The following is a 56524-nucleotide window of genomic DNA, read 5'->3' as shown; positions in this document are numbered from 1 at the left end:
CGCGGAGTTCGTACGGCCGCAGCTTCTCCAGCGGGCGGCCGTCGAGCGTCGCCGTCCCCTCGTCCGGGGTCAGCAGCCCGCCGAGGACGTTGACCAGCGCGGACTTCCCCGAACCGGACCGCCCGACGACCGCGGTGAACCGGCCGCCACGGACGAGCAGGTCGACGTCGCGCAACGCGCCTTCGACGGTGACGCCGCGCAGTTCGAGCGTGCCCCGCCCGGGGACGACGCCGAGGTCACCCGGTTCGGGGACCGGCGCCTCCAGCACCTCGGTGATCCGCCGCGCACACGACCGGGCGCGGGAAAGTGTGGTGAGCAAGGGAATCTGCGTGATCAGCCCCATGCCGAGCGCGACGTAGCCGAGCGCCGCGAGAACCTGGCCGACGGTCAGCCTGCCTTCCAGCACCCCGAAACCGGCGGCGGCGAGCACCGCGAGTTCGACCGCGGGCAGCAGCAGCCCGGAGCGCCACACCATCCGGGCCTGCGTGCGCCACATCCCACGGCCGGCGAGGCTCAGCTTCGGCAGCGGCCGCAGCACACGGTCGGCCTCGCGGTCGGCGGTGCCGGACGCGGCGATCGTGCGGAGCCCGGCGACGGCGTCGACCATCCTCGCCGCGAGTTCGCCGGACACCTCTTGATAGGTGAGGACGTCGTCGGCGGTGTTCTTCAGATGGGTGCGTGCGAGCATCAGGCCGAACGGGATGCTGCCGAGGAAGACCAGCGCGAGCCGCCAGTCCATCAGCGCGAGCAGGACGACGGCCCCGCCGGAGATCAGGGTGGTGGACCCGAGCTGGACGACGACCGAGGCGACCAGTCCAGCGCCGGTGCAGTCACCGGTGAGCCTGCTGATCGCGTCGCCGGCGGCGAAAGTCGACCGGGTGCCGAGCGCGAGGTAGCGGTCGGCGAGTTTGCGGCGCAGCCAGGCGGTGGCGGACGCGGTCATCCGCGCGGTGAGGATGCCGCCGATCAGGCCGACGGCGATCTCGGTGACACCGAGGACGATCAGCCAGGAGACCTCGGGCAGGCTGGGCCGTCCGGCCACGACGGCGTCGACCGCCGCGGCGAGCGCGCCGGGCAGGAGCAGTCCCGCCGCCGTCCCGGCGAGCGCGCTGAGGATCAGCGCGATCAGGCGGGGGCGATCCAGCGCGGTCACCTTGACCAGCAACCGATCGGCGGAACCCGCCATGCCACTCCTTAGTCTTGGTTCAGGGGCGCTTCCCGGTAGGGGCCGGCAGGTCGGTCCGGTGGGTCGTGAGTGGCGATTCGGGTTCTAACCCGAATCGCCACTCACGACCCACCCGACCCGCGCCGGCGGACACCGTGATCCCAACGAGATGAACCGGAAGGCAAAATGAAGGCGCGGGAGCGGCGCACTTGGCCTGTGCCGCTCCCGCGCCTTCAGTGCTCAGCCGTGACTCAGTGGCAGGTCAGCAGGCTGACGGTGCTGTTCGCGCAGGAGGCCAGCAGGCTGAGGTTGCTCGCGCCGCCGTGGCTGCCACCGCCGCCACCCTCGAGAACCTCGGGGGCTTCCAGGGCCTGCAGGTCGAGAACCAGTTCCATGGTGTTCCCTTTCACTAGTTACCTCTTGGTCCGCCGTCCTCATCGGACGGCAGTTCGGGAGGACAGGAAAGGCAGCGCGGCCTTCCCGTCCAGGGTGGCGGCCAAGGCGAGCAGGACGCCCGCGCCGCCGGTGACGACGTCCATCGACAGCCGCAGCAGCTGGTTGCCGGGGAACGCCAGCCCGCCCTTGTACGGCACCGCGTACCAGGCCAGCCGGGAAAGATGCAGGTCGATGGCGTCGCGGACGCGCTGGTCCGGTTCGGCGCCCATGGCCAGCGCGGTCATCAGCCCGCCTCGGCCGAACAACAGTCCGGGGTGGATGACGAACTCGCCGCGGCACGCTTCACGCAGGCCGGGAAGGCTCTTCAGCGCCTTCGCGTCCGGACGGTGCTTCGCGAGTTCCTCGGCGACCATGAGGATCCCGGCGCTGCCGACACCCGCGTACGGCAACGTCCGGGTCTCGCCGTCGCGGACCTGCAGCGAGCCGTCATCGGACTCGACGCATTCCTCGATGTCCCGCTCCAGCGCCTGGTCGGCGAAGGACAGCCAGCCCTCTTCGCGGGTGCGTTCGAACAGCCGCACGAACAGCAGCGCCGGACCGGACCAGCCGTTGAGCAGGCCGGCACGGCCGAAGTCGCCGGGCGGGTCGGCGATCTCGAGCGCTTCCGCGAGCCGGACGGCGGTGGCGAGCGCCTGCCTGCCGAACTCGTTGTCCTTGCGGGCCAACGCGAAGTGCAGCTGGGTGAGCCCGATACCGGACAAGCCGCCTTCCAGACCGTGGTCGGTGGTCTGCTCGACCAGCGTCGACGACGACGCCAAAAGCTTGGTGGCCTCGTCCCGGTACCCGAGCTCTTCGAGGACGTACGCGATTCCGTACGAGCCGTCGTAGAACCCCGGCCGTCCGGGCGGATCGCGGCGGATCGAGTCCAGCAGCCAGCGTTCGTGCGCGGGATGCCGCTCGTCGCCGGCGGTTTTCAGGGCGTGGAGGACGCCGGCCGCGCCGTAGCCGAAGCACGCTCCGCCGACGCGGAACTGTTCGATGTCGCCGGGGAAGAGCCGGTCGGTGCGCTCGGGGGTCGCGCTGGCGAGGATCGCCTCGGTGATCTGCTTGCGGACCAGTGCCCAGTCCGGTCGTTCCTGGTCCAGCTCGGTGCTGCTCGTGAGCGGCGGCAGGTTCCGGGGTGCGAGCTCCGCGACGATCGAGTCGGCGTAGCCCTCCGGGACGTCGAAGCGCTGCTGGACGAAGTCCGCGAGCCCGCGCAGCTTCGCCGGGGCGAGCTCCAGGAGCGTCGTGAGCGGCAAGAAGATCCACAGCTTCAGGACGGCGAGCGCGTACTCGTCGACCTCGAACCCGTTCCGGTCCCTCGGGGCACGGAAGCCGGGCGCGCCGAGCGCGGGCCGGGTGCCGCTTTCGATGTCGGCTGCCATCTCGAAGTCGATCAGTGAGACGTTGTCGTCGTCCCCGTCCACCAGGATGTTCAACGAATGGAGGTCGCCGAAGACGATCCCGCGGCCGTGCACCTCGCCGATCATCGCCTCCACCCGCCGGACCAGCGCCAGCGCGCGTTCGGTATACGCGGCGATGTCGGCCTCGGTGGTGTCGCGCCGGGTGAGCGGGTAGTTGCGGGCGAGCCAGTTGCCGAGCGAGACGCCGGGCATGTACTCCATCGCCAGAAAGTGGTGCTCCCAGACGGTGAAGCGGTCGTAGGCGGTGGGGATGCCGTCGATGCCCTTCAGCCGCTCCAGCACCTCGTGCTCACGGCGGAGACGTTCGACGGCGTCGACCTCGTCGCGGTCCAGGCCGGCGAACGGCCTGGCCTCCTTGAGGACCACGCGTTCGCCGTCGGACTTCCGGTCGGCGAGGTACACGCCGCCGCCGTTGGAGAAGTGCAGAGAACTTTTCACCTGATAGGGGAACTGATCCGCACCGCCGCTCTTGCGAGCGGCGAGATGAGGCGCGAGGAACTCGGGAATCGTCACCCAGTCGGGCACGGAGAAGGTGGGTTCGCGCTTGTCGGGGACCAGCGTCCCATCCGGTTTGCGTATGGCGAGGACCCGCTTGCCGTCGAGTTCGACCCATTGCTCGGCGAATCCGCCGTAGCGGACGTAGAGCGGCCCGGCACCATACCGAAGATCACTGAGAATGTATGCCCCGGGTTCGCCGTCGAGCTTCGCCGACAACGCGACTAGAACACGCTCGAGCTCGTTGTTGTCAGCCGGATAAAGAGTCAGTAACTTACCGCTTCCGTCACGCGGCGCGTATTTGGAATTCCTGGCCAGCAGGGTGGTCCGCGAACGCAGATGCTTGTAGGACACGGCGTGCTCGACACAATGCTCGTGCACCTTCACGAGCACCCGTTCGGCGTTGTCCAAACCTGCCGAAACGTGGATTTTCCAGCCCTGCAAGGGAAGGTTTCGAGCAACAGGGTGCAGCAACCGCCACACTCCGCGCACCCCGGTGCGCCAGCCGTCTTCGGGAGCGGGCAACAGGGAGGCGAAATCGTCGGCGACGTCCCCGGTTTCCCGCTGCTCATCGAAGAACAGTGGATCGGCGAAGCAATACGCTTCGTACCGGACGTCCATCGAGCGCCCCCTCCTTGGCACCAATCGGATGGGCCATGTGCACCATCGCGATGCAGAATATTCCACCTGCCGGACCCCGAACGGCCAATCCGCCATATCGGGGGTTCGGATGGGCTGTTCAGGGACGTGAATTCGAAAACTACCGAATGGTAGGGGTACCCAGCGTGAGATCAACTCGGATTCCAACCACCCGGTCGGTGTGTAACAGGAACGCGCTGGCGCCGTAATCCCAGGTCGAGGCGCTGAACGCAATAACGCACGATGGAATTGACAGTGCGCCAATCCGCCGCGTTTCGTGATCTATTCACCCGAGGTCTGGACCACTGCCCGGCCCGTGGCGCCCGCCACGCGGCCCACCGGTCGCCCGTCGGCGGTGATCCGCCCGGAGGTACGTTGTCGCCGGTGGAGCGGGTAAGGAGGCCGACGTGATCACAGGGTTCGCGGTGACCGTCGCGATCTGCGCGGCGCTGGTCGCGGTGTGGAGTTTCGTCCAGGCGGCACGCAAGAAGCTGCCGGACAACGCGCTGCTCGCCGGCCTCGCCGTACTCGAAGTACTCCTGGTGGCCCAGCTCGTGATCGGGGTCGTCCTGCTGATCGGCGGCGGCCGCCCCGGCAGCATGGCCACCTATCTCGCCTATCTGATCGGCTGCCTGGTCGTGCTCCCGCTCGGGACCTTCTGGGCACTGGCCGAGCGCACCCGGGCGAGCACCGCGATCCTCGGCATCGCCTGCCTCGCCATCCCGGTGATGGTGCTCCGGCTGCACGAGGTCTGGGCGGGCGCAAGTGCCTGAAGAAACCGAGGAGAAGACGGTGGACACCGCGACGGACAAGGCCTCCGGCCCGGGACGGATCCTGGTCGCCGTGTACGCGATCTTCGCGCTGGCGGCGACCTCACGCGCCGCCGTGCAGATCAGCACCAAATTCGGCGAAGCCCCGCTGGCGTACGCCCTCTCCGCGTTCGCCGCCGTCGTGTACCTGCTGGCCACCGTGGCGCTGGCCCGCCGCGGCGCGGGCTGGTGGCGGATCGCGCTGATCGCCTGCGGCGTCGAACTGGTCGGCGTGCTGACCGTCGGCACGTTCAGCCTCTTCGACCGCGAGGCCTTCCCGCACGCCACCGTGTGGTCGGTGTACGGGCAGGGCTACCTCTTCATCCCGCTGGTGCTGCCGGTGATCGGGTTGTTCTGGTTGCGCCGGACGAAGCCCTGACGGAGGCCGCTCACTTCTCGAAGCAGCCCTTTTCGTTGAGCGGGCCGAACGTGGGCAGGACCAGCCCGCACAGGTAGCCGTCGATCCAGCGGCCGTTGCCCGCGACGTTGGTGAGCACCCGGATCGCCGGAGCGAACGCGGCGATCCCCTTGGCCAGCGAGTCTTGATTCCGCTGAAGCATCGACGTCAGCCGGTCGAGTTGTTCGAGCACCGGGCCCAGTTGCCCGTCGTTGTCGGCGATGATGCCGTCGAGCGCGGTCGCGAGCCGTTTCGAGCCGTCGAGCAGGTCCTTGATCGCCTGCTGGCGGGTGGAGATCGCGCGCAGCAGCGCGTTGCCGTCCTGGATAAGCCGCTGGACCTCGGTGTCGCGGTCGACGAGGGTCTGCGACACCTGACGCGTGTTCGCGACGAGCGCCCGGAGCTGCCGGTCCCGGGAGGCGATGGTGCCGGAGAGCTTCGTGATCCCGTCGAGCGCGGAGCGGACGTCGGCAGGCGTATCGGCGAAAGTCGCCGAAATCGTGTCGAAGCTTTTCGCCAATTGACCGACGTCGATGGCGTCGACGGTTTTCGACAAATCGCGAAACGCTTCAAGGACGTCGTATGGCGCGGTGGTCCGCTGCAGCGGGATCGGGTCTCCCGGATCGAGGATCGCTTCGCCGCGCGGGTCGAGCGCCAAGTACTTCTGTCCCAGGACGTTCTTGATCTGAATGGACGCGCTCGTGGCGTCGCCGACCCAGGCGTCCTTCACCCGGAAGGAGACGAGCACGCGATCGCCTTCGAGGTCGATCTCGGATACCTTGCCGACCTTCACCCCGGCGATCCGGACGTCGTTGTCAACGCGCAGTCCGCCCGCGTCGGAGAATTCGGCGGAATACGTGGTGCCGCCGCCGATCACCGGCAGGGCGTCGGCGTTGAGCGCCGCCGCCATGCCGAGGGCCATCGTGGTGAGCCCGGCGAGCGCCACCTTGACCGGATCCACCGCGCCGAAGGACCTCATCGTCTCACCTCGCAGGTCACGAGCGGCAAAGCTTAAGGGCCGCCCCTGCCCATCGCCAGGCGAAACGTTGCACCGATCGGGTGGCAACGTCCGTCCACTATGGACTCTAAGGGGTGTCGAGACGGACTTCGTAGTGGAGCGTCTTGTACCTCTTCAACCGGTGGAAGAGCGGGGCGAGGAAGCCGTGTAGACGCCACGGAACATCGATGGCGCGATCTCGACCCGCGAATCGTTGCGCATCCGCTTGGCCTTCCATGCCGCGTCATACGTCCGGATGTACGCGTGATCGCCTACGACGGCGATGTTGATCGCCGTCCCGTTTGAACGTCTTCAGCAGGATCGTCTTCTGGGTGGTGAACCCGTGACCGCTAGCGCCAAAGCTCGTTCGCGGTCCCCCGCGCGACGTGCTCCTCGTAGACCTCGACCTTCCGGCTGATCAGTTCCAGGCAATCGGCCAGCTCGGCTATCCGGTCGCGGACGGTGTTCTGGTGTTCCCGCAGCAGTTCGAGCCGCTTTTCCTCGTTTCCCGGCCCTTGGCGGACGAGTTCGGCGAATTCGCGGATGACGGCGAGCGGCATTCCGGACGCCCGGAACTTCGTGCAGTTCAGCAGCCATTCGACGTCGTGTTCGGTGTACACGCGGCGGCCGTTCGCGTCCCGTTTCACCGGCGCCGCGAGCAGCCCTTCCTTCTCGTAGAAGCGAAGCGCGTGCACGCTGAGGCCCGTCCGCTCGGTGACCTGGCCGATCGCGAGTTCCGTCACCAGGCTGACGATAGCGCCTTGACCTAGAGGGCCCTCTAGCTCTTAGCGTCCGCCCCATGACCACCGCACAACACAAGATCGGCTCCGGCTTCGGAGCGCGCAGCACCGCCGAAGAAGTACTGAACGGCATCGACCTCTCCGGCAGGCTCGCCCTCGTCACCGGCGGGTATTCGGGGCTGGGCCTGGAAACCACGCGGGCACTGGCGAACGCCGGCGCGCACGTGGTCGTCCCGGCGCGCCGTCCGGCCGATGCCGAGGCCGCCCTCGCCGGGATCCCCGGCACCGAGGTCGGCGAGCTCGACCTCGCCGACCTGGCGAGCGTCGACGCCTTCGCCCGCCGCTTCCTCGGCACCGGCCGTCCGATCGACATCCTCATCGCGAACGCCGGGATCATGGCCGCGCCGGAACGGCGGGTCGGCCCCGGCTGGGAGTCGCATTTCGCGATCTGCCACCTCGGCCACCACGCCCTGGTGAACCGCCTTTGGCCCGCGCTGAAGGCCGGCGGCGGCGCCCGCGTCGTCACGGTGGCCTCGTCCGGCCATCACTCGTCGCCGATGCGCTGGGACGACGTCCAATTCGAGCGCGGCTACGACCGCTGGCTCGCCTACGGCCAGGCCAAGACGGCGAACGTGCTGTTCGCGGTGCACCTGGACAGGCTCGGCGCCGACCACGGGATCCGCGCGTTCAGCCTGCATCCGGGCGCCATCCTCACTCCCCTGCAGCGCCATCTGCGGCCGGAGGAAATGGTCGAGCGCGGCTGGATCGACGAGCAGGGGAACCAGGCCGACCCGGACTTCAAATCGCCGGAGCAGGGCGCGGCCACCCAGGTCTGGGCGGCGACGTCACCGCGGCTCGACGGGATGGGCGGGCTCTACTGCGAGGACTGCGACGTCGCCGAGATCGCCGCCGAAGAGGGCGAGTGGGTCGGCGTGCGCCCCTACGCCATCGACGCCGGTGAGGCCGAGCGGCTCTGGACGTTCTCCGCCGACCTCACCGGGGTCTCCCTCGGCTAGTTCCAGAACTTGATCTCGGGGTTGTCCGCCACCGGCCCGTCGAGCAGCGGCTGATGCCCGCCGCGCAGGTTCGCGTCGAAGAACGCCGAGACATACGCCCTGGTCAGCTGCATTCCACGCTCGCCACCGAGCAGACCGGGCTTGCTCAGCCCGAGTTGCTCACCGAGCACGCCGACGTCGGTGAAGGACGCGTGCCCGGCCGTCGCGACGCTGATCCAGCGCTTCCAGCCGGTGAGGTTCGGCCAGCTGCCCGCCCAGGTGGTGTCCGGGCCGACCGGGGTGTACTCGCTTTCGCGGCCGAGCAGCAGGAACGGCCGGTCGATGCCGGACGCGGGGATCGGCGACCACAGCCTGCCGTCCAGGTCGGCGCCCGCCCGGATCCGCTGGTCGTCGACCATCGCGGTCGGCGTGCTGTACCCGCCGATGGAATGCCCGGCCATCCCGATCCGCGTCCGGTCGATCAGCCGGGCCCAGCGCGACGAAGGCCTGGTCAGGGTGTCGAGGACGAAGGAGGCGTCCGCCGAGCGGATCGGCGGGAGCAACGTGGAGTCCGACCCGCAGGCGGCGCATCCGGTGACGTGTCCGTCGGGGAAGGCGGTGCCGTGGGACTCGTAATTGTGGCCGATCAGCGCGACCACGAAACCCTTGCTCGCCAGGTCTTCGGCCAGCCCGGTGAGCGTGGTGCGCGGTTTGCCGAATCCCGGCGACAGGACGACGAGCGCGTGCTTCCCCGGCAGCGGCGGGGCGTCGACCCTGGCGCTGGTACGGAGCCCGGAGAGCAGCGCGGGGTCGACGTCGGGAAGCCCCGATTCGGTCAAGAACGCCTTGGCCTCGGCCGAGGTGAGGTAGGGCCGTTTCTGGCCGAAAGGCACCAACGCGGGATAGAACATCGACACCATCAGCTCGCGCGGCCCGGACGGCACCCAGGGGTCCTCGCGCGAAGAGTCGGTCAGGTGCAGATCGGTGGAGCCGACGGGATGCGAACCGGTCGGCGGCGGCAACTTGAGTCGTGGAGCCGCCGCGGCCGGGCTCGCCAACGACACCAGGCCGGCGAGGGCGACCAGCGCGACGAGAAGCCTTCTCATGAGGATTCCGTTTCTGTCGGGGATCTTCCTGGCGTCCAGCCTGGGACCCGGTGCCGTATTCGCGCGTCTGCCGCTGGTCGTATCCCGATGTCTGCCGCGAGAGGGATCCGCGAGGCGCCGGTCCGGGATTACGCTCGGCCGGTGCTCTCCTTCCTCAGGAACCACCCGAAAGCCGTGGACATCGGGCTGACCGTGCTCGTCGGACTGTCCACTGTGGTCTCGGCCGATGATCCGGAGGGCTTCGACTGGTGGCTGACCTCCTTGGTGGCGTTGGCTTCCCTGCTCGTCCGGCACCGCAGTCCCGCGATCACCTTCGTGACCGGCGCGACCGTCTCACTCCTGCATCTGGCCATGGGCAACGATCTCCGCCCGGTCGACGTCGTGGCGTTGATCGGCCTCTTCTCGGTCGCGGCTTGGGGTTCTCGACGGCTTTCGTTCGCGCTGCTGGCGGCGAGCCTGCTGGTCACCGGTGCGTGGACGATCCACGCCGCCGACGCGAATTCGCGGGAACCGGCTCCGATACCGCCGCGGATCATCATCATCGATCCGCTGGCGCCTCCCGAGCCGAAGGACGACCAGGTGCAGGACTGGGGCGGTTTTCCGGGCATCGGATTGTCGCTGGCGGTGGCCTGGCTCGCCGGGCTGAACACGCGGCAGCGCCGGATCCGCCTTTCGGTGCTGGAACAGCGGGCCGCCGACCTCGAACGCGAGCGGGACGCCCAGGCCGCGCTGGCCGTGGCCGCCGAACGCGGCCGCATCAGCCGCGAGCTGCACGACGTCGTCGCGCACGCGCTTTCGGTGGTGGTGTTGCAGGCACAGGGCGCCCAAGCCGAACTGGAGCGGCGGCCGGAGCGGACGCGGGAGGCGCTGGACGCCATCGTCGGCACCGGGCGGACCGCGTTGGCCGAGATCCGGCGGCTGCTCGGCGCGCTCGGCCAGGACGAGCCGGATTGGGAGCCCCAGCCCGGCGCCGAACGCCTGCCGCGACTGGCGGCCGACGTCCGTACCGCGGGCACGCCGGTCGAGTTCCGGGTCGAAGGAGATCCCCGGCCACTTCCGTCCACAGTGGACCTCGCGGCCTACCGCATCGTGCAGGAGGCGCTGACGAACGTGCTGAAACACGCCGGCCCGGCGGCGTCGGTGACTATCGTGATGCGGTATGAGCCCGACACGCTGGAGATCGAAGTGACCGACGACGGCATCGCGGCGGCAGAGCCGTCCGGCTCCGGGCACGGCCTCGAGGGCATGCGGGAACGGGTGAACGTCCTGGGCGGCACCTTCGACGCGGGACCGCGTCCGGAGCGCGGCTTCGCCGTCCGCGCGACCCTGCCGTCATGACGATCCGGGTGGTCATCGCCGACGACCAGTCGCTCGTGCGCACCGGCCTGCGGATGATCCTGGACAACGCGGACGACATCGACGTCGTCGGCGAGGCGGGCGACGGCGCGGAGGCCGTCGCGCTGGTGGCGGACCTCGACCCGGACGTGGTGCTCATGGACATCCGGATGCCCGAGATGGACGGTGTCGAGGCCACCGCCGCGATCGCCGCGGCCCATCGTGCCCGGGTCCTGGTGCTGACCACGTTCGACCTGGACGAGTACGTCTACGCCGCGCTCCGGGCCGGGGCCAGCGGCTTCCTGCTCAAGGACGCGCTGGCGCCGGATCTGCTCGCCGGCGTCCGCGTGGTCGCCTCCGGCGAGGCCACCCTCGCACCCACCGTCACCCGGCGGCTGCTCGACCGCGTCGTCACCGGCCTGCCCGCGGCGCCGCCGGACGACCGGCTCGCCCTGCTCACCGGGCGGGAAAACGAGGTGCTGCAGCAGCTGGCCCGGGGACTGTCGAACGCCGAGATCGCCGAGCTGCTGTTCCTCTCACCGGGCACGGTGAAGACGCACGTCGGCCGCATCCTCACGAAACTCGGCCTCCGCGACCGCGTCCAGGCGGTCGTGTTCGCCTACGAATCCGGGCTGATCAGCCGCTGACCGCGGCGGGCGTACGCCAGTGCTTGCCGCGACGGGGCCGGCGGTGCTGGCCACGCCTGCCGAGGTCGCCGAGCGCGTCCAGCGGCCGGGCGGCGAACTCCTCGGCCGTGATGCCCATCCGCACCAGGTACTTGATCTCGCCGCGCACCACCTCGGTGTCCCGGAGCCTGCCTTCCTCGCGGAAGCCGAGGCCGCCGTGCAGCGAGAGCGACGCGACGTTGCCGCCGTACACGCTGACCTCGCATTTGCGGAAGCCGCGCTGCCCGAACATATGCGCCAGCAGGACGGTGATGGCGTCCGTGGCGTAGCCGCAGCGCTGGTGACGCGGGGCGATCCCGATGCCGTAGCCGAACTTGCCGGTCGCCGGGTCGGCGCCGATGGTGCAGATCGAGCCGACCAGCATGCGGCCGCGCACCGTCTCGATGCCGAAGTGGATGTCGTCGCCCGCGGACCCCGAACGGTGCGAAGCCCAATGCCGGTGCCCGCCGCCGATCAGCGGCGTCGCCTCGCGGGCCATGTCCCGGTCGAAGCCCATCAGGACGCGGCGGTCCCGGAGGCCGACCTCGCGCAACCGCACCTTCCGCCCGACCTGCTCGGGCTCCAGGGCGGAGCGGCTCACCGTGTCCGGCCGCACGTGTGCTCACGAACGATCACAAGCATGCCTCGACGATATCGGTACCCGAAACGCCCGAAGGCCCCCACCCGGTACGGATGGAGGCCTTCGGCGTGAGAGAAAGTCAGATGGCGACGACGCGCTGGGCCTGCGGGCCCTTCTGACCTTGGCCGATTTCGAACTCGACGCGCTGACCCTCGTCCAGGGACTTGAAGCCGGTGCCCTGAATCTCGGAGTAGTGCACGAAAACGTCCGGTCCGCCGTCGTCCTGAGCGATGAAGCCGAAGCCCTTTTCGCCGTTGAACCACTTAACGCTGCCCTGAGCCATACTTTTCTACCTGCTCTTCATAGCGAGTCTGAGCCCATTCGATGCCCCGATCTCGCTGTCCATTGTCGCAGGTCTTGCCCGTTCGCACACGCTGCCGTCCCGAACCGGGTCATTTCCCCAGGTCAACATCGACCTTGGCGAGTCGGCCGGATCGCCGGATCGCCGGTTTCGACGTCGCCGGGAGCGGTGACGTCCACCCGCGTGGCGGCCGCCTGCCCGCCGCCGCTCCGCTGCTGCCCGCCGAGCGCGGGCCGCGGAGCCGCGCCTGTCCACAGGGGCACTGCACGGCGACTCCAGTGGGGGTCGTGAGTGAAAAAGAGGGTTAGAACGATCCTTGCCACTCACGACCCCCGCGAAAGCGCCCAAATCAGACACTTCGATGGGGGTCGTGTCCCTCGTGGACAGCGACAGGCCTACTGGGCGCACCCGTCCACCGCCACCTTCCACTGGCACCCGAATTGCCGCTCACGACGAACACGAAGCCGTTCAGAGTTCACCCGCCCGCTCGTACAGCCTCCGCACGGGCTCGGTGAAAGCGGCGCCGCTCAGGTCCGTGGTCACGCCGTCCTCGGTCATCGTCCCCCGGCTCGTGACGCTGAAGATCGTGCCCTTGCCACTGGCGGGGTCGAAGTTCCGCAGCCACGGGCCGCCACTGGAGCCGCCGGCCAGATCGCAATCGGTGTTCCACGTCGTGGTGACCGAGTTCGCCTCGCGCGTGGCGGGCCGGACGCAGGAGAACAACGCCTCGCCACCCGCCGCCCGCGACACGGGATAGCCGAACATGGTCGTGTCCACAGTGGACGGCAGCTCCTCGAACGAGATGTCCTGGGTGCCCGCGACGTCCGCGACGTGACGGCCCCCGACCGGGTCCAGCGCGATCACCGCGTCGTCGTCCGACCCGCTCATCGGCCCCGCGTACGTGCTGGACCAGGCGAAAGACCGCGCCGGGAAGACGCCGTGCGGTGCGGCGCCGCGGTCGTAACCCGGGACGAACACGACGTTGACGATCTTGATCGGCCGGTCGAACCGGTCCAGTCCCCCGTTCACGCAGTGCCCGGCGGTGAACGCGACATCCTTGCTGGCACTGGGAATCACCGTCGCCGTGCAGGATCCGTCGACGCCGGGCTCGGCGGTGAAGAACAACCGTCCAACGCCCGGCGGGACCGGCCCTTCCCACTCGCGGCCGATCTTCTCGGCGGGCGGCAGCTCCTCGTCGCCCACCCACTGCCGCATCCGCTCCGGCGTCCAGTGGGCCAGGGCCGCCGCCCGGCCGGCCTCGCTCACCACGGTGACGACCTGGTCGTCGGCCGTGGCCGGAGCGGCGACGACCACCGTCGCGGCACCGAGGGCGGCCGACAGGGCGGCGATCCGGCGAACCGCGTGCTTCAAGTCCATACGAAGTGGACGTTCCGGCCGCCGGGAAGGTTGTTCACTCACCCGTGCGCGTCTGGCTCCGAACCGATCCGGTACGACACAGGCCTGCCTTCTTCGTCCCGCACCTCGACCGGGTTGCCGTCGGCGTCCACGATCTTGCCGTCGACGATCTTGTCGCCGTTTTCGAGGCGGGAGAAGGCTTTCAGGTCGGAGTAGTCGATCACCCTGGTCGCCGTCGCGAACACGGACGGATCACCGCCCGCCTTGGCGGGCTTGAGGTGGTTGAACAACAGGTTCAGCAAGACGGCCGTGAGCGCGGCGGAGCTGATCCCCGAGTGGAAGATCGTGCCGACCCACGCCGGGAAGTGGTGATAGAACTCCGGCGCCGCGATCGGGGATCATGCCCATCCCGACCGACGCCGCGACGATCACCAGGTTCATGTTCCCGTTGTAGTCCACTTTGGACAAAGTCTTGATGCCGGACGCGGCGACCGTGCCGAACAGCACGAGACCGGCACCGCCCAGCACCGGATACGGGATCGCGGCCACCACGCGGCCGAGCACCGGGAGCATGCCGAGGATCAGCAGGATCACGCCGCCCGCGGTCACCACGAACCGGCTCCTGATCCCGGTGATCGCGACGAGGCCGACGTTCTGGGCGAACGCGCTCTGCATGAACCCGTTGAACACCGGTGCGATCGCCGAGGACGCCATGTCGGCGCGCAGCCCGTCGCCGATCCGGCGTTTGCCGACCCGCGTGTCGACGATCTCGCCGACCGCGAGGATGTCGGCCGTGGTCTCCGTGAGGGTCACCAGTACGACGATGAACATCGACACGATCGCGGCGACGTCGAAGGTCGGCATCCCGAAGGCGAACGGGGTCGGTACCGCGAAGATCGGGCCGTCCCAGACCTTGGAGAAGTCGGCCTTGCCCAGCACGGCGGCCAGTACGGTGCCCACCACGATCGACAGGAGGATCGAGAGCCGGGAGATCGCCGGGACGGCGACCTTGCTGAGCAGCAGCACGATCGCCAGCGTCATCGCGGCCAGCCCGACGTTGGAGACCGAACCGAATTCCGGCGATTTGGTGTTGTTGCCCATCGCCCACTGGGCGGCGACCGGCATCAGGCTGAGCCCGATCACGGTGATGACCGTCCCGGTGACGACCGGCGGGAAGTACTTCACCAGCCGCGAGAACACCGGCGTGATGAGCAGGCCGAGCGCGGCGGACGCGATCACCGAGCCGAAGACGGCGGGCAGTCCGCCGTCCGCGACGATCGCGGTCATCGTCGCCACACCCGCGAAGGAGGTGCCCTGGACCAGCGGCAGCCGGGAGCCGAAGAAGGGGATGCCGAACGACTGCAGGATTGTCGCCAGCCCGCCGATGAACAGGCACGACGCGACGAGCAGCCCGATCTCCGCCGTCGAAACGCCCGCGGCACCGCCGATGATCAGGGGCGGCGCGATGATCCCGCCGTACATCGTCAGGACGTGCTGGATGCCGTAAGTGAAACTCTTGCCGATCCCGAGCCGTTCGTCCTCGGGCCTGCCGCTCGCGGCCGTTCCGGCCTGCGTCCTCTTCACCATGGATCCGCCTCTCGGTAGAAGCGAGCGATGCCGGGCAATTTCAATCTGCGGAGGTTAACTTCCACATAGCAGAACTCGCAAGACCCTGCCCGTACGGGTCGATCTCCCGGCGCGCGGACAAAGATCCTTTCCCGCACCGGGTTCCCGGGGCGCGGCGATGGTAGAAATCGCCTGGCCCAGTCGGCGAGGATCCCGAGGCAGGAAGACGGCACATATGGCGAATCCGCTGGTCGCTGAACGTGAGGACTCCACCAAGGGACACTCCGGCGTTCCGCTGCTGGAATCGGCGAACGACCTCAAAGAAGGCATCGAGAAGGGCGACTGGGCCGCCGTCGCGATGGGCGCGGTCGGGACGGCCCTCGACGCACTGTCGATGGCCATGGATCCGTTCGGATCGATCCTCGCCGCGGGCGTCGGCTGGCTGCTCGAACACGTCGGCCCGCTCTCCGACGCGCTCGACGCCCTGACCGGCGACGCCGACCAGATCAAGGCACAGGCCGAAACCTGGACCAACATCGCCAAGGAACTCGGCGCCGTCGGCACGGAGCTGACCGACCTGGTCAAGGCCGACCTGCAGACCTGGGCGGGCGACGCGGCGGACCGCTACCGCGAACGCTCGGTAGACACTGTCAACGTCCTCATGGCCGCGCAGAAAGGCTGCGAAGGAGCGTCCAGCGGGGTCAAGACCGCGGGCGAGGTCGTCGCCGCCGTCCGCACCCTCGTCCGCGACATCATCGCCGAACTCGTGGGCCACCTCATCAGCTGGGCGCTGCAGGTGCTGTTCACCCTCGGCATCGGGCTGACCTGGGTGGTGCCGCAGGTGGTGACCGCGGTCGCCAAGACCGCCGCGAAGATCGCCGACATCACCACCAAGCTCGTCAAGGCGCTCAAGGGTTTGATGCCGCTGCTCAAGCGGGCCGACTCGCTCTTCGACGACGCGGCCAAGGCCCTGCGCAAACTGCAGGGCGGGAAGGTCGACGCCCCGCCGCCGCCCAAGACCAAGGGCGGCAACGATCGCGGGCTCGACGAGGGCACCACCGGTTCGAGCGCCGGCGGCGGCAACAATGGTGGTGGCGGCGGTGGCGGCAACTCCAACGACAGGAGCATCGACACCAAGAGCGACAGCGACCAGACGAACAGCAGCGGCACCGGCGGCGGGGGCAACCGGGACCGGGGCGGCAGCACCGACACCACGAAGAAGGACGGCAACGGGGACCGCTCGACGTCCTCGGATTCCAAGAACTACTGCGGTGACCCCGTCGACGTCGCGACCGGCGAGGTCGTCATGAAGCAGATCGACGTGACGTTGCCCGGCGACGCGGCGGAGCTGGAGCTCTCCCGCACACATCTGTCGTCCTACACCGCGGGCCGCTGGTTCGGTCCTTCTTGGACGTCCACAATGGACCAACGACTGGTGCTGGCGAGCGACCGCGTCCTGTTTTACGCCGAAGACGGCATGGTGCTCACCTATCCCGTTCCGACGGGTACGCCCGTGCTGCCGGCGCAGGGGCCGCGGCACCGGCTGCGCCGCGCGGCGGACGGCTATCGGCTGTCGATGGGCGATCGCGAACTGCGTTTCGCCGGTGCGGGCCGGATCCTGCCGCTCGTGGCGATCGAGCAGAACGGCGGACGGACCGAGTTCGCGTACGCGGCCGACGGCACGCCCGTGGGGCTCCGCCGCGACGACGGCGTCGAACTCGCGATCGGCACCGCGAACGGGCGGATCGTCGCGCTCGGCGCTCCGGGGCAGCCGCCGCTCGTGCGCTTCGCCTACAACCGGCACGGCCAGCTGAGCACCGTGACGGACTACGCCGGCCGCCCGATGACACTCGATTACGACTTCGGGCACCGGCTCGTCGGCTGGAAGGACCGCACGGGCACCTGGTACCGCTACGTCTACGACGACGCCGGGCGCTGCGTCCGCGCCGTGGGCGCGAGTGGGTACTACAACGCGACGTTCGTCTACGAGCCCGGCACGACCCGGCACACCGACGCCGTCGGCCACACGTGGACGTACCGCCTCAACGACGCCAAGCAGCTGATCGAACGGATCGATCCACTGGGCAACTCCCAGCGCTACAACTGGAACCGGCGCGACGAGCTTCTGTCCACAGTGGACGAAATCGGCCGGGAGACCGGCTATGAGTACAACGAAGACGGCGAACTGGTAGCCGTCCACCGTCCCGGCGGGGAAACGGTGTCGCTGGCGCACGCCGCGGGCGAAGTCCGGCTGTCGGCGGGAGACGTCCGGCGGACGGTTCCCGCGTTCGATCCGGCCACCACCCTCACCGGCACCGGGCTGCCGGTCGAGATCCCGGACGCGCCCGACCCGCTCACCGACGCTCCGGTGACGGATCGCCCCGGCGACCGCGACCTGTTCGGCCGTCCGCGGCTCGCGTACACGGCGTCCGGCGGCGCGGCGAAGCTCGGCTGGACGGCCGACGGACGGCGCGCGTGGCGGCTCGGCCCGGACGGCGGCCGCGAGACGTGGGTGCACGACGCGGAAGGCCACGTCGTCGAGCACCGTGACGCGACCGGTGCCGCGCGGCGCCGCAAGTACGGCCCGTTCGGCCTCGTCATGGAGGAGACCGACGCGGCGGGCGCGCGCACGCTGTTCACCTACGACGGCGAACTGCGGCTCACCTCGGTGACGAATCCGAACGGCCGCACCTGGCGTTATGTCCGTGACGCCGCGGGCAGGCTCGTCGAGGAGACCGACTACGACGGCCGCCGGACCGGCTACACCTACGACGCCGCGGGGCAACTGCTTCGCATGATCAGCAGTACGGGTGACGCGACCGAGTACTTCTACGACCTCCAGGGCAACGTCGTGGCGCGGCGCACCCCGGACGACGTCACGCGGTACGAATACGACGCGCTCGGCAGGATGACCGTCGCCGAGAACATCGAGTCGCGGGTCGAGATGGTGCACGACGGGGATCAGGTCGTCGTCGACACGATCAACGGTCTCGGGGTGTGCTGGCGGTACGACGGGGACGTGCTCGTCCGCCGGACTTCTTCCGGTGTGGACAGTGAGTGGCGGTTCACCGAATCGGGACTGCCGCGGTCGCTGAAGATCGCGGGGCACGAGATCGAATTCGGCTACGACCACGCCGAACGCGAGATCACGCGCGGCGTCGACGGCACCGTGGTGCTCCGGCGGCGCTTCGACGCGGAAGACCGGCTCGCCGAAGAGGAGATCGCGGGCGTCGGGACACGCGTGTACGGCTACCGCCCGGACGGCAGGCTCGCCGCCGTCGACGACGCGATCCGGCCGTGGCGGCTCGGCTTCGACGCCGCGGGCCGGGTCAGCGAGGCACGCGGACCCGCGGGGGTGGAGCGGTTCACCCACGACGCGGCGGGCAATCTCACGCACGACGAGGGCGTCTACGACTCCGACGAGCGAGGGCGCGTCACCGCCGACCGGTCCTGTGCCTACGAGTGGGACCACCTCGACCGGCTGCGCTCGGTGCGCACTCCCGACGGCGCGCTCTGGACGTATCACTACGACCCGCTCGGGCGGCGGTTCGCCAAACGCCGCTGGCTGATCGATCAGGACGGCGAGGCCGAGCTCACGCACGACGTCCGCTTCCTGTGGAGCGGGATGACCGTGGTCGAGCGCATGGACTACGACCCCGCCGACGAGTCCTACCGGCTCTTCACCTGGGAACGCTACGACGACGACCGTCCCGTCGTGCAGATCGAGCGCACCGGTGGGCTCGAAGACGCGTTGTTCCGCGCCGTGATCACGTCGCCGGCGGGCACGCCGACCGAGATGCTCGACGAACGCGGCACGCTGGTCTGGCAGGACCGCAGCAGTTTCTGGGGTGTGCCGCTGCCCGGCGCGGACACCGCGTCGATGCCGCTGGCCTTCCCCGGCCAGCACCGCGACGAGGAAACCGGGCTGCACTACAACGTTTTCCGCTACTACGACCCGCGGACGTCGCGCTACCTCAGCCAGGATCCGCTCGGCCTCGCGGCCGCGCCGAACCCCGTCGGCTACGTCGATCAACCACTGCTCGTCGGCGACCCGCTCGGCCTCGCCGGCACCTGCGGCAAGAACGGGCCTGGCAGCCAGCCCCGGCCGCAGCCCGCCGGGCCCAGCGGGCAACCCCAGCCGTTGCGGAGGAGCCCGCGGAAACCTCCCATCGACGTCGACAAGATGTCGAAGGAGGAGTTCGAGAAGTTCAAGCCGAAACTCGACGAGATCCTGAAGGCGGACAAGCACTTCTTCTGGTCCGGCGGTACCAAGAAGCGCAAACGCGGCGAAGAGGACGAGTACCTCGGCTCGATCGAGGAGAAGGCCACCAAGATCGCGAAGCAGAACGGCGGCAACACCCTCGAGGGCACCCTCAAGGACAACAACATCAAGATGCCCGGGTGGATCAACGATCCCAACGACCCGAGGAGGCCGCTCGTCCAGGAGAAGTGGGACTACGTCTCCGAAACCTTCGCCAAGAACTCCAACAAGGACACCCACGTGGTCTTCCCCTACTGGCCGGGCAAGGGTCACGACGTCTACCCGCATCGCCGCGAGGACAACGTGTTCGACGTGACCGAGTACCCGAGGCTCGAATCGATGGGGATCGACCACATCACCAAGCACAACGCGGAAACCGGGCACACGCGCCCGTACCGGCACACGAAGTGAGTCGCCTGACGTTGCCCCCGCGATAGGGCTTTGGTATACCAAAGGGAGCTCGTCGAGAAAGGTGCTCCCTTGTTGATCCGTGACGTCCGCCCCTGGGGTGGACAGCGCAGCGACGTCGAAGTGGCCGATGGCCGGATCACCGCGGTACGGCCGCACGATCCCGCCGCCGCGGCGGCGCCGGACACCGTCGACGGGCGCGGGCGGCTGCTGTTCCCGTCGTTCAGCGACGTGCACGTCCACCTGGACTCGACGCGGATCGGCCTGCCGTTCCGGCCGCACACCGGCGCGCCCGGCGTGTGGGCGATGATGCTGAACGACCGCGAGAACTGGCGGAACGCCGAGGTCCCGTTGCCCGAACGCGTCGCCGGGACGCTGGAGCGGATGATCGCCAACGGCACCACCCGCGTGCGCACCTACGCGCAGGTGGACGTCGATTGCCGGCTCGAGAAGCTCGATGCCGTCCTCGCCGCGAAGGAGCGCTTCGCCAAGCACGCGGACGTCGAGATCATGGCGTTCCCGCAGGCCGGGATCCTGCGCGAACCCGGCACCGTGGACGTGCTGGAGGCGTCGCTGCGCTCGGGCGCCACGGTCGTCGGCGGGATCGACCCGTGCTCGCTGGACAAGGACCCCAAGGGGCATCTCGACGTCGTGTTCGGGCTCGCCGAGAAGTACGGCGTCGAGGTCGACATCCACCTGCACGAACCCGGCCACCTCGGCGTGTTCTCCACCGATCTGGTGATCGAACGGGTCCGGGCGCTGGACATGCGCGGCAAGGTCACCATGTCGCACGCGTACGAACTGGGCTCGATCTCGGAATCGGTGAGCCGTCGCCTGATCGACACGTTCGCGGAACTGGACATCGCGATGGCGACCGTCGCGCCGTCGACCGACGGACAGCTGTCGCTCGCGGACCTCACGACCGCGGGGGTGCGCGTCGGCCTCGGCGAGGACGGACAGCGGGACTACTGGAGCCCGTACGGCAACTGCGACCTGCTCGACCGCACCTGGCAGCTCGCCTTCACGAACGGCTTCCGCCGCGACGACCTGATCGAGATGGCGCTGGCCGTCGCCACGATGGGCGGCGCGTCGATCATGAGCCACGACGTGCCGCGGCTGGCGGGCATCGCCGACCGTCCAGGGGTGGCCGTCGGCGACCGCGCCGACCTCGTGCTGGTGGACGGCGAGACCCCGACGAGCGCGGTGATGGACCGCGGCAAGGACCGCACGGTGCTGCACGACGGCGTCGTCGTGGCGGACGGGCTTTCGGTGGTGGGGTAAAGCGCTGGTGTCCGATCGCGGCCGCTGCTACCTTGCCGGAGGCCGTGCGAGCGAACGAGGAGGTGGTACCCGTGGACATCGAGTCATGGGTGCTCCCCTCAGGGGTCACGGTCGGGCGGTAGGTCGTCCGGGAGCGCCGTTTCACGAGCACTCCCGAAAGGCACGACCATGCACTTCACTTCCGAAAAACACCTCGAAAACGGTGTTCTCGAGCGCGAATTCACCCTCGGCGAGATCCCCGGCATCCTGTGGACGCCGGAGTCCGCGGCGCCGGTCCCGCTGATCCTGATGGGCCACCCCGGCGGACTGGGCGGGATGCACCCGCGGCTCGTCGCCAGGGCCCTGGGTTGCGCGGCGGAGGGCTACGCCTCGGCCGCCATCGAACTTCCCGGAGCCGGTGACCGGCCGCGTTTCCCTGTCGTCGACGAGGCCCGCGCCGATCTGCGGCGCGTGCTGAAGGCCGGCGAGCCGGTCACCGACGACATCATCGACCGGCTCGTCCTCCCGCTGGTCGAAACGGCCGTCCCGGAATGGCGGACCGCCCTCGACGCGCTCCTCGCGCTGCCCGGAATCCGCGGCCCGGTCGGGCTTTCGGGCGGGGTGATCGCCATCGGCACCCGGCTGGCGGTCGTCGAACCGCGCCTCGAAGCCGCCGTCCTGTTCGCCGGGAGTTATGTGCCGCGCAGCATCCTCGAAGAGGCCCGACAGGTCTCCATCCCGCTGCATGTCCTGCTGCAGTGGGACGACGAAGGAAACGACCGGCAGCAGGCGCTGGATCTGTTCGACGCCTTCGGCTCCAAGGAGAAGACGTTGAACGCCAACATGGGCGGGCACACGGGCGTCCCGTGGTTCGCGGGGGAAGCCGCGGGCCGGTTCCTCGCCCGGCACCTGAAGTGAGGTTCGGGGCCGCGGCGGAATGGCCGTTCCGCCGCGGCCCCCGGCCTCGGGCCGTATCTTGAGCGGAACCGCGGCGATCCGACCGGAGTGCGGAGTGGACGAACGAGCCCGAGACATCCTGTGCGGCTTGAGGCGGCGTCCGTTCCGCTGGACGTCCTCACCCACCTGGCAGGCTCGATCCGGATCGGGCCGAACCCGGTGCCTCGTGTCGTGACGGCGACAGACGACGAACTGCGTCTTCTCGCGGCATCCCCGTCCGCACGGGTCCGCATGCTGGTCGCCGAGCGCACCGCACTACCCGCGGACGTCTTCGAACTGCTCGTGACGGACGACGACATCCGTGTCGCCAAAGGGAATCGCGCCACACCCCGCGCTGCCGGCGGACCGGCTGCGGGCACTCTCCGAACGGCACGGGCCGAGCCTGTTCCGCAGGCTCGCGACGAACCCCAACTGCGACCCGGACCTGCTGCACCACACGGCACGCAACGCCACCGCACGCCGGACCTACCGCGCGGTCGCCGAACACCCGAACCTGCCGGTCGAGGTGATGGAGCGGCTGATCGCTGCTTACAGCCATGACGGGTGATGACGGGCTTCCGTGCTCACCCATGCCGGTCGTGGCCGTCGTCTCCTTCGAGCCGGGCGAAAACGATGACGTTGTCGCGGTATGAGCGCGCGGCCCGGTCGAAGGAACCGCCGCAGGTGATCAATCGCAGTTCCGGACCGGCGGTGCGGCCGTAGACCTCCTTGGTGGGGAAGCGATCTTTGGGGGCGTGCAGGGTCCGGCGCACCACGAAGATGACGACGGAACCGTCCGCGCGTTCGACGATGACGCGGTCTCCCGGCGCGAGTTCGTGCAGCCGGTAGAAGATGCCGGGCTGGGTCGCGCCGTCGATGTGACCGACGATCACCGCGGGCCCGGTCTGGCCGGGTGCCGGCCCCGGCTCGTACCAGCCCGCCTGCATCGGGGTGGTCACCGGCGGGGTCCGCATGCGCCGGTTCGCGTCGAGGCCGAGTTCGATCAGCGACGAGTCTGCGCCGAGTTTGGGGATGTGCACCGCGGTCGGGGTCACTCGGACCGCGGGGTCGACGACCGTCGGGGGCGCCGGTGGCGGAGAGGGTCGTGAGTCCGCCATGGCGGGCGTGGGCGGTGTGGGCATCGGGGCCGTGGTCAGACTGATCACCAAACCCAATGCCGCCGCGGCGGCCATGGCCGAGGTGATCGCGCCGAACCCGGGCCTTTGCCTGTCCTTGCCCCGGCACAGCTGTCGACCGGCCTGCTGAAGCGTCTCCCAACCGACGCCGACGATGATCACGAGCGACGCGCTCACCACCGCGAAGCCGGTGTCACCCGGCAAGAACGCGACGGCCGCCAGCATCCACGCCAGGCCGACCAGGGCGAGCAGGAGCAGGCGGGTCCGGATGGTTTCGACAGCCATGCCTCTCCAGTCGTCGAACGAGGAGGGATGGTGTGGTGTGGCCGGGGCAAGGCCACACCACACCGTTCCCCCTATCGGAAGTGACGACGGCGCGCGGCTGCCGCTGTCACCATGAGCAGGGCGATCACCAGGAAGGCGATTCCGCCGCCGACGGGCCACTGATCGTCAGCGGTCCCGCCACCACCGGCCTCGACGGCACCGGCGGGCACCGGGTATCCGGCATCGAAGTGCTCGCCGGAGGCGCCGTGGTGCGACGCTTCGGCCGAACCGCTGTGCGCTCCGGTCGCATGGGAAACGAGACCGCTCCCCACCATGACCGCTCCATGACCGGCACCGGCGGTGCCGTGCCCGGAGCCGCCGGTCTGGTGACCGGACGGGGCGCCACTGGACGGCGAACCCGGGTGAGTCCCGGGATCACCGTGCGGGTCGCCGGTGCCCGGTACCGGCAGCGGAGCAGGTACCGGTGCCGGACCGGCGGGGGCGAGGTGGACGGTGCCGGTGGCACCGGCCTGCTCACCGTTCGCCGTGGTGCCGGTGACCGTGACCGGCGTCGCGGTGGTACCCGCGGTCGGTGTGAACGTTCCGGTGCACACGGTGCTTTCACTGGCGGCCAACGTGCTGTCGTAACAGGTCAAGGCGCCATTGGGAGTGGTGCTCTCGACGTTGCTGACCGTGCCGGTGCCGGTGTTGGTCACCGGCACGGTCACCGTCGCCGGCTGGCCGGCGGTGACCGGTACCGCGTTGCCCGGTGATCCGGCGTCCGTGCCGTTGACCGTGGGCGTGCCCATGGTCAGGTCGCACGAACACCCGGTGTCGCTGCCGGTACCCGGTGCCGGGCCGGCGGCGGGCGCGACGTGGGCGGTGCCGGTGGTGCCGGCCTGCTCACCGTTCGCCGTGGTGCCGGTGACCATGACCGGGGCCGTGGTGGTGTCCGCGGCCGGGGTGAACGGCCCGGTGCACACGGTGCTTTCACTGGCGGCCAACGTGCTGTCGTAACAGGTCAACGCACCACTGGGGGTGGTGCCGCTGACATTGCTGACGGTGCCGGTGCCGGTGTTGGTCACCGGAACGGACACGGTCGCAGGTTGGCCGGCGGCGACCGGTACGGCGGTGTCCGGTGATCCGGCGTTGGTGCCGTCGACCGTGGGCGTGCCCATGGTCAGGTGGCACGAGCACCCACTGTCATCGCCGCTGGAGCCGGTGTCTGCCGGAGCGGACGTGGTCGTGGCGGTGGTGGCGGCACTGGCCGTGTCGTCACCCGTGGTGGTGGCGGTTGTTGCCTCCACCGGCTCGGCCGTCGGTACTGTCCCGGCGACGCTGGTGTCCGGCTCCCCGGTGATTGCCGAGGTTGCCGCGGTCACCGGGCTGGACGAGCCGGCTTGGCCGGTCAGCGCGGAGCTGACCGGTGCGAGGACTCCCACGACAGGCGAGACCGGCCGAGTCGCCGACGCGGTGCCCGCCGAGGTGGCCGAGCCGGTGCCCGTTGTCGTTGTTGTCGTTGTGGTGGTGGGTGTCGACGCGGATGCCGAGGTCGTTGCCGCCTGCCGCGGCTGCACGAGTCCCGACACCAGCGACGTCACGGTGGTCAGCGGGCTGGTGCCCGCGGTCGTGTCGGTCGCCTGGTCACTTGTTCGCGAAGGCCCGGTGTCCTCCTCGGCGTGGGCCACACCCACGCCGAGGAGCATCAAGCCACCTGCGAGTAACCCGGCCTGAATGGACCGTTTTACCCAGGTACGCATGAGAAACCTTTCCACGCTCTGCTGAGGCTGATCAGTTGTCTCGGCGGTGTCCGGCTGTCGTCAGCCGATGTCTGTCAGTGCGTGCCCGCGCCGGTGATCATGGACAGCGGCGAGGTGACCGCCGACCCGGTCGACGTGGTGTGCCCGGTCGACCCGGTCGAGCCGGTCGACGACGTGGCCGATCCGGTCGGCACAGTCGACGTGCTCGACTTGGTCGGCGTGGACGACTTTGCCGACACGGCCGACTTGGTCGGCGTGGCCGCCTTGGCCGAGGCGGCCGATCCGCTCGCGGCGGTGGTGGCGGTCGAGTTGGCCGGGTCGCAGGTGCAGACACCGGTGGTGGTGTAGTTCAGCGAGAACCCGGCGGTCGAGGTGTTGCCGGCCGCGTCCTTGCCGGTGAAAGTCGCCTTCACCGTCTTGGCGCCAGGGCTCGCGGTGAACGCGATCGTGCACTGAGTGCTCGCTCCGGGGGCGAGCGTCGTGCCGGCGCAGGTGACCTGGCCGTTCTGCGAGGTGCCCCGCAGGTTGGTGATCGGCGCGGTGCCGGTGTTGGCCACCTGCACCTTGATCGTGGACTTGCTCCCGGCGGGCACGGTCACGGTCGAGTTCGGGCCCACCACGGCGCCGTTGACCGAAGGCTTGCCGGTGATCGTCAGCTTGCCGGAGCCCGAGGCCGTACCGGTGTAGAAGATCCGGCAGCTCTTGCTCTGCTGGGTGCCGTTCGGCCCCGACACGGTGAAGTTGAACTGCGCGGAGTTCGCGCCCGGCCGCGCGGTCGTGGTGACCGTGCAGCGAGTGGTGCTGCCCGGCGCCAGCTGGCCCGAGCCGCAGTTCAGCGTGCCGAGCGAGGTGGTGCCGCCCAGCCCGGACACCGGGACGGTGCCATTGTTGGTCACCGGAATCGTGATGGTGACCGGGCTACCCGACGGAACGTTCGGACCGGGGGCGCTGCCCGCGACCTTCCCGTTCACCAGCGGGGTACCGACGGAAATGCTCGCCGACGGCTGCGGCTGCGGAGTCGGCTGCGGAACCGGAGTCGGCTGCGGGACCGGAACCGGGTGCGGAGTCGGCTGCGGCGTCGGAACCGGCACCGGGGTCGGCTGCGGCTGCGGGTTGCCCAGCAATCCGGTCACCGGACCCAAGATCCCACCGAGGGCCGGCAGACCGGGCAGTCCGGGCTGGGTCGGCGTACCGGGCCCGCTGGGGGTACCCGGCAGGGGCAGGCTCGGCAGACCCGGAAGAGGCAACCCCGGAAGACCCGGCGCGGGCGTACCCGGAGCAGGCGTGCCAGGAGCAGGCGTGCCCACGTAGCGAATCGTCATCTCCGAACTGACGGTCGAGCCGTTCGGCTTGGTGCCGGTGATCGTCAGCTTCGCGCTCTGCGAACCCGTCTTCGCCGGGGCCGTGAACGTGAAGGTGACGGTGCCGCCCGGCGCGACCGAGGTCGCGGACGAGGTGACGGTGCCGCCCGGGAACGAGCCGCTCAGGTTGGTGATCGGCTCGGTGCCGGTGTTGGTGAAGGTGACCGAACCCGAGACCGGTGAACCGGCCGGGATGCTCGGACCTTCGCCCGAGATCGGCGTGCCGCCGATGGCCGGGACGCCCGGCCGCAGCGGAGTCGAGCCGGGGTTGTTCGACGGACTTCCGAGCAGCGGCAGGCCGCCGGTGAGGGTGTCACCACTCGAGCCGGGCAGACCCGGCAGGCCGAGCGACTGGAACGTCTTGATGTTGTCGGTGACCTTCAGGACATCCAGCACCGCGGCGGGGTCGCCGCTGCTCACCTTTTCGAACGCGGTCTGCCACAGCAGGCGCATGGCGTCGAAGTTGTTGCCCGCGAAGGACAAGTACTCGTCCGGGGTGAACACCGTGTCGGGGCCGAGCCGGTTCATGATCTCGGCGACCTGGAGGGTGTTGTAGAGGTAGTCCGGTGCCAGGACCCTCGCCGGGTCGGGAACGCTCGGCATCCCCTTCTGGACGAAGTCGACCACCTTCTCCGGCGTCGGCAGCCGGGACATGTCGAGGGCCATGGTCTTGGTGTCGATGGGCAGGCCCATGCCGCCGCACCCCGTGGCCATCGTGAGGTAGTCGGTGCCGTGGCCCCGCACGTGCGAGGGGTTGAAGATCGGGATCCAGCCCAGCGGCCCGCCGTAGGCGTCGATGACCGGCATGTGCGAGTTGCCGATCGCACCGCTGGCCATGGACAGGATCAGGTTCTTGTACGCCGGGTCCGTGTGGTAGGTCAGGGCGTGCGAGTTGCTGCCGAGCAACGGAATCCCGTCCTCGTTCTTCCACATGTGCTGCAGGAAGAAGTCGCAAGCGTCGCCGCCGCCCTCATGGGAGGTGTCACCGGTCGAGTGGCCACCGGACTGGTTCGGGTCGACGGACGTCTGCTTCGTCTCGCCGCCGAACAGGCCGCCGGTGAAGATGCCACCGCTGAGCACGTCGCCGCTGAGGAACTTGCCGACCGTCGGGATCTGCGCTGTCGGGAGGTCCCCGGCGGGGACCGGGCCGCTCGTTCCGGAAGTACTCACCGACGAGCCGGGCTGAGAGCTCGCGAGCAGTGAGGTGGTGTCCGTTCCGGAAAGGCCGAGGCCGTCGAGACCCGGCAGAGCGGCGGCGGCGGTGTTCGTCACCAGGCCGACCAGCGCGAAGGTCGCGGTGACCGATATCGCGGCCCCGCGCAGCACGCGGTTCGATCGGCGGGAGTATGGATTGGCCTTGAAAAGGCCGGGGACTTCGGCGCGATGGCGCCTGGTCCGGCGTGTGAGTTTCATTTTCAACGCTCCAGTTCATGAGCGCCTGCCGATAACGGATAAAATCGGCACGGCGGTTGACGTGTCTGCTGTGAAACGGGGTTTTGTTCACCGACAGCCCTCGGACACCAGCCGTTGATGGGAGGTAGTGGCAGCGGGAGCTACAGACTTGCGATTTCAGCCCATGAGTTCGCGAGCCTGCCGTCGAGTTGCACCTCGGCGGTCCTGCTGTCGCTACCGATCAAGGATTTTTACTTCGGTGGCCGACACGTCAGTCAGGCGACACTGGAGGTTGCTGCGCGCGCTTGCGCAGCGGAGCGATGTGATCCGGGCCGACGGTCCAGCAGGCGATTCGCTGGTCGTGAGCCGACCTTCCGGGCAGCACGATCGCGCCTTGCGCGTGGCCACCATTGGAGCCTGCCGACGAAGTGCCGACACCGGGCCCGACGGCGCTGACGGGCGCTGCCGGGAAACCAAGGGGAAGCCGGTCGACCGGGCGCTGCGAGCCGATACCGGCAGGCGCCGCCGTCGCGGTCGAGGACTGGAACGAGGACGGCTCATGCTGCTTGTTCACGCAGAACACGCAGTCGCCGTCGAGTGGTGCCGCCGGGGCGGACGGCACCGGCAGACTCTCCACCGGTGCCTGCTGCGGCGCCGCTGAAGCCGCAGGGGCCGGCCGACGAGGGGCCGACGACGTCTCAGAGCCTTCCGAAACCGTCACGGTCGCCGTGATCGTGACCACGCCCGGCACCTCGACGCGAGGCTGCAGGCCGGTGCTGGAAACGACCGGCGCGATCGCGGACACCGTGCCGGTGAGTGCGTTCGTGACCGGGCTGTCGAGCGTGCGGCTCACCGTGGTGACGGTGTCGCGCACCACGGTGTCGACGGTCCGGGTGACCGCGGTGGCCGCCGTCGTGGCCGTTCGCACCACCGAGCCGACCTGCTCGATCGCCGGGGCCAACGTCGGTGCGGTGGCGCCGACCAACGCGGTGGTCTGGCCGACGGTCGCGTCCACCAGGGAGATCCGCGCGGCCGGATCCGTCTCCGGAACGGTGACGGTCGCGAATCCGCATTCCGCCTCACAGTCGGCCTCTGCGGCAGCGGCCTCAAAGGCACTCATCGCGGCGAAGCCGACTATGACGAACGCACCGAGCAAGACGGCACGGCAGACCACCGCAAGGCATCTCGCCCGCCGCGATCGCGGCTCGGCGAGCCCGCGACGACCGTGTGAAACGGGCGTCATGCCCATCCCACCGTCGGTCGTTCGCAGCCACACCATCGCACTCCACCATTTCCGGCTTACTCGAAGGTTTGCCCCAACAGCAGACAGTAAGTACGGATCAAGCAATAGGGAACTGCCACTTATGGGACCGGCCGCCGCCACCCCTTACAGTCTCCACCCTCTCAAACGAACCACTCTCCGTCGGAGCCATAACGGGAAGATCCGACCTTATGAACACGATCGGGTGAATCGAAATAATGGTGGTCAACTGCTCGTCGAAATTCGCGACGCAGACCACCCAGGATCAATGGTCACAGTTCGATAACTCGACATCGGCGGCATGAAATTTCGATCATCCCGCGTAAGGGAATGCGCGAACCGGCGTTCCAGGGATATGGAGGCCGTGTTCGATCCCCGAGACGAACGCGATCGCGACCGATCCCCGGAAATGTCGGTCGCGGTGGCGATAGTGGTCTACGCCGACCGGCCGAGCACGCGCCACGGGCTCGCGCGATCACTGCGGGGCGCGCCGGGGATCGGGCGCGTCGAATGCGCCGCGACCGCCGAGGAACTCGTCCGCGGATACCTCCGCTCGCCCGCCGACGTGGTGCTCGTCGCGGTACGGCCGGGAGAGCCGGCCGGTCCGGCCGCCGCGGCGACCTTGTTGTCGATCGTGCCCGACGCCTCGGTGATCATGTTCGGGTCGTCCGACACGGCGCCCAGCGCCATAGTGCCCGGCATCGGCGGATTTCTCCGGAAGTACGACGGCCTGTTCCCCGAACCGGTCCTCGCACAGCCCGACGCCGAACGGCCTCGTCTGTCCGAACGCGAGCTCCAGATCCTCTGGGGCATGGCCCAGGGAAAGCGGAACATCCAGATCGGCGCCGATCTCGCGCTCTCCGAAGACAGCGTCAAAACCCACTGCAAACGGATCTTCCGCAAGCTGGGCGTCCACGATCGCGCCGAAGCGGTCGCCATCGGCTTCCGCGCCGGTTTCCTTTCCTGACCGGATCGGCATGGCACGGACCGGGCAGGGCGGCGCCCGGCCCGTGCGTGCCGTCAGGCCAGGCGGACCTGGAACACGGCGACCCGGGCGTCATGCCCGTCCACGCGCATGTCCACGGTCTTGGTGTCGATGAACTGCTCCTGGACGACGCCGTTGCCCGCCAGCCAGTTGATGCGGTCGATGCCGGTGCCGAAGCACCGGCGCTCCGATTCCAGGCTGGTGGCCTTGTAGTAGTTCGGGTTGTTGGTGTCCGCGGTCCAGAAGACCAGGCGCCCGACGTTGTGATGCGCGAGCACGCGACTGGCGTGGATCCTCTTGTGCTCGTTCCACTCGTCGCGCAGGTCGGCGCGCTGGTCGCCGTTGTACGCGTTCGCGATGTAGTGCGAGTTGATCAGCGCGAACTGGAGCGTCGGGTGGCTCTGGTGACGCACCACGACCTCGTTGATCCAGCGCGGCGGGGTCACCCCGGTGATGCCACCGTGCACATACGTGGTCTTCGAGCTCGCCACCTCCCACGGCTGCGGGATCGAGATCGGGATCCGGAACGACGTGTTGTGCCGCAGGAACGCGTTGTTGTACAGGGGCCCGAAGTAGTGGTCGATCATCGCGGGCTCGCCGGTGTCGCCCTCGTTGATCTCCTGCCAGCCGACCAGAGGCCGCACCAGGGAGTCACAGTTGCGGACCGCGTCGATCGCGGCCTCGCGCGCCCCGAGGTTGTCGCGGCCGATGTTGGCGGTGACGATCGGCAGCCGGATCCATCCCGTCGCGGCGGAAGCCGTACCGGCACCGGCGACCATGGCGCCGAGCGCGGCACCACCACCGAGAGCGAGCGCCTTGCGTCTGTTGAGCATTCCGGACACAGCAGATTCCCTTCTCGCACTGTCACAACGGGACACAGCCCGTCAAAGTGTCACAGAATGCGGCGCGATTGTGACCCCTTCTCGCCAAAACTGCCGCTTCCCGTCCAGTGCTCGGGGTGGAGGCGGGCCGGTCTTGATCGCGGTGCAGCAGATACGGCCGCGGCTCTCGAACTTGTGAATGGCCGTGTTGCCGGATGGGTGCCACACCGACCGCAGCCAGGACACGGCAAGTACGCGATCAGGTCCGAGCTGCGGGGTCACTCCGGTCATCGTCCGGCGTGGTCAGAGATCCGCGACGACATCCATGAAGCCTTCCTCGATCTGGCCTGCTGCCAGCCCGGTCAGGCCACGATGGCCGGATAGGAACTCTTCATGGCGCCGAAGTAGGCCTCGGGCGCCCCCTCGAGATGCTCGGGCAGTTCGTCCATGAAGGCGCGCAGCAGCGGGGTCGTGTTGTGCCGATCGAGGTCCTCCTGCGAACGCCAGATCTCATAGAGGAAGAACCGGCCGTCTTCTTGTTCGTGGAGGTGGTATTGAAGGTTGCCCGCGTGCCCTCGCGACGGCTCGACGAGGTCCATCAGGAGGCTCCTGAGCTCGTCGGCGTGCCCGGGCTTGGGAGTCAGGAAGCCGTAGAGGGAGACGGGCGCGGTCGAAATAGTCGTCATGCGAGCAACGTTAAGAGGTGACATCAATGTCAGCTTCAAGCCGCTGCGGCATGAGGGGGGTCACATGAAGATCGGGGAGCTGTCCCGCGAAACAGGCGTGGCCGTACGTCTCCTCCGCTACTACGAGGCCCAAGGGCTGTTCACCTCCCGCCGCAGCGAAGGTGGCCACCGCCAATACGGTCCCGAGGCCCCCGCCGCCGTGGCCCGCATCCGCACGCTGCTCGCCGCCGGACTCCCCACCAAGGTCATCCGCGAGCTCATGCCCTGCTTCGCCGGTGACGGGACCCAACTCCAGGCCTGCGTTTTCGACCACCTCAGAACCCAGTACGCCGAGCTGGACTCCCGCATAGCGAACCTCACTCAAGCCCGCACGGCTCTGGGCGACATCCTCCAAGCCTCCACCCGAGCGGCCGTCCACCGCTGAACCGACTGTCACGCGCGAGAAAGGGCCTGGTCCCGCACCTGCTGGACACGTACTTCGGCACTCAGAGCAAACGGAGACAAAGTCGCGCGACGCCGAGACATAGCCCAGAAGAAGTGGCGTCCCCGCTGATCAGCGGGGATGTCGAGGGAGTGGGCCGCCTGGGGCTCGAACCCAGAACCTACGGATTAAAAGTCCGCAGCTCTACCAATTGAGCTAACGGCCCGTGCGGCCGAGTCTAGTAGACCGCCGTCGACCACCAGGATGGCGGGGCCGCCGCCGGAGCGCCACGGAATTGTCGGGGGTCTCTGCCAGGGTTGTGGGCATGGACACGATCCCCGACGAGAACTACGCGGCGAGCTGGGAGGGCGAGCGCCCGGAGCCGCCGCGTGTGGCGAGCGAGCGCGAGATCCTGACGTCCACGCTCGATTGGCATCGCCGCACCTTCGAGCTGAAGTGCCAGGGGCTGACGCCGGAGCAGATGGCCCTGCGGTCGGTGGAGCCGTCGAGCATGTCGCTGCACGGGCTGCTCAGGCACCTCACGGGCGTCGAGCGCTGGTGGTTCCGCCTGCAGTTCGCGGGCGAGGACGTCCCGTTGCTCTATTACTCCGACGAGTGGCCCGAGCAGGACTTCGAGGATTTGAGCGGCGATGTCGAGGAGGCGTGGGCGGCGTGGCGTGCGGAGTGCGCGCGGGCGCGGGAGATCGTGGCAGCCGCGTCGCTCGACGACACGGGCACGAGCCGTCGCGGCGGGGAGCCGTTCTCGTTGCGGTGGCTGCTGACCCATCACATCGCCGAGTACGCCCGCCACGCAGGCCACGCCGACTTGCTTCGCGAGCGCATCGACGGGAGGACAGGCCACTGACACCCTGTGGGCGGAGCTGCGGCGCATCTCGCGAAATGGACATAACGCGTGAACCCGCCCTGGCCGAAGGCCCCGCTAACGCGGTGGCAGGGCGCCGTTGTCCGTCCACGTAAGAGGTTCGATTAAGCAGCGCCCTGGCAACGTCGATCGCGGACGCGGGTTCACCAACAGACACTGACACTCTGAAATGCGATGCTGGGCCGATGAACGCCGATCCCGATTCCGGCCTCCTGTCCCCGGTCCGCGCCGGCACGCCCGCCGAGGCGGCGACGGGTGATCTCGCCTGGTTGCGGGCCCTGCTCGACACCGAGGCGGCGCTCGCCAGGGCACAGGCCCGCACCGGGCTGATCCCGCAGGCCGCGGCGGCGGCGATCACCGAAGCGGCCGCGGCCGCCGACATCGACGTGGTCGCGCTGGCGAGGGCGGCCCGTGAGACGGCGAACCCGGTGGTGGGGCTGATCAGGGAGCTGACCGAGGCCGCCGGGACCGAGTACGTCCATCGCGGCTCCACCAGCCAGGACATCTTCGACACCGCGATGATGCTGGTCGCCTCGCGGACACGGGCGCTTCTCACCGCGGATCTCGAGTCGACGGCAGAGGCGCTGGCGGAGCTCGCCCGCGCGCATCGCGACACGACCATGGCCGGGCGCACCCTCACCGCGCACGCGGTGCCGACGACGTTCGGGCTCAAGGCGGCGGGCTGGCGTCAGCTGATGCTCGACGCGCTCGACAGGCTGAACCGGGTCGTTCTGCCGGTCTCGCTCGGGGGTGCCGCGGGCACGAGGGCCGCGTACGCCGAGTACGCGCGCCTCGCCGACCTGCCCGACGGCTATCCGCAGCGCCTCCAGGCAGCCTTCGCCGAGGAGACAGGGCTCGCCGAGACGACGCTCCCCTGGCACACCCTCCGCACGCCGACGGCAGACCTCGCGGCCGCGCTCTCCTTCACCGCCGCCGCGCTCGGGAAGATCGCGGTCGACGTCCAGTTCCTGACGCGCACCGAGGTCGGCGAGGTCGCCGAGCCGGCGGGCGAGGGCCGTGGCGGGTCCTCGGCGATGCCGCACAAACGCAACCCGGTGCTCGCGACGCTGATCCGGTCGGCCGCGCTCCAAGTACCCGTGCTGGCCACCGGCGTCACCCAGGCCCTGATCTCCGAGGACGAGCGGTCCGCGGGTGCGTGGCACGCCGAGTGGCAGCTGCTGCGCGAGTGCCTGCGCCTGACCGGCGGCGCCGCACATACGGCGGCCGAGCTCGCCCGCGGCCTGGTTGTCGACGGCGAACGCATGCGCGAGAACCTCGGCCTCACGCACGGCCAGATCGTCTCCGAGCGGCTTTCGACCCTGCTCGCCCCGCTGCTCGGCAAGAAACGGGCCAAGGAGGTTCTCGGGCAGGCGGCCAAGCTCGCCCTCGCACAGGACAAGGCCCTCGTCGAGGTTCTTTCCGGCCTGCCGGAGGTAACCGGAGTGCTTCCCGCCGAATCCCTGGCCGACCTGCTGGATCCCGCCCACTACACCGGCTCGGCCGGGGTGCTCGTCGACGCCGCGCTGGAGGCTCGCGAAGAAAATCCGAAAACTCCTTGAACCGGTCCCTGGCCGGCTCCGTGTAGGGGGTACAAGCTCACCGCGCCAAGCCGCGGAACCCCTACGAACAAGGAGAAATCCCATGCTTCGCAAGCGTTTCGTCGTCGCAGCGGCGTCCGCGGCCGCGGGCCTGGTGGTGCTGTCGGCCTGCTCCGGCGGCACCGAGGCGGCCGCGCCCGCCGTCGCTCCCGCCGCGGCGGTGGCCGGGGCGGGCGGGAACGCCCCCGCGGCCAAGGGCGAGACCAAGGTGGCCGTGGCCGAAGCCGGGAATCTCGGCCAGGTCCTCGTCGACAAGGACGGCTTCACCTTGTACCGCTTCGATAAGGACAGCGCGAAGCCGCCGAAGTCCAATTGCGACGGTGACTGCGCGAAGGCCTGGCCGCCGGTGCTCGCCGAGGGCGAAGTCCAAATCGAAGGCGTGGATCAGGCCCTGGTCGGCGAAGTGACCCGTGCCGACGGACGCAAGCAGGTCACCGTCGGCGGATGGGCGCTTTATCGCTATGCCAAGGACGCCAAGGCGGGCGAAGCGAAGGGGCAGGGCGTCGGCAGCACCTGGTACGCCGCGAACGCCAAGGGCGGCAAGGCGGGTCAGGCGGCGAAGGAAGCTCCGGCCGAACAGAAAGACGGCGACGCGAAGCTCGTCGCGAGCAACGTCGACGGCATCGGACCGGCCATTGTGGACCAGGACGGCTTCACCCTGTACATGTTCACCAAGGACAAGAAGAACAAGCAGCCGACCTGCAACGGTGACTGCGCGAAGGCCTGGCCGCCGGTGCTCGCCGAGGGCGACGTCCAGCTGGAAGGCATCGACCAGAAGCTGCTCGGCAAGGTGAAGCGCGCGGACGGCACCATGCAGGTCACCGTCGGCGGCTGGGCCGTCTACCGCTACGCCAAGGACACGGAAGCCGGTCAGGCCAACGGACACGGCGTCGGCGGCACCTGGTTCGTCATCGAGCCCGCCGGGTGCAAGAGCACCGCGCCGGTGAAGGACAAGGCCGCTCAGAGCGGGAACGCCGCCCCCAAGAAGGAGGAAGGCGCTCCCGCCCAGGATTCCGGCTACTGAGCGCTAGTGGGCGAGGCCCGGCGGTCGCTCTTCCCGAGCGACGGTCGGGCCTTTTTCGTGCTTCGGCCGTCGCGAAGCGTCCGGAAGAGGCGCGACGGCCGTGGCACTGTCGGCCCGGTCCGCGACCACGGTCTCTTCTTCGTCCTCCGGCAGCAGCACCTTGTGCCGTGCGGGCAGGAACGCGATCACCAGCCCGAGCGCGGCGAGACCGAGGTGCAGCCAGTTGTCCGGCCCGTTGAGGTTGAACGGGTTTCCGGCCTGTGAGACCGGGTTCGTCGAAACGGTGCCCGCGATCATGAGCCCCCAGACGAACAGCGCCCCGAAGGCGACGAACGTCAGGAAACCGAAGACCCGGGACCGCCCCGACCCGAAGGTCAGCAGCAGACCGATCGCGCCCAGTACGACGAAACCGAGGTTGTAGAGCGGGTTCACCGAGAATCCCAGCACGGTCGCGTCGCTGCGGCCGGCGAAATCGGCGAGCCCGGTCCTGGTGAAGCCCACGATCCCGAACACCAGGAACGCCAGGCTGGACAGCCCGGCGAGGACCTGCGCGGGCTGGAGCCCCGCCGTCCGGATACGAGCGCGTTGTGCACGTGCCATTGCTCCGCCTCCCAGAGTTGGCGACCTGATTTCACGCTGGACCCCGGGTACCCCGCTGCCCTTCCGGACAAACAGCATCGGCCGAACGGGCTACCCGTGAACACGAACGGGTGACACGGTCAACAGGTCATGTGGGCAAGGTGAGCGGAGTCTTCCTCCTGGCGGGGCTGTGCCTGGGCGCCATCCTCGCGATGGTCTTGATCCCGCCGTCGCGACCCGGTCCGGTGGCGGTCGCGGAGGCGGCGCCGAGCGCCACGACGCCGACCGTCGAAGAACCGGAGGATCCTGCCGTGTCACCGACGCCCTCGTCGTCGGCCGCGCCGGACCCACCGCCGAAGTCCGTCGACAGCCAGGCGCTCGCGGACCTCGTCCCCGGCGGGCAGCTCAGCGTGGTCGTCTACGACCGCACCGCCAAGAAGAACACCGTTTCCCTCAAGCCGGAACGGGCCTACACCTCGGCGTCGCTCGTGAAACTCCTCATCGCGCTGGAAGCGCTTCAAGCGGGCACACCGCCGAGCACCGTGCAGCGGATGTTGTCGGTCAGCGACGACGACATCGCCAGCAGGCTGTGGACGGCCCTCGGCGGACCCCTCATCGTCACCCGTTGGGCGAACAAGATCGGTCTCGCCGGTACGCGTCCGCCCGAGGATCCCGGCCGCTGGGGCGACACCCGGATCACCGCCGCGGACGTCGTGAAGATCTATCGCTACCTGTTGGACCAGGCGGGCGCCGGGGCGCGCACGACGATCATGCGGGCGTTGAGCGGCGCGACGGAGAGCGGCTCCGACGGGGTCCGGCAGTACTTCGGCATCCCGGACGCCGTCGGTTCCCTTCCCTGGTCGATCAAACAGGGCTGGGCGTGCTGCCGCGGCTCGCGGATCCTGCACAGCTCGGGCGCGGTCGGCGAGGACGACCGCTACCTCGTCGTCGTCCTGAGCTCGCAGCCGTCCTCGACCACCTACGCAAGTGCGGGTAGACGAGTGACGGACGTGGTCAAGGCACTACTTCCCGCTATTGACGGCGTGTAAACAAGGTGGGACAGTGGCTTCACGCCGCTCTCCCGGGAGGTCGTCATGAGCACCGAAGCCCGCCTGCCCGCCGTGGCCCCGCTCGGCCCGGATTCCGTTGCCTGGCAAGTGGTCGGCGACCGGAGACTGCTGCTCGGCGCGGGGACGGCGTTGCTGTTGCAGGTCGCGCATCCGGTGGTCGGCGCCGGTGTCCACGACCATTCGAACTACACCGAAGATCCATGGGGCCGCCTCGACCGGACCATCGATTCCTTGCTGAGCCAGGTTTTCGGCGGCCGGGAAGCGGTCGCGGAGGCCGATCGGCTCCGCGAGCTGCACAAGGCGATCAAGGGCGTCGACCACCACGGCGAGCGCTATCACGCGCTGAACCCCGAGGCGTACTGGTGGGTGCACGGTTCGACGTTCTGGACGACCGTCCGCATGCACGAGGTCTTCGTCCATCCGTTGTCCGACAAGGAAAAGCGCCGGTTCTACGCGGAATGGCGGCGCGTCGGCCTGCTGCTCGGCCTCCGCGAGCACCACATGCCGGAGGATCTCGAAGGATTCGAGGCCTACTTCGACGACGTCGTCGCGAACCGGCTCGAAGACAACTACACGGTCCGGGAACTGCTCCACTCGATCACCATGCGCGACACACCACCGCCCCCGTGGTGGTTCCTGCCGCAGGCCCTGTGGCGCCCCGTCCGGCCGACGGGCGGGAACGTGCTGACGCTGTGCGCGATCGGCCTGCTTCCGGCGACCTTGCGCGAGCGCTTGAGTCTCAAGTGGACAGACGGCGACGAACGCCGTCTCCGGCGCCTCGGGATGCTCACGAGGGCCGCCGGGAACCGAGTACCCGACCGGATCCGCTTGTATCCCAAGGCTTATCGAGCCAAGCTACTCGACGACGTCCACTAGCGCGCCTTTGGCGCCGGTGTTGGGCAGGGGCCACGGCGCGACCCCGCCGTTGGTGATGATCTTCTTGTCCTGCGGCGCGCACGGCGGCACGGTCCGCGCGCCGATCCACGCCAGCACGTCGGGCACCTGCGCCTTGAAGGTGTTCATGTTGTGCCCGGCGTCCGGGATCCGCCACGACGAGAGGGTCGCGGGCGCGCGGACGGCCGCCTGGATCTGGTCGATCGAGAAGCTTTCGAAGCTTTCTTTGTCCCCCGCGATCGCGAGGATGTCGACGGGCGACGGATGCTTCTGCAGGTTCACCGTGATCGTGTTCGCGTCGGCGATGTCCTGCCTGCCCTTGAACAGGTTCTCCGTCTCCGCGTCCACCGAAGCCTTGTAGTAGCCGCTGACGCTCGCCGCCTGGCCGTACCACTGCGGATGCCGGGTCACCAGGTTCATCGCGCAGTACCCGCCCGACGACCAGCCCGCCATCGTCCACGCCTTCCGCTGCGGGTTGGCGCCGAGTTTCTCGATCGCCCAGTCGCGGATGTCGGCGGTCAGGTAGGTGTCGTTGGCGGTGCCGTTGACCTCGTCGATGCATTCGGTGTCGTGGCCCACCTTCGGTTTCCCGGTCGGGTCCGGGATGATCACCAGGGTCGGCGGGAGCACGTGCTTCGCGATGGCCGCGTCGAGCCTGGCGGGCAGTTCGTACGGACCGGTGACCACTTCGGGCCCGGACGGGTAGTTCGGGATCCATTCGATGACCGGGAACTTGAGCGACCGGAACGCGGGATCGTAGTACTGGGGCGGGAAGTACACCGAGACGTCGCGCGTGAGGCCGGTGCGCTTGCCCGTCACCGTCATGTGGACGACGGAACCCTTGCCCTCCTTGGCCCGCATCGCCCCGGCGTCGCGCAGTTTGTCGAGGTCCGAACCGTTCTGCCCGGCGACGGCGTCGACACTCTCTCCCGAGTACACCCCCGTGCCGAACAGGGCGCCGACCGTCGGGAAGAACCCGCCGATCATGTTCCCGCCCATCCCGGTGCTGACCACGATCAGCACCACCGCGACGAGGATCGTGCCGCTGCGGCCGAGAACCTTGCGGCGCCAGCGTTCCCAGAAGAACGGGACGGCGATGATCGCGAGCAGCGTCAGCACCAGGACGATGACGAGGTTCAGTGTCGAATCGAGCCGGATGGCACTCAGTCCCAGTCCCATGGCGATCGTGTCCCTCTCCGGCCGCGGCACGCCCCCGCACCGCATTCCCACAACTGGATCAAGAGACGTGCGGCCACCGGAAAGTGTTGTCCAGGGTGACGCGTGTCACCCTGGACAAACGAGGTTCCTGACTACTCGGACGCGAGAGCCGTGCGCAGTACGTCGATCGCCTGCTTGATCGCGGCTTCCGCGGCATGCGTTCCGCGCAACGTGTTCAGCATGACGAAGTCGTGGACGATGCCCTGGTACCGCACGGCCGTCACCGGCACACCGGCCTGACGCAGCTTCGCGGCGTACGCCTCGCCTTCGTCGCGCAGGACGTCGGCCTCCGCGGTGATCACCAGCGCGGGCGGGAGACCGGCCAGCTCGTCAAGGCTCGCCCGCAGCGGCGACGCGGTGATTTCCGCGCGCTGCGCCGGATCGGTCGTGTACTGATCCCAGAACCACTTCATGCCGTCGAGGGCGAGGAAGTAGCCCTCGGCGAAGCGCTGGTAGGACTCGGTCTCGAAGCTCGCGTCGGTGACCGGGTAGAAGAGCACCTGCTGGCGGAAGGTGACGTCGCCGCGCTGCTTGGCGAGCAAGGTGAGCGCCGCGGTCATGTTCCCGCCGACGGAGTCCCCGGCGATCGCGATCTTGGTGCCGTCCAGCCCGTTTTCGGCGCCGTGCTCGGCGACCCACTTCGCCACGGCGTAGTTCTGCTCGATGGCGACCGGGTACCGCGCCTCCGGCGAGCGGTCGTATTCGGGGAAGACGACGGCCGCGCCCGCGCCGACGGCGAGTTCGCGGACCAGGCGCTCGTGGGTGTGGAAGTTCCCGAAGACCCAGCCGGCGCCGTGGATGTAGACGATCACGGGCAGCGGCCCGGTCACGCCCTGCGGCCGAACGATGCGGACCTCGACGCCGTCCACCTGCGTGGTCTCGACGTCCGCGGCGGGCAGCTCGACGTCGCCGCCCTGGACCTCGTCGACGGCCTTGCGTCCTTCCTCCGGCGGAAGCTGGAAGAGGAACGGCGGCGTGGCGGTGGCCTCCACGAAGGCCTGCGCGGCCGGTTCGAGGGCCAGGTTGTGCGGGTTGGCGGTCATTTCTGCCTCCTGGGTTCCGAAGTCGATGCGGTAAAGGTAGCTCGCAACTCAGTTGTGCACAACTAAAATGTGCTCAAGGAGATTTAGCCCACTCAAGTGGCGGTCTGCGGCATGATCGGCGCACCATGGGGACGAGGAGGACCGATGCCCACGGACAACACCGGCTCGCTGTGCCTGGACGATCAGCTGTGCTTCGGGCTCTACGCGGCATCGCGGGCCGTGACCGCGCTTTATCGCGTGGTGCTCGACGACCTGGGCCTGACCTATCCGCAGTATCTGGTGATGCTCGCGCTCTGGGAGGAGGACGAGCGGCTGGTCAAGGAGCTCGGCACCGTGCTGAACCTCGACTCCGGCACGCTGTCCCCGCTGCTCAAGAGACTGGAGAAGTCCGGACTGGTCCAGCGCGTCCGGCAGGCCGACGACGAACGGTCCGTGCGCATCAGCCTGACCGGGGACGGCGCCGCGCTCAGGGAACGCGCGAGCGGGATCCCGAAGATCATCGGCGAGGCGATGGGCCTCGACGCGGCCGGTCTCGCCCGCACCCGCGCGGAGCTCGATCGCTTGACCGAATCCGTCAACGCCTACCGCGAGGCCTACCTCCCGGCCGGTTAGCATGGGATTTCCGGCGCGGACAAAGGGATGGCGATGATCGATCACGACGCGGCGCTCAAGGCCGTCGAGAACAGCTTGGACCGGCCGTCCGCGGCCCGCGTCTACGACTACTTCATCGGCGGCGACACGCACTACGCCATCGACCGCAACTTCGCCGAGAAGGTGCGCGAGCGCCTGCCACTCATAGGCGACTACTGCAAGACCAGCAGGCAGTTCCTCGGCCGGGCCGTGCGGCACTGCGCCGAACAGGGCATCAAGCAGTTCGTCGACATCGGCTCCGGGCTGCCGACCGCGGGCAACGTGCACGAGGTCGCCGACGAGGCGCGGCCGCAGGAGGACACGCACGTCCTCTACATCGACAACGAGCCGATCGCGCTCGCGCATTCGACGCTGCTGCTCGCCGACACCGCCGACCCGGACCGCCACCACGCGATCGCGGCGGATCTGTTCGATCCCGAGGATCTCTGGGCCCGGGTGATGGACTCCGGCATCATCGACGTCCGCGAGCCGATCGCGCTGGTGATCAACGCGGTCATGCACTTCATCAAGGACGAGCAGGACCCGGACGGGCTGCTGGACTTCTACCGCGACCGGCTCGCGCCGGGTTCGCTGCTGGTGCTCTCGCAGATGACCAACGAGAACCCGGCCAACGACGAGGAACGGCAGGCGCTGCTGGACATCCTCGAGTACTACGAGACCACGACGAACCCCGGTTTCCTGCGCACCATGGACGAGTTCCGGCGCTTCTTCGGCGGCTGGCCGCTGCTGGAGCCGGGCCTGGTCTACGCGCCGGCGTGGCACCCGGACGAGAAGACGATCTTCGCCGCTTCGCCGTCGGAGTCCCGCGTCATCGGGGGTATCGCCCGCAAGCCGTAACCATGTAAGTGACGCGCGTCGCCTTGCCGTGCAACTAGGTGCATATGAAACTAGGTGCATGGCACTGGAGCACGCGATCCTGGTCTCGCTGTCCGAGCGATCCGGCTCGGGCTACGAGCTGACGCGCCGCTTCGAGAAGTCCATCGGACTGTGGTGGAGCGCCACCCACCAGCAGATCTACCGCGTCCTCAAGCGGATGGAGGACGCGGGCTGGGTCACCGTCGACCAGGTCGCGCAGTCCGGGAAACCCGACAAGAAGGTGTACACCGTCGGCGACGCGGGGCGGGCCGAGCTCGCCCGCTGGCTCGCCGAACCCGATCCGTCGGCCACCGCCAGGGAGCTCGCCGTGAAGATCCGCGGCGCGGCGCTCGGCGATCCGGCCGCCGTCGCCGCCGAGGTTACCCGGCATCGCGACGCGCACGCGGCACAGCTCGACGCGTACCTGCTGATCGAGAAGCGCGACTTCCCCGACCCCAGCGTCCTCAGTGGACAGTCGTTGCATCAGTTCCTCGTGCTGCGCGGAGGAATCCGAACCGAACAGGGCCACGTCGAGTGGCTCGAGGAAGTCCTCCGGGCATTCCACCACGATGCGTAAGGACCAGCGATGAGCCCGTACCCGAACCTGCTGTCCCCTCTCGACCTCGGCTTCACCACCCTGCGCAACAGGGTGATCATGGGCTCGATGCACACCGGCCTCGAGGACAAGGAAGCGCATTTCCCGCAACTGGCCGAGTACTACGCCGAACGCGCCCGCGGCGGCGTCGGACTGATCGTCACCGGCGGCTTCGCGCCGAACCGGACCGGCTGGCTCCTCCCGCTGGCGTCGAAGCTGTCGACGCGCGCGGAAGCCAAGGCGCACAAGCAACTCACCGATCCGGTGCACGAGGCGGGCGGCAAGATCGCGCTCCAGATCCTGCACGCGGGCCGGTATTCCTATCACCCGCTGAGCGTTTCCGCGTCCGGCATCAAGGCGCCGATCAATCCCTTCAAACCGCGGCCCCTTTCCGGATACGGTGTGCTGCGCCAGATCCGCGCGTTCGCCGATTGTGCCTTCCTGGCCAAGGAAGCGGGTTACGACGGCGTCGAGATCATGGGCTCCGAGGGCTACTTCATCAACCAGTTCCTCGCCGAACGGACCAACAAACGCACCGACAAATGGGGCGGCAGCGCGGAAAACCGGCGGCGGATCGCGGTCGAGATCGTGCGCCGCACGCGGGAGGCGGTCGGCGAGGACTTCATCATCATCTACCGGCTGTCCATGCTGGACCTCGTCGAGGGCGGGCAAAGCTGGGAGGACGTCGTCGCTTTGGCCAAGGAGGTCGAAGAGGCGGGCGCGACGATCATCAACACCGGTATCGGCTGGCACGAGGCGCGGGTGCCGACGATCGTGACGTCCGTGCCGCGCGCGGCGTTCACCTGGGTGACCGGGAAACTCAAGCCGCACGTCGGGATCCCGGTGGTCACGTCGAACCGGATCAACATGCCCGAGGTCGCCGAGGAGGCGCTGGCCGGCGGCGACGCCGACCTGGTGTCGATGGCGCGGCCGTTCCTCGCCGACCCGGAATGGATCCGCAAGGCCGAGACCGGGCGCGAGGACGAGATCAACACCTGCATCGCGTGCAACCAGGCCTGCCTCGACCACGCTTTCAAGCGGAAGCTGGTTTCCTGCATGGTGAATCCGCGCGCGGGACACGAGACGACGTTGACGCTTTCGCCCACCCGCAAGACCAAACGCGTCGCCGTCGTCGGCGCGGGTCCCGCCGGGCTCGCGGCCGCGACCGGCCTCGCCGAACGCGGGCACGCGGTCGAACTCTTCGAAGCCGACGACGAGATCGGCGGCCAGTTCGGGATCGCGCGCAAGATCCCGGGCAAGGAGGAGTTCGCGGAGACCATCCGGTATTACACGCGACGGCTGGAGGTCACCGGCGTCAAGGTGCGGCTCGGCACTCGCGTCGCCGCGGCCGACCTGGTCGGCGCCGGGTTCGACGAGGTCGTGCTGGCCACCGGCGTGACACCGCGGGTGCCGTCGCTTCCCGGTATCGACCATCCCAAGGTTCTGTCCTATGTGGACGTGGTCCGGCACGGGAAACCGGTGGGCGGCAAGGTCGCCGTGATCGGCGCGGGCGGGATCGGCGTGGACGTCAGCGAGTTCCTGACGCACGCCACCTCCCCCGCGCTCGATCTGGACGCGTGGATGGCCGAATGGGGTGTCACCGATCCCGAGCGGGCCGCGGGCGGGCTGACCGAGCGGAAGATCGAGCCGTCACCGCGGCAGGTGTTCCTGCTGCAGCGCAAGAAGTCCGGGATCGGCGCGGGGCTGGGCAAGACCAGCGGCTGGGTGCACCGGGCCGCGCTGAAGGCCAAACGCGTCGAGCAGCTCACCGGGGTCGCCTACGAGCGGATCGACGACGACGGCCTGCACATCACCGTCGGTGACAAGCCGCGCGTGCTCGACGTCGACACGGTCGTCGTCTGCGCGGGGCAGGAGCCGGTGCGTGACCTCGTCGACGACCTGCGGGCGGCCGGACTGCCGGTGCACCTGATCGGCGGCGCCGACGTCGCGGCCGAACTGGACGCCAAACGGGCGATCGATCAGGGAACCCGCCTGGCCGCCGTTCTCTGACGAGTGGCCACCTAGATGGCAGGATGAGCCTTGTGCGGGACGTATGCGTGATCGGGCTCGGGTTGATCGGTGGTTCGCTGCTGCGCGCGGCGCATTCGATCGGCCGCACCACGTTCGGGGCGACGACCTCCGAAGCTGACGCGGACGCCGCCAGCAGAGCGGGTTTCGACGTCACCACACAGGTCGAAGCGGCGCTGAGCAAGGCGGCGGAGCGGGACGCGATGATCGTGCTCGCGGTGCCGCTGCCTGCGGTCGAAGAGGTGCTTCGTACCGTTTCGCGGGTTGCCGGGCATTGCGTGCTCACCGACGTGACCAGCGTGAAGGGGCCGGTGCTCGACTCGGTCCGGCGCCGCGCGCCGTACGCGAAGTTCGTCGGCGGGCATCCGATGGCCGGGACGGCGAACTCGGGCTGGAAGGCGAGCAATCCGGCGTTGTTCGGTGGCGCGGCGTGGGTGCTGGGCGTCGAGCACGACACCGATCTGACGGCGTGGGCGGAGGTCGCCCAGCTCGTGCTGGACGTCGGCGCGCACGTCGTGCCGCTGCCCGCGGACTCGCACGACGAGACGGTCGCGCGGATCTCGCATCTGCCGCATATCTTCGCGGCCATCCTGGCCACGATCGGCGCGCAGGGCGGGCCGCTGGCGATGTCGCTGGCCGCCGGGTCCTATACGGACGGCACGCGGGTGGCCGGGTCGAGCCCGGCGCTGGTGCGGGCGATGACCGAGGGCAACCGGGACGCGCTGCTGCCGATCGTCGACGAGGCGCTCGGGCGGCTGGGCGCGGCGCGGGGTTCGCTGGCGTCGACAGGTGGTCTCGCGGTGACGGTCAACGCGGGTCACGAGGGCGCGCAAGCGTTTGCGGCCAGCAAGGACGCGGAACGCGCGGGGGTGCGGGTCAGCCTGAGCGCCCCGGACGCGCGCGACGGTCTGATCGCGCTCGGGGAGCGCGGCGGCCGGATCACGGCCCTCGAGGGCGACACCGCGATCGGCGAGGTCTCCTGACGCGTTTCGTCCTCTGAATGCGGTCCTTGCACACGCAAGTACCGCGTTCAGAGGACGAAACGCGGGAGGTTACTGACCCTGCGGAGGGTTCTGGGGCTGGGGGTTGTCGGGGGTGTCGTCGAACTTGTTGATGAACCCCTTCGCCTTCTCGACACCCGAGTCGATCTGGGAGTCGTGACCGGAGAACTTCGACTTGGCGAAGTCGGCCGCCTTGTCCAGGCCGCCCTCGATCTTGTCGTTGTGCTCGCGGAGAGCGTCGGTGGCCTTGTTCTTCAATTCATCGAAGTTGATGCCCATGGCTTCATCGTCACACAAGGACCGGTGAACACGCCTCGACGATCACCCGTCGTGGGGACGCTCAGAACGGCCGGTCGCCCACGATGGCGACGCGTTCGGCCACTCGCGCGTACGGGTGGTAGTCGTTGACGGCGTAATGCTGGGTGGCGCGGTTGTCCCAGAAGGCCACCGAACCCGGCCGCCAGGCGAAGCGCACCTGGAACTCCGGGATGTGAGCCCGGCTGAACAGGTACCGCAGGAGCCGGTCGCTCTCGTCGCGGTCGATGCCGACGATATGCGTCGTGAAGGCCTGGTTCACGAAGAGGGTGCGGCGTCCGGTCTCCGGATGCGTGCGCACGACCGGATGCTCGACCGGCGGGAACGCGTCTTGGTGGCGCAGCAGGAGTTCCGGATCGGAGAAGCGGTCGAAGCCGGGGATGAAGTCGTGCACCGCGGTCAGCCCGTCGATCCGCTCGCGGATGTCTTCGGGCAGGTTGTCGTAGGCGGCGGCCATGTCGGCCCACATCGTGTCGCCGCCCACCGGCGGGACCTCGATCAGCCGCAGGACCGAGCCGAGCGCCGGCGCGGGCCGGAACGTGACGTCCACGTGCCAGATGTTCTCGAAGGCGGGCATGGTCGCGGATCGGGCGAACCGCGTGGTGTCCTCGGTCTCCCCCTTGGGGATGAACGGGTTCGTCTCCAGTTCGCCCCAGTTGGCGGCGAACGCGCGCTGGTGCGCCGAAGTGATGTCCTGATCGCGGAAGAACAGCACCTTCCACTCCAGCAGCGCGCGATTCAGCTCGGCGTGGAGCTCGGGGGTCAGCGGCCGGGCGAGGTCGACGCCGCCGATCTCGGCGCCGATCACCCTTCCCAGCGGGCGTAGCGAGAAAAGTTCGTACAGGCGCTCCTCGACACCTTCCGGCAAGCGCCGCAGCAGGCGTGGCCCTTCGAGGATTCCGCCGTCGGGGACGGTCGCGGGGCGAAGACGGACACGGTCGGGCAGTTCGATGGACATGGGGGCTCCCTGGATTCACCGTCGGACGACTTGGCGAGATGAGGAGCTACGCGGGCGGAGAGCCCAAACGTCCACGGCGCAGGAACAGCGCGACGGCACCTTCGCCCACCGAACGGATCGGCGAGGACTCCAGGATGGTGGACACGTGGCCATCGTGGGCGTGTTTTGGCGTGCGATCAATACCGTCCACGGGCCGGGACGATCATCGCCTCCGCTCGGAGGGGAAGCTGCCCGACCACGTGTTCCGGTGCTCGCGTGGCCGCAGCGCCTCGGCCAGCACCCACTGCGAATGCGTCGTGCCGCCCCGGCCGACCGGGCCGAGCTGGAAGGTGACCCAGCCGACCCAGTGCCCCGTCGTCGTGGCCCGCCACATCCCCAGCAGTCCGGGGACGGTGGCGGTCAGGTCCAGGCCGTCGGGCAGGCGGGCCTTCACCGCGCCGACGGGGTACACCAGCGTGAGATCGACCCAAACGGGCTGGTTGGGCCGGACCATGTGCAGGTGACGCGGCCCCGGCGGCAGCGTGTCACCAGTGTCGAGCATGCGTCGATTATGCGTGAAAACTCGAACATTAGTTCGAGATGATGCTCACCCATCCCCCGTACGGGTGGGTGGTCAGGCGCGGCGGTGATACGGCAGGAAGCGCCGGACCAGCCGCAACGGCGCGCGTTCGACGAGGTCGGGGCCGCGCACGGCGTCGAAGGCGGCGCCGATCTGGTCGACGACGCCGGACAGCTGCTCGTTGTCGGGCATCGGCATCTCCGCCGGGTCCCGTTCCTCGCGGACGGCGGCCGCGAGTTCGGCGAGGGCCGCCGTCAGGAGCGCGATGTCGGCCTCGTCGGGGGCGGGGGCGCCGCGTCCGAGGGTGACGCCGACCTCGGTGACGGCGTCGGCGACGCGTTCGAGCCCGGCGATCACCGGCCACCAGGCGACGGCCTGCCGTCCGGCGGCGGAGGGTTCGACGACGACCTGCTGGAACGCGGTCCGCAGGTCGGCCAGCGCGCGGTAGGCGCGGCGACGGGCGCGCGAGCGGTCCAGCCGGGCCTCGCCGGACGGCGCGAGCACGAGTCCTTTGTCGACGTACTTCACCAGGCTGTCGAGGCTGTCGGCGAGCCGTCCGCCGACCTGTGGCCGCCGGCTGCCCGGCCAGAGCAGGTAGCCGAAGAGCAGGACGATCGCGCAGCCGAGCACGGTGTCGACGAGCCTGGCGAGCACGATGTTCCAGCTTCCGGTGCTGGCGAGGTCCATCTGCAGGATGATCAGCGGGGTCACGAAGGCGCTGAGGATGCCGTAGTTGCGGACCTTGCCGACCGCGACGCCGCCCGCGAAGACGGCGATCAGCAGCACCAGCAGCCAGCCCTCGCCGCCCGCGGCGAGCACGGCCGCGCCGATGCCCACGCCGATCACCGTGCCGATGCCGCGCAGCACGGCGCGGCCGAAGACCGAGCCGAAGTCCGGTTTGAGCACGATGCCGACGGTGAGCGTGATCCAGTAGGACCGTTCGAACGGGACGAGCAGCGCGACGACTTCGGCGATCGCGACGCACAACGTGAGGCGGAGCGCGGCGAACCAGGTGAGCGGGCCGGAGACGAGCGAACCCGCCCAGCCGCGAAGGCGTTTGTGCCAAGGCTGGACCTCGCGCCGTTTCCTGTTGTCGCCCTTGCCTATCCGGGCGAGCCCGGCGTAGAGCGCGGCGAGGACCGGGTCGGCGTCTTCGGGCGCTTCGGGAGGCTCCGGGAGTTCCTGGTTCGCGAGGACGGCGGCCGAGGTCGCGATGAAGTGGTCGATCACGTCGTCCGGGGCGTGGCGGCCGGCGTTGACCATCGCCACCGACGCCTCGACGGCGGGTGTGCTGGCCGAGAGCAGGTTGAGCAGCTGGCGGTAGGTGGCGTCGCGGCCGGACAGCCAGGATCGCGCGGTGAGCAGCCGGTCGTACGCGGTGTTCATCGCGGTCGTCAGCTGGTGCCGCGCGACGCGGGAGGTGGCCTCGTCGGTCGCGGAGAGCATCGCGGCGAGCTCGACGTAGACGTGCGCGACGGCGCCGCGTTCGGGGCTGGTGGCGCGGAAGGTCCAGGTGGCGAGCGCGATCAGCAGGCTCCAGGCGGCGCCGGCGCAGAAGTAGCCGAGGAGGACTTCGACGCGCAGGCCGGTGACGTGCTGGCCGGTGCCGAGCACGCAGAAGACGAACATCTGGAGTCCGGCGACCGACGCGTTGCTGCCCGCCGCGCTGATCAGGGCGGAGACCGCCGCGACCCCGACGACGACCGGGATGGACGCGGCGGGGACGCCGCCGGTGATCAACCCGGCGAAGTAGCCGAGACCCGCCGCCGCGGTGGCGCCGCCGAGCCGCCGCGCGCGGTAGCGGTACGGGCCGGCGGATTCGGAAAGGACGGTGGGCAGGGCGCCGGTGGAGACGAGCGCGCCGACGCCGATGTCGCCGAGCGCGTAGCCGACGGCGAGCGGGACGGCGAGGGCGAGGACGGCGCGGGCGACCATGTTCCACGGAATGGGAACCGGTGTGCTGCGGAGCAGCTGCACCAGCCAATGTGGTGCGGCGATCTCGCGGCGCGGCGTGCTCACGTCCCTATCTTTACTTATCCGTGGCGTTCGGAGCGGTTATCGTCGCCACATGGGCAAGACGTACTCCTTCGAGGTCAACCGGACGAGCAGCGCCTCGCCCGCTTCGCTGTTCGCGCTGGAGGCCGACGGTTCCCGGTGGTCGGAATGGGCGAAGCCGGTGGTGTTCCACTCGCGCTGGGCGCGGGAACCGGGCGCGGACGGCGTGGGCGCGGTGCGGGCCGTCGGCCTGTGGCCGGTGTACCTCCACGAAGAGACGCTGGAGTACGAACAGGACCGAAAGCACGTCTACGGCTTCGCGGGTCTCGCGCTGCTGAAGGACTATCGCGCCGAAGTGTCTTTCACGCCGAACGCTTCCGGCGGCACGGATCTCCGGTGGACCGGCCGGTTCACCGAACCGCTGCCCGGCACCGGCGCCGCCGTCCGCACGGCCCTGCGCACCGTGATCTCGATCCTGGCCACGCGCCTGGTGAAACACGCCGAACGCGCCTGACCCCACCCCCCGCCCTTCCCAAGGGGGGCGACCCCGAGTCCAGTCTACCGGCGCTGGGCGGCGGGAACGGGCGCTCGGCCGAGTTGTCCACAGAGGGCGGTGCTTGTGGACAACTCCTGTGGGTAGCCGAAGGACGCCATAGCCACATAGGACGCGGTGAAGGACGCTTTCGCCGCATGAGACGCGGTGAAGGACGCTTTCACCACGCGTGAGACGCGGCGAAGGGAGCTTTCGCCGCATGAGACGCGGCGAAGGGAGCTTTCACCACGCAAGGGCGAGAAACCTCAGCCCGCACCCAGGCACAGGAAGGGGCGCCGCAGCGGATCGGCCGCGGTCGCTTCCGCGAGCGCCAGAGCGGGCGCGGTCCCTAGCGCCAGCCGCCGGTGCAGATCGGCCATCGCGGCGGCGGCCGCCTTGTCGCCGACCCGCGCGATCGCGCCGATGACCGTCCGCGAGCCGCTGGCGAGCAACGTCCCGGCGAAACCGAGCGCCTCCTCGCCGGGCCGGATGTGACTCATCGCGAGTTCGCACGCGGCCAGCACCACCCGTTCCGGCGGCTTCGCGAGCCGAGCGGTTTCGTGCGCGTACAACGGGCCGTCGACCAGTTCCAGCCGCGAGAACAACGCGTTCGCCGGTTCGTGCGCGCCGTGCGCGACCAGGTGCGCCATGCCGGAACCGTCCAAAGCGGACAGGACGGTGTCGCTGGTCGCGTCCTTCCCGTCGACGAGCCGTGCCTGCGGGTACACGGCCCGCAGGTTCCGCACCTCACCCACCGAACCCGGCACCCCCGGCCCGCCGGCGAGCAGCACCGGGCCGGAGTTCCGCCGCCCCGACGCGGTCACCCAGGCGGTCGCCGACGGCGCGATCGACACCGGATGTCCGTGCAGGGAAGGCAAAGCGCCCCAAGGCAACGCGTACAGCGAGCCGATCGGCACGATGATCAGCTCACGGTTTTCCAGCGTCTTCGCCAGCGACGCGGAGATCAGCCGGTCCAGTTTGTCCGCCCGCCGCCGCGCGGAACCGGTGACGACCTCGACCAGCGGCGCGGGCAGGTTGTCCGGCGCCAGCGCGTCGAGATCCGCGTGCAACTGCCGCGCCGTCTCGACGATCTCCCCGAGCGGCCCCAGCTTCAGGAGCCGGAACCGGCCGCGGTCGACGACCACCGCGTACAAGGTGTCGCGATACCCCATCAGGCTGACCAGCACGCGATCGCCGAGCCGCTCGACCACCTCTTCGGGTGCCGAGACCGGCCGCGGGCGACCCCACTGGCTGGTGTACCACCCGAGCCGCGTCGCCTCCCGCTGCAAGCGGTCGTAGCGCTCTTCGAGCTTCCCGACCGGTTCACCGGACAGCCGCCGCGCCTGGATCGTCCCCTGCACGTGCCGCATTTCGTTGATGTGCCGGGCGAGCGCGGGATCCTCGATGACCGGGAGCGGCTCGTAGCGGTACACCTGCGCGCGCGTGCGTTCCAGCCACGCGAACAGGCTCTTCGCTCCGGCGCCGCTGCGCCTCGCCTTCTTGAGCACCAGCGTCAGCGCGAGTTTGCCCAGCTCTTCGCCGTGCGCCGCCGTCCCGCACACGAGGTCGAGCCCGCCCATGCGGTCGCGGATCTGCCCGAGCTCCGCCAGCCCGGCCCGCGCCTGCGCGAGCGCCGAACGCGGCCGGTGGGACGCCACCGCGAGTTCGGCCCGGCACAACCGCAGCTGCATCCGGTGGTCGATCGGTGTGGTCTGCCGCGGTTTCGGTACCTGCGCCAGGAGTTCCTGCGCGGCGGCCGTCTCCCCGCGACGGATCAGCAGCCGCACCGCGAACATCCGGGCCGCGCCCGCTTCGTCGCGCAGCCCCAGGCCCGCCAACCGGATGGCGAGATCGGCCAGCCGCTCCGGCAGTTTCGCGGACGGCTTCTTCTCCCGGTCCGCCAAGACCTTCACCGCGTCGACGCGAAGCCTGGTCAGCTCGGCGATCTCGGCCCACCGGCCGTTGCCACGCCGCAGGAAGCTCCGCCGTGCGGACGTCGCGAGCTTCTTCGCGAGGACGTGGTCACCCTCCAGAATGGCGGCCCCGGCCCGCGCGACCTCCGCTTCCGCGACGAGATGGTGGGCGCCGTTGCCCCGGAGTTCGGGGATCGCCTCGTCGAGGTGTCGCGCCGCCTCCTCGCCGAGCCCGGCGGTGAGCAGCGCCTTCGCCTGGTCGAGCCGGACGAGCGGCAGCGAACCAGGCCCGTCGGTGACGAAGATCGAAGCAGCCTGCTCGTAGTGCCGGAGCGCTTCGGGGATGTCGCCGAGCAACTGGGCGTGATCACCCAGGTTGTGCCGGATCTTCCCTTCCAGCATCCGGTGCCCGTGTTCGACGGCGAGATCGAGTGCGTCGGCGAGGTCCCGGTGCGCGTCGACGGGATTGGTCTTCTGCAGCTGAAGCCAGGCCCGGTTCACCAAGGTCCTGGTCAGCAGGAGACTGTGCCTGTCCGCCTCGGCGACGAGCTGGGGGATCACCGCGTTGTAGAGCGCGAGCGATTCGTCGAGCCGCCCCACGCGCATCATCACCAGCGCGCGCTGCAATACGACGATGAAACCCAGTTCCCGCCGGGCTTCACCACTCGGCAGCCGAAGCCGTGTCCGCTCCGCCTCGTCCAGCCGGACGAAACCGTCCTCTTGGGACGTGATCTCCGCTTCCGCCGCCGCGAGACTGACCAAGATCCGGACCCGGATCTCCAGCCGTTCGGGGCTGTCCGTGTCCACCCGCCCGAGACGGGACAACCCGGTCTGCAGCAACCTGATCGCCGCGCCGGGCCCGTGGTCGGAAGCCGCGACCCTGGCCCGGCGGTGCAGATCGGCCGCCGATTCGACTACGGCGTCGACGACGGAAGGCTGCGCGGGCACACGCACTATGGGAGCACACCCACGCCGCATAACGGAACAGCCGTCCGGTTACAGCACCACTGTCGGTGTCACGACCGTTCGGCGACAGGTCACGTCGCCGAGGTGGATCACGATCTGGGTGGTGCCCTGGGGGACGTTGTCCAGCACGAACCGGCCTCCTTCGTCGGCGGTGGTGGAACTCGTGCCGTGCTCGGCGACGCGAACCTCCACTCCGTACTCGCCGGCGGGCACGAGCCAGCCGTCGATCCGGTGCTTCTTGCCGATCTTGGTGAGGTTGATCATCACGGTCAGGTCGCTGACGGTGAAGGTGATCGTGCCGGTGTCGCTGCCGCGAACGCCCGCGGTGGCGTCCATCCGTTCCCAGCGGGCGACCTCGACGTCGAGGTTTTCGAGCGCGAGCGCGAACTGAACCCGCTGCACCAGGTCTCCCGGTGGCGGGTCCAGTTCGTCCATGAAACGTCCGATATCGGCGAGCAACTCCTCATCGCCCGGGGAGGTCATCTCCCCCGGCGTCCCGAGGTCGTTCATCGGCTTCCCCCTTCGTGGGCCAGCAGGTCGCGCATCGATTCGAGGCAACGGCCCCTGGTCGGGCCGACACTTCCGCGCGGCATACGGAGTGCTTCGGCGACCAGTTGGTATTCGGCCCGCCCGGCGAGCACGGTCAGCCGAAGGAGCTGCTGACAGCGGTGCGGCAGGCGAAGGAAGGCGCGCCAGACCCGGCGATCCCGGTCGGCGCGGACGGCTTCCTCTTCGGGGGCCGGATGGGTGCTCTCCATGCTTTCGGCCAGCTCGTCGGTCAGCGGGACGGGCTGAGCGCGGCGGCCGAAGGGATGCTGGGCCTCGCGCCTGGTGGTGGTGATCAACCAGGCGGCGAGCGCTTTGGGGTCACGGAGTTTTTCGAGCTGGCTGAAGAGCGCGAGCCACACCGTTTGGACCACGTCCTCAGCGGTCAGGCGATCGAGCCCGTTCGCGCGCGCGACATGCCACACGAGCGGGGTCAGCTCGTGCACAAGTCTGTCCATCGCCTGGCGGTCACCGGCCCGCGCCGCGCGCATGCAGGCGGCATGCAGGTCGGCACCGGTCAGTCCTTCCCATGGCGGGTCTACCTCGGTCGTTTGCACGTCGGTCACCGTATCTGCCCCACTTCGGACGTGTCTTCGTGTCGGCGCTGGCAGTATCGCGGGCCCTTCGGGGAGAAGGAGCGTGCAAGAGGCTCTGGGATACATCAAGTCACTAACTTTTTTGTCGAGTTTCGGTGGTCCCCCTCGGTCTGAGGTGAAGGACAAAGGCACCGGCCGGCGCGAGTAGGTGTGGACTGCGCACCGGCCGGTCCTTTTTTCCCTCCCCCCGGGCCCGCTCCCCAACGGGCCCGCGTCCGGGCGTCCCCCTCCCCCGAAGGAGCACCCGGAGGTGATGCCCGGCGGCCCCCTCGGCCTCCGGACATCACCTGTCTGTGTTCATTCAGTTCGACGGCGGGTTGGTGCCGTACGGGTCCCAGTTGCCGTCCGGGCTGGTGCCGGGACGGGGCGGGACCGGCGCCGTGATCGGCTTCGGCTTCGGGGTCGTCTCTTCGAGGTCTTCGGTGGCCGTGGCCTCGTCGTCGACGGGCGCGGTGTTGGTCTCGGTCGTCATCGGGTGTCCCTCATTTCCTCGACTGCTCCATAGGACGCAACGAGGCTGCCACCAGATACACGCAGAGCCAGCTTTTTCATGGAAATTTCTTAATCTGTGGCAAGCGAGTGACCTGATCAGCGCTTTTACCCCGAAAAGGTGTCGCTGAGTAGCCGTCGGCTCACTTCCGCGAGTTGTCCCGCCCAGCGCCGGTAGCCCTCGGGGCCGGGGTGGAAACGGTCCTCGGCGAAGGTCGCGGGATCCAGCATCGCGGCCGGCATCGGGACGTGGACGACGCCGGGCAGCAGGGCCAGCCGGGCGGCCGCGGCGTCGAGGACGGCCGACCGCGCGCCGAGGACGTCCCGCAGCGGACGCGGCAGCGAGGGGAACCGGCCCATCGGCGGCACGCCGGCCAGCACCACCGGGACCCGCCCCACGCGACGTCGCACTGCGACGATCAGGTCGAGCAGGTCACGCCGGTAGCGCGTGGCCGAATGCAGTTCGATCGTGTCGTTGACGCCGAGCGCGATCACGACCAGGTCGGCGGGTTCGAGCAGCGGCACCAGGTCCTCGCGCACCACGCGGGCGTTGGCGCCGGTCCGGCCGAGCGCCTGCCAGGCGACGGCGCGGCCGTCCCACGCGAGTTCCTCCGCGAGCCGTCCGGTCAGCCCCTCGGCGTGCGTCGGCGCGCCGACTCCGTCCACTGTGGACTCGCCGAGCACCGCGAGCCGCACCGGGTCGCCGTCGCCTGCCACCAGGCCGGTGACCGGCCCCGCGGCACCGGGCAGCCTGGGCGTCGTACGGCGCACCCGGACGGCTTGCGCGAGAAGGATCGGGGCGAGCACCACCGCACGGCTGATCACGTCAGGACCCTACTGCCGCGTTTCGTCCTCTGAACGCGATCGTTGCGCACGCAACAACCGCATCGAGAGGACTGAACGCGGGGAAGGTCAGCCGTGGGCGATCGAGACCGTCTGACGGACGAGCGAGTCGTCCGCGGCCGCGCGGAGCAGGTAATCGGCGACGTCGGCGCGGTTGATGCTGTAGCTCCCGCGGACGTTGCCGTCGGTCCGGGCGGCGATTTCGCCGGTGTGCGGCCCGTTCAGCAGACGCGGCGGACGCACGATCGTCCAGTCGAGTTCGCTCGCGCGCACGATCCGCTCGGCGGCGATCATGTCGGTGAACGCGTGCCGGAGGATCCTGCCCAGGATCGGCTTGACGACGTTCCTGGTGAAGAAGGCGTCGCCGTCGACGAACGGTCCGCTGGCGCTCACCAGCAGCAGCCGCCGGACGCCCGCCGAGCCGAGCGCGGCGACGGCGGCGTGGGCTCCGTCGGTGACGATGGTCGTCGGGTTGCGGTCGCGGGCGCCGAGGGCGGAGATCACCACGTCGCGTCCGGACACCGCCTCGGTCAGCGCGCCGTGTTCGGCCAGCTGCGCGACGACCACCTCCAGCAGGTCGCCCTCGACGGTGAGCCGGGACGGGTCGCGGACGACCGCGGTGACGTGGTGGCCGGCGGCCAGTGCCTGCTTGACGACTTCGGAGCCGACCCCGCCCGTGGCACCGAGAACAGTGAGCTTCATGGTCACGCCTTCCTGGGTTAGTGAACACTCACCCACTATGGTGAGTGTTCACTTACCACTTGTCGAGCGAACGCTGAGAAGCCCTCAGGAGCGAACATGGGAAGCCGCGAGGAGATCGTCGCCGCGGCGGCGAAGGTGATGCGCGAGCAGGGCTACGCGCACGCCACGACGAAGGCCATCGCGCAGGCGGCGGGCTACTCCGAGGCGTTGCTGTACAAGCACTTCAAGGACAAGACCGAGATCTTCACGAGCGTGCTCACCGAGCGGCTGCCCGCGCTCGGGACGACCTTGGACGAGCTGATGAAAGCCGCGGCGGACGCCCCGCTCGCGGCGAACCTCGCCCGGCTGGCGCGGATCACGCTGTCGTTCTACCTGGAGAGCTTCCCGATCGCGGTGTCGCTGTTCTCGTCGCGGGAACTGCTCGCGACCCATCGGGAACGGGTCATGAGCAGGGACCGCGGACCGGAGGTCCCGCTCGCGCGTGTCGCCGAGTACCTGCGGGAGGAGGTCCGGCTCGGCAGGATCCGCGAGGACGCGGACCTGGACGCTTCGGCGTCGCTGCTGCTCGGGGCGTGTTTCCAGTACGCGTTCCTGGCGTCCTTCGAGGACCGGGAGCCGCCCCCGGAGGAGTTGGACGAATGGGCGGAGAGG

At 69.3% G+C, this 56524-nt stretch carries 53 protein-coding genes, 1 tRNA gene and 1 pseudogene (2 of these 55 only partly in view); 24 read left to right on the top strand and 31 right to left on the bottom strand.

Annotated features, from left to right (window positions below; all coding sequences use genetic code 11):
• The 3 genes from AORI_RS42865 to lanKC form a co-directional block, all read right to left on the bottom strand.
• A protein-coding gene (locus AORI_RS42865; protein ID WP_016330829.1) for an ABC transporter ATP-binding protein crosses the window boundary here: on the bottom strand, positions 1-1186 show its 5' portion. It extends 482 nt beyond the left edge of the window; only the first 1186 of its 1668 coding nucleotides appear in the window; the start codon lies at positions 1184-1186; the stop codon falls past the left edge of the window.
• A 230-nt stretch (positions 1187-1416) separates the two neighbouring features.
• On the bottom strand, positions 1417-1560 hold the full coding sequence (locus tag AORI_RS83200; protein ID WP_123798255.1) for a SapB/AmfS family lanthipeptide: 144 nt from the start codon (positions 1558-1560) through the stop codon (positions 1417-1419).
• 39 nt (positions 1561-1599) lie between these two features.
• Positions 1600-4143 (bottom strand): class III lanthionine synthetase LanKC, encoded by a 2544-nt coding sequence (gene lanKC, locus AORI_RS42860; RefSeq protein ID WP_016330827.1) that lies wholly within the window; start codon positions 4141-4143, stop codon positions 1600-1602.
• A gap of 425 nt (positions 4144-4568) precedes the next feature.
• Here lanKC and AORI_RS42855 point away from each other — a divergent pair, with 425 nt between their 5' ends.
• Positions 4569-4934, top strand: a complete 366-nt coding sequence (locus AORI_RS42855) for a hypothetical protein (protein WP_016330826.1) — start codon at positions 4569-4571, stop codon at positions 4932-4934.
• Positions 4927-5349, top strand: coding sequence for a hypothetical protein (locus AORI_RS42850; RefSeq protein ID WP_016330825.1), 423 nt, complete (start codon positions 4927-4929; stop codon positions 5347-5349). The genes AORI_RS42855 and AORI_RS42850 overlap by 8 nt, the downstream gene beginning before the upstream one ends.
• Positions 5350-5359: 10 nt before the next feature.
• Here the strand turns inward: AORI_RS42850 and AORI_RS42845 are convergent, their stop codons facing one another.
• Together AORI_RS42845 and AORI_RS42840 are read right to left on the bottom strand one after the other, a co-directional pair.
• Positions 5360-6346: an MCE family protein gene (locus tag AORI_RS42845; RefSeq protein ID WP_016330824.1), complete on the bottom strand. Its 987-nt coding sequence runs from the start codon at positions 6344-6346 to the stop codon at positions 5360-5362.
• A gap of 368 nt (positions 6347-6714) precedes the next feature.
• Positions 6715-7107 carry a MerR family transcriptional regulator gene (locus AORI_RS42840; protein WP_016330823.1) on the bottom strand — a complete coding sequence of 131 codons (393 nt, stop codon included), beginning with the start codon at positions 7105-7107 and terminating at the stop codon, positions 6715-6717.
• Positions 7108-7163: 56 nt separating this feature from the next.
• Between AORI_RS42840 and AORI_RS42835 the strand changes: the two genes are divergently transcribed.
• Positions 7164-8120 carry an SDR family NAD(P)-dependent oxidoreductase gene (locus tag AORI_RS42835; RefSeq protein WP_016330822.1) on the top strand — a complete coding sequence of 319 codons (957 nt, stop codon included), beginning with the start codon at positions 7164-7166 and terminating at the stop codon, positions 8118-8120.
• On the opposite strand, the gene AORI_RS42830 is transcribed toward AORI_RS42835, so the two are convergent.
• The gene (locus tag AORI_RS42830) at positions 8117-9205 is read right to left on the bottom strand and encodes an alpha/beta hydrolase family protein (protein ID WP_016330821.1); all 1089 of its coding nucleotides are present in this window, start codon (positions 9203-9205) and stop codon (positions 8117-8119) included. The two genes, AORI_RS42835 and AORI_RS42830, sit on opposite strands and share 4 nt — an antisense overlap.
• Positions 9206-9346: 141 nt before the next feature.
• Here AORI_RS42830 and AORI_RS42825 point away from each other — a divergent pair, with 141 nt between their 5' ends.
• A complete protein-coding gene (locus AORI_RS42825; protein WP_016330820.1) occupies positions 9347-10543 on the top strand; it encodes a sensor histidine kinase in 1197 nt (398 codons plus the stop codon).
• The gene (locus AORI_RS42820; protein WP_016330819.1) at positions 10540-11187 is read left to right on the top strand and encodes a response regulator; all 648 of its coding nucleotides are present in this window, start codon (positions 10540-10542) and stop codon (positions 11185-11187) included. The genes AORI_RS42825 and AORI_RS42820 overlap by 4 nt, the downstream gene beginning before the upstream one ends.
• Here the strand turns inward: AORI_RS42820 and AORI_RS42815 are convergent.
• The 5 genes and pseudogenes from AORI_RS42815 to AORI_RS82115 all read right to left on the bottom strand — a co-directional run bounded on the left by AORI_RS42815 (position 11177) and on the right by AORI_RS82115 (position 15089).
• Complete coding sequence (locus AORI_RS42815) at positions 11177-11821, bottom strand: GNAT family N-acetyltransferase (RefSeq protein WP_016330818.1); 645 nt, start codon at positions 11819-11821, stop codon at positions 11177-11179. The genes AORI_RS42820 and AORI_RS42815 overlap by 11 nt on opposite strands.
• Before the next feature lie 103 nt (positions 11822-11924).
• On the bottom strand, positions 11925-12128 hold the full coding sequence (locus AORI_RS42810; protein ID WP_016330817.1) for a cold-shock protein: 204 nt from the start codon (positions 12126-12128) through the stop codon (positions 11925-11927).
• Between the two features lie 122 nt (positions 12129-12250).
• Positions 12251-12409, bottom strand: coding sequence for a hypothetical protein (locus AORI_RS83625; RefSeq protein WP_158509118.1), 159 nt, complete (start codon positions 12407-12409; stop codon positions 12251-12253).
• Positions 12410-12614: 205 nt separating this feature from the next.
• Positions 12615-13523, bottom strand: a complete 909-nt coding sequence (locus AORI_RS42805; RefSeq protein WP_016330816.1) for a trypsin-like serine peptidase — start codon at positions 13521-13523, stop codon at positions 12615-12617.
• Positions 13524-13561: 38 nt separating this feature from the next.
• Positions 13562-15089 (bottom strand): annotated as a pseudogene (locus AORI_RS82115) (nucleobase:cation symporter-2 family protein).
• Between the two features lie 214 nt (positions 15090-15303).
• Between AORI_RS82115 and AORI_RS42795 the strand changes: the two are divergent.
• The 4 genes from AORI_RS42795 to AORI_RS42780 all read left to right on the top strand — a co-directional run bounded on the left by AORI_RS42795 (position 15304) and on the right by AORI_RS42780 (position 22501).
• A complete protein-coding gene (locus tag AORI_RS42795; protein ID WP_016330814.1) occupies positions 15304-19740 on the top strand; it encodes a DUF6531 domain-containing protein in 4437 nt (1478 codons plus the stop codon).
• Positions 19741-19809: 69 nt separating this feature from the next.
• Positions 19810-21018, top strand: coding sequence for an amidohydrolase family protein (locus AORI_RS42790; RefSeq protein ID WP_016330813.1), 1209 nt, complete (start codon positions 19810-19812; stop codon positions 21016-21018).
• 168 nt (positions 21019-21186) lie between these two features.
• Positions 21187-21915, top strand: coding sequence for a dienelactone hydrolase family protein (locus AORI_RS42785; protein WP_016330812.1), 729 nt, complete (start codon positions 21187-21189; stop codon positions 21913-21915).
• Between the two features lie 340 nt (positions 21916-22255).
• Positions 22256-22501: a hypothetical protein gene (locus AORI_RS42780; RefSeq protein ID WP_016330811.1), complete on the top strand. Its 246-nt coding sequence runs from the start codon at positions 22256-22258 to the stop codon at positions 22499-22501.
• 16 nt (positions 22502-22517) lie between these two features.
• Here AORI_RS42780 and AORI_RS84110 read toward each other — a convergent pair whose 3' ends face one another.
• Together AORI_RS84110 and AORI_RS42770 are read right to left on the bottom strand one after the other, a co-directional pair.
• Positions 22518-23354: a class F sortase gene (locus AORI_RS84110; protein ID WP_016330810.1), complete on the bottom strand. Its 837-nt coding sequence runs from the start codon at positions 23352-23354 to the stop codon at positions 22518-22520.
• 71 nt (positions 23355-23425) lie between these two features.
• A complete protein-coding gene (locus tag AORI_RS42770) occupies positions 23426-24430 on the bottom strand; it encodes a hypothetical protein (RefSeq protein ID WP_123798253.1) in 1005 nt (334 codons plus the stop codon).
• Here AORI_RS42770 and AORI_RS82355 point away from each other — a divergent pair.
• Positions 24396-25067 carry a hypothetical protein gene (locus tag AORI_RS82355; RefSeq protein ID WP_123798251.1) on the top strand — a complete coding sequence of 224 codons (672 nt, stop codon included), beginning with the start codon at positions 24396-24398 and terminating at the stop codon, positions 25065-25067. The two genes, AORI_RS42770 and AORI_RS82355, sit on opposite strands and share 35 nt — an antisense overlap.
• Positions 25068-25167: 100 nt before the next feature.
• Here the strand turns inward: AORI_RS82355 and AORI_RS84525 are convergent, their stop codons facing one another.
• Both AORI_RS84525 and AORI_RS42760 read right to left on the bottom strand, forming a co-directional pair.
• Complete coding sequence (locus AORI_RS84525) at positions 25168-27867, bottom strand: COG1361 family protein (RefSeq protein WP_043847852.1); 2700 nt, start codon at positions 27865-27867, stop codon at positions 25168-25170.
• Positions 27868-28117: 250 nt separating this feature from the next.
• Positions 28118-29089, bottom strand: coding sequence for a hypothetical protein (locus AORI_RS42760; protein WP_158509117.1), 972 nt, complete (start codon positions 29087-29089; stop codon positions 28118-28120).
• Positions 29090-29471: 382 nt separating this feature from the next.
• Between AORI_RS42760 and AORI_RS42755 the strand changes: the two genes are divergently transcribed.
• Complete coding sequence (locus AORI_RS42755; protein ID WP_228688284.1) at positions 29472-30074, top strand: response regulator transcription factor; 603 nt, start codon at positions 29472-29474, stop codon at positions 30072-30074.
• 53 nt (positions 30075-30127) lie between these two features.
• Here the strand turns inward: AORI_RS42755 and AORI_RS42750 are convergent, their stop codons facing one another.
• Both AORI_RS42750 and AORI_RS42745 read right to left on the bottom strand, forming a co-directional pair.
• A complete protein-coding gene (locus AORI_RS42750; RefSeq protein WP_043847851.1) occupies positions 30128-30925 on the bottom strand; it encodes a hypothetical protein in 798 nt (265 codons plus the stop codon).
• A gap of 350 nt (positions 30926-31275) precedes the next feature.
• Positions 31276-31599, bottom strand: coding sequence for a putative quinol monooxygenase (locus tag AORI_RS42745; protein WP_016330802.1), 324 nt, complete (start codon positions 31597-31599; stop codon positions 31276-31278).
• 64 nt (positions 31600-31663) lie between these two features.
• Between AORI_RS42745 and AORI_RS42740 the strand changes: the two genes are divergently transcribed.
• Entirely contained in the window at positions 31664-32023 is a 360-nt protein-coding gene (locus AORI_RS42740) for a MerR family transcriptional regulator (RefSeq protein ID WP_016330801.1), read from the top strand.
• Positions 32024-32173: 150 nt separating this feature from the next.
• On the opposite strand, the gene AORI_RS42735 is transcribed toward AORI_RS42740, so the two are convergent.
• Positions 32174-32246, bottom strand: a tRNA-Lys gene (locus tag AORI_RS42735).
• Between the two features lie 99 nt (positions 32247-32345).
• Here AORI_RS42735 and AORI_RS42730 point away from each other — a divergent pair.
• From AORI_RS42730 to AORI_RS42720, 3 genes are all read left to right on the top strand, one after another.
• Entirely contained in the window at positions 32346-32885 is a 540-nt protein-coding gene (locus AORI_RS42730) for a DinB family protein (protein ID WP_016330800.1), read from the top strand.
• 203 nt (positions 32886-33088) lie between these two features.
• Entirely contained in the window at positions 33089-34462 is a 1374-nt protein-coding gene (locus tag AORI_RS42725) for a nitrosuccinate lyase (protein ID WP_016330799.1), read from the top strand.
• 82 nt (positions 34463-34544) lie between these two features.
• Positions 34545-35525, top strand: a complete 981-nt coding sequence (locus tag AORI_RS42720) for an SCO0930 family lipoprotein (RefSeq protein WP_016330798.1) — start codon at positions 34545-34547, stop codon at positions 35523-35525.
• Between the two features lie 3 nt (positions 35526-35528).
• Here AORI_RS42720 and AORI_RS42715 read toward each other — a convergent pair whose 3' ends face one another.
• Entirely contained in the window at positions 35529-36125 is a 597-nt protein-coding gene (locus AORI_RS42715; protein WP_016330797.1) for a DUF4383 domain-containing protein, read from the bottom strand.
• 131 nt (positions 36126-36256) lie between these two features.
• Here AORI_RS42715 and AORI_RS42710 point away from each other — a divergent pair, with 131 nt between their 5' ends.
• Positions 36257-37153 (top strand): serine hydrolase, encoded by an 897-nt coding sequence (locus AORI_RS42710; protein ID WP_016330796.1) that lies wholly within the window; start codon positions 36257-36259, stop codon positions 37151-37153.
• Positions 37154-37198: 45 nt separating this feature from the next.
• Positions 37199-38050 carry an oxygenase MpaB family protein gene (locus AORI_RS42705; RefSeq protein WP_016330795.1) on the top strand — a complete coding sequence of 284 codons (852 nt, stop codon included), beginning with the start codon at positions 37199-37201 and terminating at the stop codon, positions 38048-38050.
• On the opposite strand, the gene AORI_RS42700 is transcribed toward AORI_RS42705, so the two are convergent.
• Both AORI_RS42700 and AORI_RS42695 read right to left on the bottom strand, forming a co-directional pair.
• Complete coding sequence (locus AORI_RS42700) at positions 38030-39247, bottom strand: alpha/beta hydrolase (protein ID WP_016330794.1); 1218 nt, start codon at positions 39245-39247, stop codon at positions 38030-38032. The two genes, AORI_RS42705 and AORI_RS42700, sit on opposite strands and share 21 nt — an antisense overlap.
• Before the next feature lie 131 nt (positions 39248-39378).
• Positions 39379-40329 (bottom strand): alpha/beta hydrolase, encoded by a 951-nt coding sequence (locus AORI_RS42695; protein WP_016330793.1) that lies wholly within the window; start codon positions 40327-40329, stop codon positions 39379-39381.
• A gap of 144 nt (positions 40330-40473) precedes the next feature.
• On the opposite strand from AORI_RS42695, the gene AORI_RS42690 reads away from it, so the two are divergent.
• Genes AORI_RS42690 through AORI_RS42670 form a run of 5 tightly spaced genes read left to right on the top strand, consistent with a single transcriptional unit; the run spans position 40474 to position 45441 of the window.
• Positions 40474-40941 (top strand): MarR family winged helix-turn-helix transcriptional regulator, encoded by a 468-nt coding sequence (locus tag AORI_RS42690; protein WP_016330792.1) that lies wholly within the window; start codon positions 40474-40476, stop codon positions 40939-40941.
• Between the two features lie 27 nt (positions 40942-40968).
• Entirely contained in the window at positions 40969-41817 is an 849-nt protein-coding gene (locus AORI_RS42685; protein WP_016330791.1) for an SAM-dependent methyltransferase, read from the top strand.
• Between the two features lie 58 nt (positions 41818-41875).
• Entirely contained in the window at positions 41876-42412 is a 537-nt protein-coding gene (locus AORI_RS42680; protein ID WP_016330790.1) for a PadR family transcriptional regulator, read from the top strand.
• A 9-nt stretch (positions 42413-42421) separates the two neighbouring features.
• Positions 42422-44440 (top strand): NADPH-dependent 2,4-dienoyl-CoA reductase, encoded by a 2019-nt coding sequence (locus tag AORI_RS42675; RefSeq protein ID WP_016330789.1) that lies wholly within the window; start codon positions 42422-42424, stop codon positions 44438-44440.
• A 23-nt stretch (positions 44441-44463) separates the two neighbouring features.
• Positions 44464-45441, top strand: coding sequence for a prephenate dehydrogenase (locus tag AORI_RS42670; RefSeq protein ID WP_267283971.1), 978 nt, complete (start codon positions 44464-44466; stop codon positions 45439-45441).
• Between the two features lie 69 nt (positions 45442-45510).
• On the opposite strand, the gene AORI_RS42665 is transcribed toward AORI_RS42670, so the two are convergent.
• From AORI_RS42665 to AORI_RS42650, 4 genes are all read right to left on the bottom strand, one after another.
• On the bottom strand, positions 45511-45738 hold the full coding sequence (locus tag AORI_RS42665) for an antitoxin (protein ID WP_016330787.1): 228 nt from the start codon (positions 45736-45738) through the stop codon (positions 45511-45513).
• 61 nt (positions 45739-45799) lie between these two features.
• Positions 45800-46732: a TauD/TfdA dioxygenase family protein gene (locus AORI_RS42660; protein WP_016330786.1), complete on the bottom strand. Its 933-nt coding sequence runs from the start codon at positions 46730-46732 to the stop codon at positions 45800-45802.
• 202 nt (positions 46733-46934) lie between these two features.
• Positions 46935-47273: a hypothetical protein gene (locus AORI_RS42655; protein ID WP_016330785.1), complete on the bottom strand. Its 339-nt coding sequence runs from the start codon at positions 47271-47273 to the stop codon at positions 46935-46937.
• A gap of 72 nt (positions 47274-47345) precedes the next feature.
• Entirely contained in the window at positions 47346-49310 is a 1965-nt protein-coding gene (locus AORI_RS42650) for an FUSC family protein (RefSeq protein WP_016330784.1), read from the bottom strand.
• Positions 49311-49359: 49 nt separating this feature from the next.
• Between AORI_RS42650 and AORI_RS42645 the strand changes: the two genes are divergently transcribed.
• The gene (locus AORI_RS42645) at positions 49360-49800 is read left to right on the top strand and encodes an SRPBCC family protein (protein ID WP_016330783.1); all 441 of its coding nucleotides are present in this window, start codon (positions 49360-49362) and stop codon (positions 49798-49800) included.
• Between the two features lie 284 nt (positions 49801-50084).
• Here the strand turns inward: AORI_RS42645 and AORI_RS42640 are convergent, their stop codons facing one another.
• The 6 genes from AORI_RS42640 to AORI_RS42620 form a co-directional block, all read right to left on the bottom strand.
• The gene (locus tag AORI_RS42640) at positions 50085-52685 is read right to left on the bottom strand and encodes a CHAT domain-containing protein (RefSeq protein ID WP_016330782.1); all 2601 of its coding nucleotides are present in this window, start codon (positions 52683-52685) and stop codon (positions 50085-50087) included.
• 42 nt (positions 52686-52727) lie between these two features.
• Positions 52728-53207 carry a hypothetical protein gene (locus tag AORI_RS42635; RefSeq protein ID WP_016330781.1) on the bottom strand — a complete coding sequence of 160 codons (480 nt, stop codon included), beginning with the start codon at positions 53205-53207 and terminating at the stop codon, positions 52728-52730.
• Entirely contained in the window at positions 53204-53809 is a 606-nt protein-coding gene (locus tag AORI_RS42630; protein ID WP_007030724.1) for an RNA polymerase sigma factor, read from the bottom strand. The genes AORI_RS42635 and AORI_RS42630 overlap by 4 nt, the downstream gene beginning before the upstream one ends.
• Positions 53810-54140: 331 nt before the next feature.
• A complete protein-coding gene (locus tag AORI_RS83790; RefSeq protein ID WP_167337756.1) occupies positions 54141-54311 on the bottom strand; it encodes a hypothetical protein in 171 nt (56 codons plus the stop codon).
• A gap of 125 nt (positions 54312-54436) precedes the next feature.
• Positions 54437-55153 carry an SGNH/GDSL hydrolase family protein gene (locus AORI_RS42625; protein ID WP_016330780.1) on the bottom strand — a complete coding sequence of 239 codons (717 nt, stop codon included), beginning with the start codon at positions 55151-55153 and terminating at the stop codon, positions 54437-54439.
• An 87-nt stretch (positions 55154-55240) separates the two neighbouring features.
• Positions 55241-55873 (bottom strand): NAD(P)-dependent oxidoreductase, encoded by a 633-nt coding sequence (locus AORI_RS42620; RefSeq protein ID WP_043847850.1) that lies wholly within the window; start codon positions 55871-55873, stop codon positions 55241-55243.
• Between the two features lie 96 nt (positions 55874-55969).
• On the opposite strand from AORI_RS42620, the gene AORI_RS42615 reads away from it, so the two are divergent.
• Positions 55970-56524: the 5' portion of a TetR/AcrR family transcriptional regulator gene (locus AORI_RS42615; RefSeq protein ID WP_016330778.1), read on the top strand. The gene runs 36 nt beyond the window's last position; 555 of the gene's 591 nt are visible here — the first part of the coding sequence; its start codon is at positions 55970-55972; its stop codon lies off the right edge, out of view.

It is taken from the genome of Amycolatopsis keratiniphila (assembly GCF_000400635.2).
GTDB lineage: Bacteria > Actinomycetota > Actinomycetes > Mycobacteriales > Pseudonocardiaceae > Amycolatopsis > Amycolatopsis keratiniphila.
The sequence above is the reverse complement of the archived record's forward strand: the minus strand, read 5'-3'. Positions and strand labels throughout refer to the sequence as shown.

Coding starts and splice junctions, on each gene's coding strand:
- AORI_RS83200 (WP_123798255.1), bottom strand. CDS start 1,560: ATGGAACTGGTTCTCGACCTGCAGGCCCTGGAAGCCCCCGAGGTTCTC.
- lanKC (WP_016330827.1), bottom strand. CDS start 4,143: ATGGACGTCCGGTACGAAGCGTATTGCTTCGCCGATCCACTGTTCTTC.
- AORI_RS42845 (WP_016330824.1), bottom strand. CDS start 6,346: ATGAGGTCCTTCGGCGCGGTGGATCCGGTCAAGGTGGCGCTCGCCGGG.
- AORI_RS42835 (WP_016330822.1), top strand. CDS start 7,164: ATGACCACCGCACAACACAAGATCGGCTCCGGCTTCGGAGCGCGCAGC.
- AORI_RS42830 (WP_016330821.1), bottom strand. CDS start 9,205: ATGAGAAGGCTTCTCGTCGCGCTGGTCGCCCTCGCCGGCCTGGTGTCG.
- AORI_RS42820 (WP_016330819.1), top strand. CDS start 10,540: ATGACGATCCGGGTGGTCATCGCCGACGACCAGTCGCTCGTGCGCACC.
- AORI_RS42810 (WP_016330817.1), bottom strand. CDS start 12,128: ATGGCTCAGGGCAGCGTTAAGTGGTTCAACGGCGAAAAGGGCTTCGGC.
- AORI_RS42805 (WP_016330816.1), bottom strand. CDS start 13,523: ATGGACTTGAAGCACGCGGTTCGCCGGATCGCCGCCCTGTCGGCCGCC.
- AORI_RS42795 (WP_016330814.1), top strand. CDS start 15,304: ATGGCGAATCCGCTGGTCGCTGAACGTGAGGACTCCACCAAGGGACAC.
- AORI_RS42785 (WP_016330812.1), top strand. CDS start 21,187: ATGCACTTCACTTCCGAAAAACACCTCGAAAACGGTGTTCTCGAGCGC.
- AORI_RS84110 (WP_016330810.1), bottom strand. CDS start 23,354: ATGGCTGTCGAAACCATCCGGACCCGCCTGCTCCTGCTCGCCCTGGTC.
- AORI_RS84525 (WP_043847852.1), bottom strand. CDS start 27,867: ATGAAACTCACACGCCGGACCAGGCGCCATCGCGCCGAAGTCCCCGGC.
- AORI_RS42760 (WP_158509117.1), bottom strand. CDS start 29,089: ATGACGCCCGTTTCACACGGTCGTCGCGGGCTCGCCGAGCCGCGATCG.
- AORI_RS42750 (WP_043847851.1), bottom strand. CDS start 30,925: ATGCTCAACAGACGCAAGGCGCTCGCTCTCGGTGGTGGTGCCGCGCTC.
- AORI_RS42745 (WP_016330802.1), bottom strand. CDS start 31,599: ATGACGACTATTTCGACCGCGCCCGTCTCCCTCTACGGCTTCCTGACT.
- AORI_RS42740 (WP_016330801.1), top strand. CDS start 31,664: ATGAAGATCGGGGAGCTGTCCCGCGAAACAGGCGTGGCCGTACGTCTC.
- AORI_RS42730 (WP_016330800.1), top strand. CDS start 32,346: ATGGACACGATCCCCGACGAGAACTACGCGGCGAGCTGGGAGGGCGAG.
- AORI_RS42725 (WP_016330799.1), top strand. CDS start 33,089: ATGAACGCCGATCCCGATTCCGGCCTCCTGTCCCCGGTCCGCGCCGGC.
- AORI_RS42720 (WP_016330798.1), top strand. CDS start 34,545: ATGCTTCGCAAGCGTTTCGTCGTCGCAGCGGCGTCCGCGGCCGCGGGC.
- AORI_RS42715 (WP_016330797.1), bottom strand. CDS start 36,125: ATGGCACGTGCACAACGCGCTCGTATCCGGACGGCGGGGCTCCAGCCC.
- AORI_RS42705 (WP_016330795.1), top strand. CDS start 37,199: ATGAGCACCGAAGCCCGCCTGCCCGCCGTGGCCCCGCTCGGCCCGGAT.
- AORI_RS42700 (WP_016330794.1), bottom strand. CDS start 39,247: ATGGGACTGGGACTGAGTGCCATCCGGCTCGATTCGACACTGAACCTC.
- AORI_RS42695 (WP_016330793.1), bottom strand. CDS start 40,329: ATGACCGCCAACCCGCACAACCTGGCCCTCGAACCGGCCGCGCAGGCC.
- AORI_RS42690 (WP_016330792.1), top strand. CDS start 40,474: ATGCCCACGGACAACACCGGCTCGCTGTGCCTGGACGATCAGCTGTGC.
- AORI_RS42685 (WP_016330791.1), top strand. CDS start 40,969: ATGGCGATGATCGATCACGACGCGGCGCTCAAGGCCGTCGAGAACAGC.
- AORI_RS42680 (WP_016330790.1), top strand. CDS start 41,876: ATGGCACTGGAGCACGCGATCCTGGTCTCGCTGTCCGAGCGATCCGGC.
- AORI_RS42675 (WP_016330789.1), top strand. CDS start 42,422: ATGAGCCCGTACCCGAACCTGCTGTCCCCTCTCGACCTCGGCTTCACC.
- AORI_RS42670 (WP_267283971.1), top strand. CDS start 44,464: ATGAGCCTTGTGCGGGACGTATGCGTGATCGGGCTCGGGTTGATCGGT.
- AORI_RS42665 (WP_016330787.1), bottom strand. CDS start 45,738: ATGGGCATCAACTTCGATGAATTGAAGAACAAGGCCACCGACGCTCTC.
- AORI_RS42660 (WP_016330786.1), bottom strand. CDS start 46,732: ATGTCCATCGAACTGCCCGACCGTGTCCGTCTTCGCCCCGCGACCGTC.
- AORI_RS42655 (WP_016330785.1), bottom strand. CDS start 47,273: ATGCTCGACACTGGTGACACGCTGCCGCCGGGGCCGCGTCACCTGCAC.
- AORI_RS42645 (WP_016330783.1), top strand. CDS start 49,360: ATGGGCAAGACGTACTCCTTCGAGGTCAACCGGACGAGCAGCGCCTCG.
- AORI_RS42635 (WP_016330781.1), bottom strand. CDS start 53,207: ATGAACGACCTCGGGACGCCGGGGGAGATGACCTCCCCGGGCGATGAG.
- AORI_RS83790 (WP_167337756.1), bottom strand. CDS start 54,311: ATGACGACCGAGACCAACACCGCGCCCGTCGACGACGAGGCCACGGCC.
- AORI_RS42620 (WP_043847850.1), bottom strand. CDS start 55,873: ATGAAGCTCACTGTTCTCGGTGCCACGGGCGGGGTCGGCTCCGAAGTC.